Below are 57,475 nucleotides of genomic sequence, written 5' to 3'. Positions count from 1 at the left end.
ACGGGAAGTTCAAGTACGAGTCGGCCATGAAGGCCCGTGAGGCGCGCAAGAACCAGGCGCACACGGTCATCAAGGAAATGAAGCTCCGGCCGAAGATCGACCCGCACGACTATGACACCAAGAAGGGTCACGTCGTTCGGTTCCTCAAGCAGGGCGACAAGGTCAAGATCACGATCATGTTCCGTGGTCGCGAGCAGTCCCGGCCGGAGCTCGGCTACCGACTGCTGCAGCGTCTCGCGTCGGACGTCGAGGACCTCGGGTTCATCGAGTCGAACCCGAAGCAGGACGGCCGGAACATGATCATGGTTCTGGGTCCGCACAAGAAGAAGACCGAGGCGATGGCCGAAGCGCGTCAGGCGCAGGAGGCCCGCAAGGCCGAGGCGAAGGCCAACCCCGGCAAGTCGCAGAACCCCGCGGACGTCGACGGCGTCGAGGGTGAAGAGGGCGACGACGGCATCGAGATCGCCGACGACGCCGAGCTCGCCGAGACCCCTGCCGAGGCTTCCGCCGAGGCGTGAATCCTAGGGACGCGAGTCCCCTGGACATAACCGAAACAGCAGCGACGCTCCACACCGTGCCCGGTTCTCGAACCGGGCACCGGAGCGCACCGACGAGGAGAGAACGGCGCTATGCCGAAGAACAAGACGCACAGCGGTGCCAGCAAGCGCTTCAAGATCACCGGCTCCGGCAAGGTGCTCCGTGAGCGCGCCGGCAAGCGCCACCTGCTCGAGCACAAGTCGTCCCGCGTGACGCGTCGCCTCACCGGCAACGCCGAGATGGCCCCGGGCGACGCCGCGAAGATCAAGAAGCTTCTCGGCAAGTGACGTTCGCGGCGCCTGATCCCTTGATCACCGCGCGCCGTACGTCTGGACCGGGACCCCATCGATTCCGGGTCGTGTGACGACAACCACGACCCCGCTACAAGGAGTAAAAAGTGGCACGCGTCAAGCGGGCAGTCAACGCCCACAAGAAGCGCCGGGCGATCCTCGAGGCGGCCTCCGGCTACCGCGGTCAGCGTTCGCGCCTGTACCGCAAGGCCAAGGAGCAGGTCACCCACTCGCTGGTCTACAACTACAACGACCGCAAGAAGCGCAAGGGCGACTTCCGTCAGCTGTGGATCCAGCGCATCAACGCCGCTGCCCGCGCCAACGGCATCACGTACAACCGCTTCATCCAGGGTCTGAAGGCCGCGAACGTCGAGGTCGACCGCAAGATCCTCGCCGAGCTCGCCGTGAACGACGCCGGTGCGTTCGCCGCGCTGGTCGAGGTCGCGCAGAAGGCCCTGCCGGCGGACGTCAACGCGCCGAAGGCCGCGTGACGCTGCGTCGGCTCTAGCCGACGTGACTGAGGACCCGCAGGTTTCCAGACCTGCGGGTCCTGCTGTGTCTGCACATACTTCTGAGGTGAACCGGATGTCTCCTGCCAGCCCCGAGCCGATCTCCCCCCGTTCCCCCCGTGTCGCCGCCGCCCGGCGGCTCGCTCGGCGGAATTTCCGGGGCAAGGAGCGGCTGTTCCTCGCGGAGGGGCCGCAGGCCGTGCGGGAGGCGGCGGGGTACGGCCGGGACACCCTCGTGGAGCTGTTCGCCACCGTCGAGGCCGCGGAGCGTTACGCGGAGATCATCGAGGAGGCGCGGGACGCCGGCGCCCGGGTCCACCTCGCCGACGAGCAGGTCATCGCGGAGATCTCCACCACCGTCACCCCCCAGGGCCTCGTCGGGATCTGCCGGTTCCTGGACACGCCGTTCGAGGAGATCCTCGCCGCCCGGCCGAAGCTCGTCGCCGTGCTGGCCCATGTGCGCGACCCCGGGAACGCCGGCACCGTCCTGCGGTGCGCCGACGCCGCCGGGGCCGAGGCCGTCGTCCTCACCGACGCCTCCGTCGACCTCTACAACCCCAAGGCCGTCCGCGCCTCCGTCGGGTCGCTGTTCCATCTGCCGGTCGCCGTCGGGGTCCCCGTCGAGCAGGCCGTGGCGGGGCTGCGGGACGCCGGGGTGCGCATCCTCGCCGCCGACGGCGCGGGCGAGGACGACCTCGACGACGAGCTGGACAAGGGCGCCATGGGCGGGCCCACCGCCTGGGTGTTCGGCAACGAGGCCTGGGGGCTCCCCGAGGAGACCCGGGCCCTCGCCGACGCCGTCGTGCGCGTCCCGATCCACGGGAAGGCCGAGAGCCTGAACCTCGCGACCGCCGCCGCCGTATGTCTCTATGCATCGGCCCGTGCACAGCGCGCCTCCGGAGGGTGCCGCTCCGTCACCGAGAGCTAGTAGGGTGACGTGCCCGGAGGCCCTTGTCTGGGAGGTGGGGTACGGGGATGAGCGTCGGCACGAGCAGCGCACCGGGAGCGGCCCGACCCGCCGGTGACCTCGCCGAACTCGGCATCGACCCCGACGACCTGCCCGACGGGCTGGTCGTCGCCGACGAGCACGGGCACGTCGTCTGTTTCAACGCCGCCGCCCAGCGCATCACCGCCGTCCCCGCCGAGGAGGCCCTCGGACGGCGCCTGGAGAAGGCCCTGCCGTTGGAGGACCTCGAAGGCCGCCGGTGGTGGCAGCTGACCGACCCCTACGGCGGGCTCGCGATCCGGGTCGGCCAGCCCGAGCGCAACCTGCTGCTGCCGGGCGGGCGCGAGGTGCTCGTCACCGTCCGGTACGTCCGTGCCGAACCCACCGGGCCCGTCCGGCGCGTCGTCGTCTCGCTGCGCGACACCGAGGCCCGCCGCCGCACCGAGCGCAGCCACGCCGAGCTGATCGCCACCGTCGCCCACGAACTGCGCTCGCCCCTCACCTCCGTGAAGGGCTTCACCGCCACCCTGCTCGCCAAGTGGTCGCGCTTCACCGACGACCAGAAACGGCTGATGCTGGAGACCGTCGACGCCGACGCCGACCGCGTCACCCGGCTCATCGCCGAACTGCTGGACATCTCGCGCATCGACTCGGGACGGCTCGAGGTGCGCCGCCAGCCCGTCGACATAGGCGCGGCCGTGGGACGGCACATCCAGGCCTACGTCGCCGCAGGCCAGCCCGCCGACCGGTTCCTGCTGCGCATCGAGCAGCCGCTGCCCGCCCTGTGGGCCGACCCCGACAAGGTCGACCAGGTGCTGAGCAACCTCATCGAAAATGCGGTGCGCCACGGCGAGGGAACCGTCACGATCGACATCACGCCCGCCGCGTCCCCCCGGGAAGGGGAGGACACCGGCACGTCGGTCACCGTGAGCGACGAGGGCGCAGGCATCCCGGAGGAGTCCATGAACCGCGTCTTCACCCGCTTCTGGCGGGGCAGCAAGCGCGGCGGCACCGGCCTCGGGCTGTACATCGTCAAGGGCATCGTCGAAGCCCACGGCGGCGTCATCACGGTCGGCCGCGCCGTCGGCGGCGGCGCCGAGTTCCGATTTACGTTGCCCGTGAGCGCTCCGGCCTATCTGACCTGAGCGCCCGCGGGCGCATCCGTATACCTCCACCCCGTTAGACTCGGCCTTTGGCACCTTTGTGTCCCATGGACGGCCCTCTGACCTCTGCGTGAGTCGGGGACGGGGACCTTCAGCCAGCCAATCGGAAGCACGGGAAGAGATGTCGGCACCGAATAAGTCGTACGACCCTGTAGAGGTCGAGGCCTTGAAACCGGAAGAGATCGAGCGCATGCGGGACGGGGCGCTCGCCGCCTTCGCCGCCGCGGGCTCCCTCGACGCGCTCCAGGAGGCCAAGGTCGCCCACACCGGCGGCGCCTCCCCGCTGGCCCTGGCCAATCGAGAGATCGGCGCCCTGCCCCCGCACGCCAAGGCCGCCGCCGGCAAGCTCGTCGGCCAGGCCCGAGGCGCCGTGAACAAGGCCCTCGCCGTCCGCCAGGAGGAGCTGGAGGCCGAGCGCGACCAGCGCGTCCTGGTCGAGGAGGCGGTGGACGTCACACTGCCCTACGACCGCGTGCCGGCCGGCGCCCGCCATCCGCTCACCACGCTGTCGGAGCGCATCGAGGACGTCTTCGTGGCCATGGGCTACGAGGTCGCCGAGGGCCCCGAGATCGAGGCCGAGTGGTTCAACTTCGACGCCCTGAACATCGGCCCGGACCACCCGGCCCGCGGCGAGGCGGACACGTTCTTCGTGCAGGGCCCGCAGGGCGGCACCGAGTCCGGCGTCGTGCTGCGCACCCACACCTCGCCGGTCCAGATCCGCTCGCTGCTCGACCGCGAGCTGCCGGTGTACGTGATCTGCCCCGGCCGTGTGTACCGCACGGACGAACTCGACGCCACGCACACGCCCGTCTTCCACCAGGTCGAGCTGCTCGCCGTGGACGAGGGCCTGACCATGGCCGACCTCAAGGGCACTCTGGACCACATGGTCCAGTCGCTGTTCGGCGAGGGCATGAAGACCCGGCTGCGGCCGAACTTCTTCCCCTTCACCGAGCCGTCCGCCGAGATGGACATGGTCTGCTACGTCTGCCGCGGCGAGTCCGTCGGCAACCCCGACCGCCCCTGCCGCACCTGCTCCAGCGAGGGCTGGATCGAGCTCGGCGGCTGCGGCATGGTCAACCCCAAGGTGCTGGCCGCCTGCGGTGTCGACCCGGAGAAGTACAGCGGCTTCGCCTTCGGGTTCGGCATCGAGCGGATGCTGATGTTCCGCCACAACGTCGAAGACATGCGAGACATGGTCGAGGGTGACGTCCGGTTCACTCGGCCGTTCGGGATGGAGATCTGATGCGGGTCCCGCTTTCCTGGCTGCGGGAGTACGTCGACCTGCCGGCCACCGAGACCGGCCGTGACGTACAGGCCAAGCTCGTGTCGGCCGGTCTCGAGGTCGAGACCGTCGAACAGCTCGGCGCCGACCTCAAGGGCCCGCTCGTCGTGGGCCGGGTGCTCACCATCGAGGAGCTCGAGGGCTTCAAGAAGCCCATCCGCTTCTGCACCGTCGACGTCGGCGCCGCCAACGGCACCGGGGAGCCGCAGGAGATCGTCTGCGGCGCCCGCAACTTCGCCGTCGGCGACAAGGTCGTCGTCGTCCTCCCGGGCGCCGTCCTGCCCGGCAACTTCTCGATCGCCGCCCGCAAGACCTACGGCAAGACGTCCCACGGCATGATCTGCTCCGGCGACGAGCTGGGCATGGGCGACGACGGCAGCCACGGCATCATCGTGCTGCCGCCCGAGACCGAGGTCGGCAAGGACGCCGTCGAGCTCCTCGAACTGGTCGACGAGGTCCTCGACATCGCCGTCACCGCCAACCGCGGCGACTGTCTGTCGATCCGCGGCGTCGCCCGCGAGGTCGCCATCGCCTACGGCCTGCCGCTGCGCGACCCCGCCCTGATCGACGTACCGGCGCCGAACGCCTTCGGCTACCCGGTGCAGGTCTCCGAGCCGATGGGCTGCGACCGCTTCACCGCCCGCACCGTCACCGGTCTGAGCCCCGAGGCGCGCTCCCCGCTCTGGCTCCAGCGCCGGCTGCAGAAGGTCGGCATGCGCCCGATCTCCCTCGCCGTCGACGTCACCAACTACGTGATGATGGAGCTCGGCCAGCCGCTGCACGCCTACGACCGCACGCTGGTCCAGGGCACGATCGGCGTCCGCCGGGCCGGAGAGGGCGAGCAGCTCGTCACCCTCGACGGCGCCACCCGCACCCTGCACGCCGAGGACCTGGTCATCACCGACGAGCGCGGCCCCATCGGCCTCGCCGGCGTGATGGGCGGCGCCAACACGGAGATCGCCGACCACGACGTGGAGGGCTCGACGACCGACGTGGTCATCGAGGCCGCCCACTTCGACGCGGTGTCGATCGCCCGCACGGCCCGTCGGCACAAGCTGTCCTCCGAGGCGTCCAAGCGCTTCGAGCGCGGGGTCGACCCGCAGGCCGCGGCGGCCGCCGCCCAGCGCACGGTCGACCTGCTGGTGCTGCTCGCGGGCGGCACGGCCGACGCGGGCGTCACCGAGATCGTCGCCCCGTCCGCCCCGCACACCATCAGCGTCCCGGCCGACCACCCGGACCGGGTCGCGGGCGTCGTGTACGGCCGCGAGACGGTCGTACGGCGGCTGCAGGAGGTCGGCTGTGACGTGTACGGGCAGGACGAGCTGCTCGTCACCGTCCCGTCCTGGCGTCCCGACCTCGCCGAGGTCAACGACCTGGCGGAGGAGGTCATCCGCCTGGAGGGCTACGAGAACCTGCCCTCCACGCTGCCCAGGCCCTCGGCGGGCCGCGGCCTGACCCGCAGGCAGCGCCTGCACCGCCGCGTCGGCCGTGCACTGGCCGGCGCCGGCTACGTCGAGGCGCCGAACTACCCGTTCGTGAGCGAGCAGGTCTTCGACCAGCTCGGCCTGGCCGCCGACGACCCGGCCCGCCGCGTCGTCAAGCTGACCAACCCGCTCAACGACGAGGAGCCCGCACTCCGTACGTCGCTGCTGCCGGGCCTGCTCGGCGCCTTGCGGCGCAACGACGGGCGGGGCAGCCACGATCTGGCGCTGTTCGAGACCGGGCTGGTCTTCCTGCCGGGCGAGGGCACGGGCGAGGGCGAGGGTGTGGCGCAGGGCGTCGCCGGTCACCTCCCCGTCGACCGCCGCCCGACCGACGCCGAGCTGGCGTCGCTGAACGCCGTGCTGCCCGAGCAGCCGCGCCATGCCGCCGTCGTCCTCGCGGGCGCCCGCGAGCAGGCCGGCTGGTGGGGCCGGGGCCGTCCGGCCGACTGGGCCGACGCGGTCGAGGCGGCCCGGGCCGTCGCCCGGGAGGCCGGCGCCGAGCTGGTCGTCCGGGGCGGCCAGTACGGGCCGTGGCACCCGGGCCGCTGCGCCGAGCTCGTGGTCGTCGTCGACGGCGCGGAGCGGGTCGTAGGACATGCGGGTGAGTTGCACCCGCGCGTGCTCAAGGCGCTCGGGCTGCCCGCGCGCACCTCCGCGATGGAGGTGGACCTGGACGTCCTGCAGTCGGTCGGCGACGACACTCCGCAGGCGCCGAGCATCTCGACGTTCCCCGTCGCCACGCAGGACGTCGCGCTGGTCGTCGACGCGTCCGTGCCGCACGCCGCCGTCGAGGCCGCGCTGCGCGCGGGGGCGGGTGAACTGCTGGAGGGCATCCGGCTGTTCGACGTCTACGAGAACGTGGAGCAGTTGGGGGAGGGGCGTAAGTCGCTCGCCTATGCGTTGCGCTTCCGCGCGGTCGACCGGACGTTGACGGTCGACGAGGCGTCGGCTGCCCGGGATGCGGCGGTCGCCCTCGCGGGCGAGCGGACGGGAGCGGTCCTGCGGGGCTGATGCCGTGCGCCGACCGCGGCACGTGTGCGGCTGGTCGCGCCCGGCGGCGGAGCCGCATATCGATGCAGCCCCGCGCCCCTGGGGGCTGGGGGCTGCGTCCCAGCCCCCAGGGGTTCCCTCACTCATCCGAGTGACGATCTCAGGCGAAACGGTCCTCCTCGGCCCTGACGTGGACAGAATCGGACCGGCCTTTCGGGGCCGGTCGGTCTGTGCTGTCAGGGCCTAGGGGGGCCATCGACATGTTCGGCATCAGGCGGCCGCTGCGCCGGGCCCTCGCGCTGGGGTTGCCCACGGCCTGGGGCGCCCTGGCGGTCGCCTACAAACTGACCTGCCCGCTGGCCCAGCAGAACGGGCTCGGCGCCAGGATCGTCACCAGCGCCGTCTTCTTCGCCGTGGGGACGGGGCTGGTACTCCATCTACGACACGCCCTGCTGCGCGAGCTGAAACAGGTCCGCCGGGTCGCCGGGGCCGCCCAGAGCGTGCTGTTGCGCCCGCCGCCCCCACACGTCGACGGACTGAACGTGGCCGCCGCCCAGCTCTCCGCCGACCGTGGGGCCTCCGTCGGCGGCGACCTGTACGAGGTCATCGCCACCGAGCACGGCGTACGGGTCGTGATGGGCGACGTCCGCGGACACGGACTGCCCGCCCTCGGCGCCGTCGCCGCCCTCCTCGGCAGCTTCCGCGAGGCCGCGCACGACGAGCCCGACCTCGGCCGCGTCCTGCGCCGACTCGACCGCACCCTGACCCGGCATCTGCGAGACCGGACCTGCGACGACGAGGAGTTCGTGACGGTCCTGCTCCTGGAGATCGGCCGGGACGGCGAGATCCGCACCCTGAACTGCGGACATCCCTGGCCGTATCTGCTCAGCGGCACGGAGGTGACACCCCTGTCCCGCGCGGATCCCCTTCCGCCGCTCGGCCCCTTTCCCCTGCCGGCCGACCTTTCGGACATGCCGTGCGGGCGTCTGTTCCAGGGCGAGTCCCTCGTCCTGTTCACGGACGGAGCGGAGGACGCGAGGGACCGACGGGGCCGCTTCTTCTCCCTGCCGGCCGCGCTGGAGAAGGCCCTGCACGACGACCCCGTCTCGCCTCAGCAGATCGTGCACACAGTCCGCGGCGCACTGCTCCGTCACACGGCACACACCCCGACGGACGACATCGCCTTACTGGTACTGGAGAACGGGCGGGCGCACGGATGTCCGTCAGGGGCGCGGGGCGGTGTCGACATGCGGCTGCGCCGCGGGGCGCGACCGGCCACGACGAACCCGCGGCCGACAACGCGCCCTTAGCCCCTGAGGTTCCGCCCACCCGCGGAGCGCTACGCCGGGCCGCCGCTTTATGAGGGGGAGCCGGCGGCCCGGCCGGCCTCTTGCGAGGCATTTCAGTCAACCGGCTGCGAACCCTCCGCGACAGTGCGCGCACCCTGCGGATACGCGTACTCCGTTCACACCCCGTGTGAAGACGCACCCACTACTCTGACGGCACCGAGGCACCGGGGGGCACCCATGCAGCCCAACACTCTGCTCGACGCGATCCTGGACGAGGCGGGCATCTCGCACGCGGGCCTCGCCGCCCACGTCAACCAGGCCGGACGGGCCCGCGGACTGGCCCTGCGCTACGAGCACACGGCGGTCGCCCGCTGGCTGAAGGGCCAGCGGCCGCGCGGTCAGGTGCCCGACCTGATCTGCGAGGTGCTCGCGGGCCGGCTGCACCGCCCGGTCACCCTCGACGACATCGGCCTCGGCGTCCCGGGCGCGCCGGCCACCGCGCACGGCTCCTCGCTGTCCGGCTTCGTGGAGCGGGCCACCGCCCTGTGGCGCTCCGACGAGCAGCAGCGCCCGCATCTCCTCGGCGCGCCCGCGGTCACCGGGACTCCCGCCGTGATGCCCGTATGGGAGTGGGAGAACCCGCCCGAGGACGTCGACGTCTCGCGCGGCGGCCGGCACCGGGTCACCTCCGCGGACATCGAGATGCTGCGCGCGGCCCGCGCCCACTACGAGCAGATGTACCGCAAGGCCGGCGGCATCGCGACCCGCAGCCGTATCGTCGGCTTCCTCAACGCCGAGACCGCCCCGCTGCTGCGCGGCAGCTACACCGACGAGACGGGCCGTCAACTGCACCGGGCCACCGGCGGGTTGGTCGCGGTCGCCGGCATCTGCGCGTACGACTCCGACGCGCACGGCCTCGCCCAGCGCTACTTCCACCAGGCGCTCAGACTCGCGAAGGCCAGCGGGGACCAGGGTCTTGGGGCGTATGTCATCGCCCTGCTCGTCAACCAGGCGCTGTTCATGCGGGAGTACCGGCAGGCCGTCGCCTTCGCGGAGGCCGCGCTGCGGACCGCAGGCCGGCACATCACCCCCGCTCTCGCCTCCGACCTGTACGCGATGCAGGCCAAGGCGTACGCCCACCTCGGCGACGGCACGAGCGCCCTGGCGTGCATCCGGCGGGCCGAGACGGCCGCCGAACGCATCCGGCGCGGGCGCGAGCCCGACGAGACCGGCTATGTCCAGCCCGGTCTGGTCAACGTCCAGGTGGCGGAGGCCCTGCTCAGCCTGGGCGACATCGCCGCCGCCGCGGAGCACGCCACGGCCGCGGTCGACAGTCCGGCGCACGATCGGGGGCGGGTGCACCGGCTGGCCATGCTCAGCACGATCGAGCTGCGCCAGGGCCATGCCGACAAGGCGGTGGTCACCGCGGTGCAGATGGCCGAACAGGCCCGAGGGATGGAGTCCCAGCGTCTGCGCGACAGACTCCGGGCGGTGCGCGAGCACCTGGCGCGCAGCAGCTGCGCGGGCACGGCCGAGGCCGCCGAACTGATCGACGGAGCCCTGCGCGTACCGCTCTAGAACGGCCCGGAGGGGGAACCCGAACACCGGCGAGGCACAGTCCCTGCTGCGATATTGCCACTCACCCGACGGAAGGTGGCAGAACCGTGCAGTGGACAAAACAGAACGAACGAACTGTGTATGAAAACCGCTGGTTCAGTGTCAATCTGGCCGATGTGGAGCTGCCGGACGGCCGACACCTCGACCACTTCCTCATACGGCTGCGGCCCGTCGCCGTGGCCACGGTCGTCAACGAGGCCAACGAGGTCCTCCTCCTGTGGCGGCACCGCTTCATCACCGACAGCTGGGGGTGGGAACTCGCGGCGGGCGTCGTCGAGGACGGCGAGGACATCGCCCGCGCGGCCGCCAGGGAACTCGAGGAGGAGACCGGCTGGCGACCGGGGCCCCTGCACCACCTCATGAGCGTGGAGCCGTCCAACGGCCTCACGGACGCCCGGCATCACATCTACTGGTCGGACGAGGGCGAGTACGTGGGACATCCCGTGGACGACTTCGAGTCGGACCGCCGGGAATGGGTTCCTCTCAAGCTCGTCCCCGACATGGTCGCCCGTGGGGAGGTCCCGGCCGCCAACATGGCAGCCGCGTTACTGCTGTTGCACCATCTCAGGCCCAGCTGATCGGCTGGACCGGTCCTAGTGTCCGAGGGCCTGCCAGACCGTCACCGCCAGAGCGCCGACGGCGGTCAGCGCCGCGATGGCCGGCAGCGGCCAGCGGGCGTGTTCCAGCGTGACGATCCGGGTGCTCAGTTCGTCGATCTCCTTGGCGGACTCCTCGGTCCGGTGCGTCAGCAGCGCCAGTCCGCCCTCGACGCGGGCGTACGCCACGTCGAGTCGACGACGTAACTCTGCGAGTTCTCCATGGACGACGGGATGCTCGGGATCGGCGGTCACGTGTCCGCTCCTTTCCGTAGTCGTCTCACATCCCTTGCATGTGCATGAAGAGTGAACTCGCCTGGTGGGCCGATGGGGAGAGTGTGCGAGCGGCATATGCGGGCCCGGCGCGCACACGGTGTGTGAATGCCGCGGGCCCGGCGCTCCGAAGAGCGCCGGGCCCGTACCGAACACGGTGGGTAGTCAGTAGGTGTAGAAGCCCGAGCCGGTCTTACGGCCGAGGCGGCCCGCGTCCACCATGCGCTGGAGCAGCGGGGGAGCGGCGTAAAGCGGCTCCTTGTACTCGTCGTACATCGACTGCGCGACCGAGGCGACCGTGTCCAGGCCGATCAGGTCGGACAGCTTCAGCGGGCCCATCGGGTGGGCGCAGCCCAGCTCCATGCCGTTGTCGATGTCCTCGCGGCTGGCGATGCCGGTCTCGAACATCCGGATCGCGGAGAGCAGGTAGGGGATCAGCAGCGCGTTCACCACGAAGCCGGAGCGGTCCTGGGCGCGGATGGCGTGCTTGCCCAGCGTCTTCTCGGCGAACAGCTGCGCCCGGCTGAGCGTGCCCTCGGAGGTGGTCAGCGCCGGGATCAGCTCGACGAGCTGCTGCACGGGGGCCGGGTTGAAGAAGTGGATGCCGACGACCTGGTCGGGCCGTGAGGTGGCGACCGCCAGCTTCACCAGCGGGATCGAGGAGGTGTTGGAGGCCAGGATCGCGTCCGGGCGGGTCACCACCTGGTCGAGGACCTGGAAGATCTCGGTCTTGACGCCCTCGTTCTCGACGACGGCCTCGATCACCAGGTCGCGGTCGGCGAACTCGCCGAGGTCGGTGGTGAAGCTCAGGCGCGCCAGGGTGGCGTCCCGGTCCTCCGCGGAGATCTTGCCGCGGTCGGCGGCCTTGGCCAGGGAGTTGAACAGCCGGGTGCGGCCGATCTCCAGGGCTTCGCCGGTGGTCTCGGCGACCTTGACGTCCAGCCCGGCACGGGCGCAGACCTCGGCGATGCCGGCCCCCATCTGGCCGCAGCCCACCACTCCGACGCGTTGGATGTCGGTCACATCGTCCCCTTCGCTGCGCTGTCTCTGCCGGCTGTGACAGGTCTGCCGGATCGTGGACCGGGTTTCGGTCGGCGTCCCGGTCGGCCTGCTCCGATCGTGCACGTTACTAGCAAGTATCGATGATCGATCGTCGGGGTGGGGGCATGCTGTGCCCCGAGACGATCCGTGACCGAGCGGATCCACGGTGTAGTGGGGATGTGTGCGATGGGGCGACTGACCCGCCGGGCGTTCGCGCTGGCGGCGCTGTCGGTGGTCACGACGACGGGTGCGGGCGCGACGACGGGCACGGCGACGGGCGCGACGGCCGGTTCCCGACGCCCCCGTGCGGCGGGCGAGAGCGAGATGCGGGGCATGTGGCTGGCCACGGTCACCAACCGCGACTGGCCGTCCAAGGCGGGCCTGACCGCCGCGCAGCAGCGCGCGGAGCTGATCGCCTGGCTCGACCTGGCGGTACGCAACCGCCTCAACACGGTGGTCTTCCAGGTGCGGCCCGCGGCCGACGCGCTGTGGCCCTCGTCGTACGAGCCGTGGTCGCAGGTCCTCACCGGCACCCAGGGCAAGTCGCCCGGCTGGGACCCGCTGGGCACGGCCGTCACCGAGGCCCATGCGCGCGGACTCCACCTGCACGCCTGGTTCAACCCCTACCGGGTCTCCACCCAGGCCGACCCCGCCAGGCTCGTCGCCTCCCACCCCGCGCGCAAGCACCCCGACTGGGTGGTGACGTACGGCGGGAAGCTCTACTACAACCCCGGGCTGCCGGAGGTCCGCGCCTTCGTCCAGGACGCGATCCTCGACGCGGTGTCGAAGTATCCCGTGGACGCCGTGCACTTCGACGACTACTTCTATCCCTACCCGGTGGCCGGCCAGACCTTCGACGACGACGCCGCCTACGACGCCCACGGCGGCGACTTCTCGACCCGGGCCGCCTGGCGGCGCGACAACATCGACAAGCTGGTGCTGGAGACGGCGGCCCGGATCAAGGCCGTACGCCCGAGCACGCAGTTCGGGATCAGCCCCTTCGGGGTGTGGCGCAACGTCGCCAGCGACTCGCGCGGCTCGGACACCCGGGCGCTGCAGTCGTACGACGACATCCACGCCGACACCCGGAAGTGGGTGCGCGAGGGCTGGATCGACTACGTCGTACCGCAGCTGTACTGGAACATCGGCCTCTCCGCCGCCGACTACGCCAAGCTCGTGCCCTGGTGGGCGGCGGTGGCGAAGGGCAGCCGGACCCGGCTGTACCTCGGCGAGGCGCTGTACCGGCAGGGCGATCCGGCGCAGCCCGCGGCCTGGCAGGACCCGGCCGAGCTGTCGCGGCACCTGGATCTGGGCGACGCGTACCCGCAGGTGCGCGGGCACGTCTTCTTCGCCGCCAAGGACGTGCGGACGGACCGGATCGGCGCGATGGCCCGGGTGGTCGCCGACCACTACGGGCAGACGGCGAAGCCCCCGAGCTGATCCACCGTTCTGATCCGCGCGTGATGATCCACGGCGGGGATCCACCGTGGTGATCTACGGCTCTGATCTACGGCTCTGATCTGCCGTTCTGATCTGCCGTTCTGATCTACCGAGTGTCCTGGGACCTGTGGCGGATCTCCGTGTCGGGGCCGGGGGAGCACACGCCCACGTGGCCGTCCGCGAAGCGGACGCGGTACGGGGGGTTGCCCTCCTGGCCCATGACCTCGACGATCTCGCCTACCTTGTCGTGTTCGCCGACCACCCTGCCGTGCTGGACAAGCTGGTCGCCCTTGCTCGCATGCATCTGTGGGGCCTCCTCACCTGGTGGGGGAGCAGCGGACGTCGTACGTACCTCAGCCGCGTGCCCGCTGCGTGACGGCGATGCAGACGAGCACGGCCGCCGCCGTCAGCGGAGCGGCGGGCGTGAGGTGCTCGCCCAACAGCAGCACCGACCACACCAGTGTGAGCAGCGGCTGGGCCAACTGCAACTGGCTGGCCTTGGGGATGCCGATCGCCGCCATGCCCCGGTACCAGACGACCAGCCCGAGGAACTGCGACCCGGCCGCGACCCACAGCAGCCCGGTCACGCTGTGGGCGGTCAGGTGCACGGGCTCCTGCGCCAGCGCGAGGGCGGCGGCGGGCACGCTGAGCGGCAGACAGAGCACCAGCGCCCAGCCGATGACCTGCCAGCCCGGCATGACCCGGGCCAGCCGGCCGCCCTCGGTGTAGCCGGCCGCGCACACCAGCAGCGCCCCGAACAGATACAGGTCGGCGCCGGTGAGGGCGCCGCCGCTCTGCTGCACGGTGAACGCGGCCACGGCGGCGGCGCCGGCCAGCGCCGCCGCCCAGAAGGCGCGCGAGGGGCGGGCTCCGACGCGCAGGGCGGACAGCAGCGCGGTCGTCAGCGGCAGCAGGCCGACCACGACGGCGGCGTGCGCGGTGGTGGACGTCTTCAGCGCGAGCGTGCTCAGGAGCGGGAAGCCGACGACCACTCCGGCGGCCACCACGGCGAGCCCCGCCCAGTGCCGCCGGGCGGGCGGCGGGACGCGGAGGGCGAGCAGACATCCGCCGGCGATCAGCGCGGCCAGGACGCAGCGCACGGCGACCAGGGACCACGGTCCGAAGCCCTCCAGGCCCCAGGCGGTGGCCGGGAAGGTGAGGGAGAAGGCGACGACGCCCAGAGCGGCCTGGAGCGTGCCGAGACCGCTCGCCCGGGGCTCCGCCTGCGGGGGGCTTGTCTGCGGGGTGGTGACTGCTATCGGCGGTGCGGCGATAGCGCTACTCTGTGTCTTCATGTACGAGAGTAGCAGTGCGGGTGGCAGTGTGAGCGAGCTGGCGAATCAGCTGCGTCGGGAGCTGGACCGCTACTCGCCGGGTGGAAAGCTCCCGTCGAGCCGGGCTCTGGTCGAACGGTTCCGGGTGAGCCCCGTGACCGTCTCGCGCGCCCTGGCGCAGCTGTCCGCCGAGGGACTGGTGGTGACCCGGCCCGGCGCCGGAGCCTTCCGGGCCCGACCGGCCCGTACGACCGCCGCCCCGGCCGGCGACACCTCCTGGCAGGAGGTCGCCCTCAGCGCGGACGGGGCCGCCGACCTGATCCCGCGCTCGGTCGACGCCTCCGGCGTCACGGTCTCGCTGGCCGCCCCGCCGCCCGGCGTGATCGAGTTCAACGGCGGCTATCTGCACCCCTCGTTGCAGCCGGAACGCGCGATGGCCGCCGCCCTGGCCCGGGCCGGACGGCGGCCCGGCGCCTGGGGGCGGCCGCCGCTGGAGGGCCTGCTGGAGCTGCGGGAGTGGTTCGCGCGCACCATCGGCGGCGCGGTGACCGCGGCCGAGGTGCTGGTCGGCGCGGGCGGCCAGGCGGCGCTCACCACCGCCCTGCGCGCCCTCGCCCCGCCCGGCGCGCCGGTGCTCGTCGAGTCGCCCACCTACCCCGGCATGCTGGCGATCGCCCGCTCGGCGGGGCTGCGCCCGGTGCCCGTCCCGGTCGACCCGGACGGGGTGCGCCCGGAGCTGCTCGCCGACGCGTTCCGGGCGACCGGCGCCCGGGTCTTCGTCTGCCAGCCGCTGTTCCAGAACCCGACCGGCGCCGTCCTGGCCCCCGCCCGGCGCGGCGAGGTGCTGCGCATCGCACGGGAGGCGGGCGCGTTCGTCGTCGAGGACGACTTCGTACGCCGGCTCGCGCACGCGGACGCCGGAGCGCTGCCCCGGCCGCTGGCCGCCGACGACGCCGACGGCGTCGTCGTCCACGTCAGCTCGCTCACCAAGGCGACCTCGCCCAGCCTCCGGGTCAGCGCGCTGGCCGCCCGCGGGCCCGTCCTGGAGCGGCTGCGGGCCATTCAGGTCGTCGACGCCTTCTTCGTGCCCCGCCCGCTCCAGGAGGCGGCCCTCGAACTCGTCGGCTCACCGGCCTGGACACGTCATCTGCGCTCCCTCGCGGGCGAGTTGAAGGAACGGCGCGACACCATGACCGCCGCCCTGGCCCAGCGCCTGCCCGAACTCGCGCTCCCGCACATCCCGTCCGGCGGCTACCACCTGTGGCTGCGCCTGCCCGACGGCGCCGGGGGCGCCTCCCAGGCCTTCGGCTCCGGGGCGGACACCGCGTTCACGGCCGCCGCCCTGCGCGCGGGCGTCGCCCTCACCCCCGGCCGCCCGTACTTCAGCGCCGAACCCCCGGCCGCCCACGTCCGGCTGAGCTTCGCCGCGGTCGCGGGCGCGGAGGAGATCACGGAAGGCGTACGACGGCTGCGGGCAGCCTGCGACGAGGTGCTCCCCGGAAATCCGTCGACGCGGTGAACACGGTCCTGTGAGGATGCGGCCATGAACCAGGATCCGGCCATGAAGGACACCCCGCCGCTCGCCGAGGGCTACGAGATCTCCACCGACCCCGCCCGCATCGACGCCGAGCGCGTGCACCGCTGGCTCTCCACCGACGCGTACTGGGCGCTCGGCCGCGCACGGGAGAAGCAGGACCGGGCGATCGCCGCGTCGCTGAACTTCGGGGTCTACGACTCGGCGTCGGGGGAGCAGGTCGCCTACGCGCGGGTCGTCACCGACCTCGCGACCTTCGCCTGGCTGTGCGACGTGTACGTCGACCCGACGGTGCGCGGCAAGGGGATCGGAACCTCCCTCGTGGCCGCCGTGCGCGAACACCTGCTGCCGCACGGACTGCGCCGCATCCTGCTCGCCACGGCCGACGCCCACGGGGTGTACGAGAAGGTCGGCTTCCGGGCGCTGGAGGATCCGGACCGGTGGATGGCGCTCATCCTGGAGCGGCCGCGCGCGTTTTCCGGCGACTTGTCCGGCACCTCCTGACCCGTCGGTAAGAATTCCCGCGCCAGCTCACCGACAGCTCTTGACCTGCGCACTTGCGCGGCTCACCATCGCCGCATGCCACTTCGGGTCACTTTCGTCGCAGCCGCGCGCAGCTCACCGCTGCTCGCGGAGCGCTTCGAGGACGACCGGCCGCTGGACACGGCCGGCTGGGACGAGGTGCAGCGAGCGGCCGCGGACCTGGTGCCGCTGGCCGCCGCCGAGCTGCGCTACTGCTCGCCGACCCCGCGCAGCCGCGCCACCGGGGACGTGCTCGGGTACGCCCCGCTGGTGCAGCTCGCCCTGCGGGACTGCGACATGGGCCGCTGGCGCGGTCTCACCCTCGGCGAGGCGATGGCCCGCGAGCCGGAGGCCGTGGACGCCTGGCTCGCCGATCCGCACGCCGTCCCGCACGGGGGCGAGTCGCTGCTGGCGTTCATCGCCCGGGTGGGCGGCTGGCTGGACACCCGGCCGGTGGGGGACGGCGACCGGATCGTCGCGGTGGCCGAGCCGTCGGTGATCCGCGCGGCCCTGGTGTACGCGCTGAAGGCGCCGGCCTCGACGTACTGGAACCTCGATGTGCGCCCGCTGTCGGCGACGACCGTCACCGGCCGGGGCGGGCGCTGGAACCTGCGTCTGGAGGGGGCGCCGGCTCAGCCCTCGCGGGCGTAGTCGGTGACGAGCAGGAGGTCCTTGGCGGGGCCGCCCACCCGCCAGACCGTCCGCCAGCGATCCGCGTCGCGGACGGTGAACTCGCCCCGGTAGAGGTCGGCGGCGCAGGGGTGGTCGGTGATGTGCCGCCCGGTCGTCAGGTCCAGGTCGTGGAAGGGGCGGCCGTCGGCGAACCGTACGTCCGCCGAACCCGGTGCCGTCCCGGGCAGGAACCGCAGTGTCCGCTCGGCGGGCCGGGAGACGCCCCGCCAGGTGAACGTGCCCGACTCGTGATGCAGCAGTCCGTCGCCCTCGCCGTATGGCCGGAAAGCGGTGACGCCGGTGAACCCGCCCTCGTCGCCGCTCGTGAGATCCCGGACGGACCGCTCGACCCGCCAGCTCCCGGCCAGATGGGCGAGCACGTCGGCGACTGGCCAGAACTCGTCCCTCGGCGTCTCTCTCCGCTCCATCCCCGTCCCTTCCGTTGCTGCGCGACCCATTGACGTGCTCCTGTCCCCTCCCTATCTTGCCGTCCGAAGTGCTGATCAATGTCCGATATTTCGAACATCTGTGAACGGTTCGACCGGCTGTGAGAACAGTTCGACCGTCTGTGAACAGAGAGCCGCGGAGCATCCATGTCACGCAGCACCACCCCCACCCGCTGGAGGCTGGGCCTCACCGCCACCGCCCTGCTGGCGGCCACCGCCCTCGTGCCCGTCCCCGCCCACGCCGAGGTCGTCACCGACTACTCCCTCACCGTCGACCCCACCGCCAAGGGCGCGAAGATCGACGACACGATGTACGGCGTCTTCTTCGAGGACATCAACCGGGCCGCCGACGGCGGTCTGTACGCCGAGCTCGTGCAGAACCGGTCCTTCGAGTACTCCACCGTCGACAACAAGGCGTACACCCCGCTGACCTCCTGGACGGTCGACGGCACGGCCCAGGTCCTGAACGACGCGGGCCGGCTCAACGACCGCAACCGCAACTACCTCTCCCTGAGCGCCGGTTCGGCCGTCACCAACGCCGGATACAACACCGGCGTCCGGGTCGAGCAGGGCGAGAAGTACGACTTCTCGGTGTGGGCCCGCGCCGACAGCGGCACCACGCTGACGGTGTCGTTGCAGGACGCCGACGGCGCCCTCGCCACCGCCCGCAAGGTGGCCGTGCGCAGCGGCGGCTGGGCGCGGTACAAGGCGACCTTCACCGCCACCCGCGCCGGCAGCGCCGGCCGCCTGACCGTCGCCTCCTCGGCCGCGACCGCCCTCGACATGGTGTCGCTGTTCCCGCGCGACACCTACAGGCACGAGCCCAACGGGCTGCGCAAGGACCTCGCCGAGAAGGTCGCCGCCCTGCATCCGGGCTTCGTCCGCTTCCCCGGCGGCTGCCTGGTCAACACCGGCTCCATGCAGGACTACAGCGAGGCCTCCGACTGGCAGCGGGCCCGCTCGTACCAGTGGAAGGACACCATCGGCCCGGTCGAGGAGCGCGCCACCAACTCCAACTTCTGGGGCTACAACCAGAGTTACGGCCTCGGCTACTACGAGTACTTCCGACTGGCCGAGGACGTCGGCGCCATGCCGTTGCCTGTGGTCCCGGCCCTGGTGACCGGCTGCGGCCAGAACAAGGCCGTCGCCGACGACGCCCTGCTCAAGCGGCACGTCCAGGACACGCTCGACCTCATCGAGTTCGCCAACGGCCCGGTCACCTCGACCTGGGGCAAGAAGCGCGCGGCGATGGGCCACCCCAAGCCCTTCCACCTCACCCATCTCGAGGTCGGCAACGAGGAGAACCTCCCGACCGAGTTCTTCGCCCGCTTCCAGCAGTTCCGCGCCGCGATCGAGGCGAAGTACCCGGACGTCACCGTCATCTCCAACTCGGGTCCCGACGACGCCGGTTCGACCTTCGACACGGCCTGGCAGCTCAACCGGGACGCCGACGTCGCGATGGTCGACGAGCACTACTACAACAGCCCGCAGTGGTTCCTGCAGAACAACGACCGCTACGACTCCTACGACAGGAACGGCCCGAAGGTCTTCCTCGGCGAGTACGCCTCCTGGGGCAACGCCTTCAAGAACGGCCTCGCCGAAGCGGCGTACATGACCGGCCTGGAACGCAACGCGGACGTCGTCAAACTCGCTTCCTACGCACCCCTGTTCGCCAACGAGGACTACGTCCAGTGGAGCCCGGACATGGTGTGGTTCAACAACCACGCCTCCTGGAACTCCGCCAACTACGAGGTCCAGAAGCTGTTCATGACCAACGTCGGCGACCGGGTGGTGCCCTCGACGGCCACCGGGACACCGGCCCTGCAAGGGCCCATCACCGGCGCCGTGGGCCTGTCGACGTGGGCGACCAGCGCGGCGTACGACGACGTGAAGGTGACCGGCGCGGACGGCGACCCGCTGCTGAGCGACGACTTCTCCGGTGACGCCTCGCGGTGGGCGCACACCGGCGGCGGCAGCTGGTCGCTCCAGGACGGGCAGTACGTGCAGACGGACACCGCCGCCGAGAACACCATGGTCTCGGCCGGCGACCCGGGCTGGCACGACTACGACCTGCATGTGAAGGCCACCAAGAAGTCCGGCAAGGAGGGCTTCCTCGTCGCCTTCGGCGTCAAGGACACCGGCAACTACTACTGGTGGAACCTGGGCGGCTGGAACAACACCCAGTCCGCCGTCGAGCAGGCCGTGGACGGGGGCAAGTCGACGCTGATCTCCAAGGCCGGCTCCGTCGAGACGGGCCGCGCCTACGACGTCGACGTCAAGGTGCGGGGCCGGCAGGTCACTCTCTACCTCGACGGCCAGGAGTGGGGCAGCTTCACCGACGACAAGCCGGCCGAGCCGTTCCGCCAGGTCGTGACCAAGGACAAGAAGACCGGCGACCTGATCGTCAAGGTCGTCAACGCCCAGTCCTCCGAGGCCCGCACGGCGATCGACCTCGGGGGCGCCGAGGTCGCGTCCAAGGCCCGCGTGACGACCCTGACCGCCGACCCGAACGCGGTCAACACCGAGACCGCGACCCCGGTCGCGCCGGTGAGGTCCACCTTCACCGGGGTCGCGGACAGGTTCACGTACACCTTCCCGGCGAACTCGATCACCTTCCTGCGGATCAAGCAGAAGTAGGAGAGGCGGGAGGGGCGGCGCCGGGCGGGCCCGGCGTTGCCCCTCCTGGGAGGTTAGGGCACCCTAAGTCGCGGGCAGGGTCGCTCCGGAGTCGCCGACGCCCCCGACGTCCCCGGCTCCCGGCATGGATTGCATAAACGTGCATCGAAACGTATAGTCATGCCGTCTAGGAGGAGGAGACCATGGCGGTACGAGCGGCAGTGGCCGGAGCGAGCGGGTATGCGGGCGGCGAGCTGCTGCGCCTGCTCCTGGCGCACCCCGAGGTCGAGATCGGCGCCCTGACCGGCAACTCCAACGCAGGACAGAAGCTGGGCGCGCTCCAGCCGCACCTGCTGCCGCTGGCCGGCCGGGTCCTGCAGGAGACCACCCCCGAGGCCCTCGCCGGGCACGAGGTCGTCTTCCTCGCCCTTCCGCACGGACAGTCCGCCGCCGTGGCCGAGCAGCTCGGCCCGGACGTCCTCGTCGTCGACATGGGCGCCGACTTCCGGCTGAAGAACGCCGCCGACTGGGAGCGGTTCTACGGCTCCCCGCACGCCGGCACCTGGCCCTACGGCCTTCCCGAACTGCCGGGCGGCCGCACCGCGCTGGAGGGGTCCAAGCGCATCGCGGTCCCCGGTTGCTACCCCACCGCCGTCTCGCTCGCGCTGTTCCCGGCGTACGCGGCGGGCCTGGCCGGGCAGGAGGCCGTGATCGTCGCCGCCTCCGGCACCTCCGGCGCGGGCAAGGCGCCCAAGCCGAACCTGCTGGGCTCCGAGGTCATGGGCTCCATGTCCCCGTACGGCGTAGGCGGCGGCCACCGGCACACGCCCGAGATGATCCAGAACCTCAGCGCGGCGGCCGGGGAGCCGGTCACCGTCTCCTTCACGCCGACGCTCGCGCCGATGCCCCGGGGCATCCTGGCGACGTGCAGCGTCTCCGCGAAGGACGGCGTCACCGCCGAGTCCGTCCGCGCCGCCTACGAGAAGGCCTTCGCCGACGAGCCCTTCGTCCACCTGCTGCCCGAGGGCCAGTGGCCGGCCACGGCGTCCGTCTACGGTTCCAACGCCGTTCAGGTACAGGTCGCGTACGACGAGGCCGTGGGCCGCATCATCGCCATCAGCGCCATCGACAACCTGACCAAGGGCACCGCGGGCGGTGCCGTCCAGAGCATGAACATCGCCCTCGGACTCCCCGAGGAGCTCGGTCTTTCCACGATCGGAGTCGCACCGTGAGCGTCACGGCAGCCAAGGGATTCACGGCGGCGGGCATCGCCGCCGGGATCAAGGAGAACGGCAACCCGGACCTGGCCCTGGTGGTCAACACCGGTCCGCGCCGCACCGCCGCGGGCGTCTTCACCTCCAACCGCGTCAAGGCCGCGCCGGTCCTGTGGTCCGAGCAGGTCCTGAAGGGCGGTCAGGTGTCCGCCGTCGTCCTCAACTCCGGCGGCGCCAACGCCTGCACGGGCCCGAAGGGCTTCCAGGACACGCACGCCACCGCCGAGAAGGTCGCCGACGTGCTCGGGCACAGCGCGGCCGAGGTCGCCGTCGCCTCCACCGGGCTGATCGGCCTGCTGCTCCCGATGGACAAGCTGCTCCCGGGAGTCGAGGCCGCGGCCGCCCAACTCTCCGAGCACGGCGGCGAGAAGGCCGCCATCGCCATCAAGACCACCGACACCGTCCACAAGACGTCCGTCGTGACGAAGGACGGCTGGACCGTCGGCGGCATGGCCAAGGGCGCGGGCATGCTCGCCCCCGGCCTGGCCACCATGCTCGTCGTCCTCACCACCGACGCCGACCTCGACGGCGAGACCCTGGACCGCGCGCTGCGCGCCGCCACCAAGGTCACCTTCGACCGCGTCGACTCCGACGGCTGCATGTCCACCAACGACACCGTGCTGCTGCTCGCCTCCGGCGCCTCCGAAGTCACCCCTCAGTACGCGGAGTTCGCCGCGGTTGTACGGACCGTCTGCGACGACCTCGGCCAGCAGCTCATCCGGGACGCGGAGGGCGCCAGCAAGGACATCAAGGTCGAGGTGATCAACGCGGCGAGCGAGGACGACGCCGTCGAGGTGGGCCGCTCCATCGCCCGCAACAACCTCCTCAAGTGCGCCATCCACGGCGAGGACCCCAACTGGGGCCGCGTCCTGTCGGCGATCGGCACCACGAAGGCCGCCTTCGAGCCCGACCGGTTGAACGTCGCCATCAACGGCGTCTGGGTCTGCAAGAACGGCGGCGTGGGCGAGGACCGCGAGAAGGTCGACATGCGCTACCGCGAGGTGCACATCGTCGCCGACCTGGCCGCCGGCGCGGAGACCGCCACCATCTGGACCAACGACCTCACCGCGGACTACGTCCACGAGAACAGCGCGTACTCGTCATGAGCACTACCCGCAAACACACCGCCCTGCCCAAGGCCCAGATCCTCATCGAGGCGCTGCCCTGGCTGACCCGGCACAACGGCAAGACCGTCGTCATCAAGTTCGGCGGCAACGCCATGATCGACGAGGACCTGAAGGCCGCCTTCGCGCAGGACGTCGTCTTCCTGCACCACGCCGGCCTCAAGCCCGTCGTCGTGCACGGCGGCGGCCCGCAGATCAGCGCCGCCCTCGACCAGCACGGCATCGTCAGCGAGTTCAAGGCCGGCCTGCGCGTCACCACCGAGGACGCCATGGACGTCGTACGGATGGTGCTGGCCGGGCAGGTCCAGCGCGAGCTGGTCGGACTGCTCAACCAACACGGGCCGCTGGCCGTGGGGTTGACCGGCGAGGACGCGCACACCATCACCGCCACCAAGCACCGGCCCGAGATCGACGGCGAGTTGGTCGACATCGGACGGGTCGGCGAGATCACCGCGATCGACACGGGCGCCATCGAGGCCCTGCTCGCCGACGGCCGCATCCCGGTCGTCTCGTCGATCGCCCGCTCCCAGGACGACGGACATGTCTACAACGTCAATGCTGATACGGCGGCTGCGGCACTCGCTGCGGCACTGGGCGCCGAAACCCTCATGGTCCTCACCGACGTCGAGGGCCTCTACGAGGACTGGCCGAACAGCGACGAGGTGATCAGCCGCCTCACCGCCTCCCAACTGGAGAAGCTGCTGCCGGAGTTGAGCTCCGGGATGGTCCCGAAGATGGAGGGCTGTCTGCACGCCGTACGCGGCGGCGTCACCACCGCCCGGGTCATCGACGGGCGCGTCCAGCACTCGATCCTGCTGGAGATCTTCACGGACGAGGGCATCGGCACGATGGTCGTCGCCGACGACCAGGAGAACAAGGACGAAGACGCGCAAGCGGACGAGCAAGAGGGGGAGTCGTCATGAGCAACCAGGAACTGACCGAGCGGTGGCAGGACTCGCTCATGAACAACTACGGCACCCCGAGGCTCCCGCTCGTCCGCGGCGAGGGCGCCCGGCTGTGGGACGCCGACGGCAAGGAGTACGTCGACTTCGTCGGCGGCATCGCCGTCAACGCGCTCGGCCACGCCCACCCGGCGGTCGTGGAGGCCGTGAGCAGCCAGATCGCCTCCCTCGGCCATGTCTCCAACCTGTTCATCGCCGAACCGCCCGTCGCCCTCGCCGAGCGGCTCCTGCGCTGCTTCGGCCGGGACGGCAAGGTGTTCTTCTGCAACTCCGGCGCCGAGGCCAACGAGGGCGCGTTCAAGATCGGCCGGCTCACCGGGCGGTCCCATATGGTCGCCACGCAGGGCGGCTTCCACGGCCGCACCATGGGCGCCCTCGCCCTCACCGGACAGCCCGGCAAGCAGGAGCCGTTCCTGCCGCTGCCCGGCGACGTCACCCACGTCCCGTACGGCGACGCGCAGGCGCTGGCCGCCGCGGTGACCGAGGAGACGGCCATCGTCGTCATCGAGCCCATCCAGGGCGAGAACGGCGTGGTCGTCCCGCCGGCGGGATATCTGAAGGCGGCCCGGGCGATCACCGCCGCGACCGGCTCGCTGCTGGTCCTCGACGAGGTGCAGACCGGCGTCGGGCGGTGCGGTCAGTGGTTCGAGTACCAGGCCCACGAGGGCGTCCTGCCGGACGTCGTGACCCTCGCCAAGGGCCTCGGCGGCGGGCTGCCGCTCGGCGCGACCGTCGCCTTCGGGCGGGCCGCGGACCTGCTCCAGCCCGGCCACCACGGCACGACGTTCGGCGGCAACCCCGTCGCCTGCGCCGCCGGGCTCGCCGTACTCGACACCATCGAGAACGAGGGGCTGCTGGAGAACGTCAAGCGGCAGAGCGAGCGGTTGCGGGACGGAATCGAGGGCCTCGGCCACCCGTTGATCGATTATGTCCGGGGCGCGGGCCTCCTCCTGGGTATCGTGCTCACGGGGCCGCTTGCGCCGCAGGTGCAGCAGGCGGCTCAGGAGGCCGGTTTCCTGGTGAACGCGCCCGCCCCCGACGTCGTACGGCTGATGCCGCCGCTGAACCTCGGCGACGACGCGGTGGAGGCGTTCCTCGGGGCGCTGCCCGGCATCCTCGACGCAGCCGCGCCGAGCGGGGACTGATGATCCGGAGAATGAGACGACGATGAGCCAGGCCCAGGACCATGAGCAGCCGGGCGAGCCGGGGGTCAACGGGCCTGCCGTGCCGCAGACCCGCACCGCGCGTCACCGCCGGATCGTGGACATTCTCAACCGGCAACCGGTGCGGTCGCAGAGCCAGTTGGCGAAGCTGCTGTCCGACGACGGGCTCAGCGTGACCCAGGCGACCCTCTCGCGGGACCTCGACGAGCTGAACGCGGTCAAGATCCGCAACAACGACGGTGACCTGATCTACGCGGTGCCCAGCGAGGGGGGTTTCCGGACCCCCCGGGCGCCGCTCGGGGAGTCGGCGAAGGAGGAGCGGATGCGGCGGCTCTCCCAGGAGCTGCTGATCTCCGCGGAGGCGTCGGCGAACCTCGTGGTCCTGCGGACCCCTCCGGGGGCTGCGCAGTTCCTGGCCTCGGCCATCGATCAGGCTGAGCTGCACGACATTCTGGGGACCATCGCGGGTGACGACACGTTGTTGTTGATCAGCCGGGAGGCCAGTGGGGGGCAGGCGTTGGCGGATCACTTGCTGCGGTTGGCTTCGCAGAACGGGCACTGAGGGAGGCGCGGGGGTGCGCTGCCGGCAGCGCCCACGCGGCGGAGCCGCACATCGGCACCGCCCCGCGCCCCTGGGCCGGGACAGTCCCGTCAGCCGCCTGGTCAGCCCAGTCGGCGGGCCAGCCCCCCGGTGCAGCGGACCTCGTCGCCCGCCGTGATCAGGAGGGCCTCCACGTCCGGCAGGGCCTCCAGCCAGCCCAGGGCCTCTCGGGAGCCCATGGCGAAGGCAGCCGTGGCCCAGCAGTCCGCCCAGGTCAGGCGGGGCGCCACGACCGTCACGGCGACCAGGTCCGTCACCGCGGAGCGGCCCGTGCGCGGGTCGACGATATGAGCGCCGCGCTCGGCCGTGCCGGACGTCGCGACCGCCAGCTCGTCGGCGCCCGCCGCGGAGACCACGGCCGCGAGACCGCCCGGCCGCAGCGGATCGGACACCCCGACGCGCCAGGGCCGGTCCGGCCCGGGGACGCCCAGCAGCTGTACGTCCCCGCCGCCGTTGACGCTGACCCCGCTCACGTCCGCCCGTTCGGTGATCAGCCGCGCCGCCCGTTCGGCGGCCCAGCCCTTGACGATCCCGGTCGGGTCGAGCCGGCCCTCGTAGCGCATGCTGAACCAGCCGTCGCTCGACCGCTCCGCCTCGGCGCCCAGCTCCAGCACCTCGGCCACCTCGGGATCGCACTCCCCGACGGTCAGCTCACCGCGTACCAGCCGGGAGACCTGGCTGTCCTCGCGGTAGGTGCTGAACACCTCGTTCACCCGGTGCAGGGACGCGATCGCCTCGTCCAGCGCCGCCCGCACCGCCCCGGGCTCCCCGCCGCGGACGTCGAAGGAGAACACGGTCCCCATGACCTCCTCCGCGTGCCGCACCGCGGCCGGAGCCGCCTCCGACTCGGTCACCGTGTCAGCCACCGGCCTGGTCCAGCGCGGACTGCAGGGACTTCTTGTAGCCCTCGCTGGTGTAGGTCGCGCCGGACACCGAGTCGATGTCCGCGCTGCCGGCGGCCACCGCGGCCGCGTTGAGCTTGGGGACGGACAGCGCGGTCTTCTGGTCGCTGGTGCCCCCCTTGGGCGCCTGCACGGCCTCCGCCTTGGTGATCTTCCCGTTAGCGACGGTGATCCTGACCTGCACGGGTCCGTACTGCGTCTGCGAGACGGTGCCGGTGACGGTACGGGCCTGCGCGGCCCCCGACGACCCGGAAGACCCGGAGGGGGACGATCCCGAGGGTGACGCGGAGGGGGACGTCGACGCCGAACCGGAGCCCGAAGACGACGAAGTCGCGCTCGCGTTCGCCTTGTCGATCGCCGACTGGAGCGACTTCTTGTAGCCCTCGCTGGTGTACGTCGCCCCGGACACCGTGTCGACGTCCGCGCTCTGCTTGGTCACCACGGCCGCGTTGAGCTTGGGGACGGAGAGTTCGGTCTTCTGGTCGCTGGTGCCGCCCTTGGGCGCCTGGACGGCCTCCGACTTGGTGATCTTGTTGTTGACGACGGTGATCCGGACCTGCACGGCCCCGTACTGGGTCTGCGTCACGTCACCGGTGAAGGTGCCGGAGACCGGCTGGGCGGTGCCGGAGCCCTGGGAGGACCCCGCGCTCGCCTTCATCTTGTCGATCGCGGACTGGAGGGACTTCTTGTAGCCCTCGCTGGTGTAGGTCGCGCCGGACACCGTGTCGATGTCCGCGCTCTGCTGGGTGACCGCGGCCGCGTTGAGCTTGGGGACGGAGAGTTCGGTCTTCTGGTCGCTGGTGCCGCCCTTGGGCGCCTGGACGGCCTCCGACTTGGTGATCTTGCCGTTGGCGACGGTGATCCGGACCTGCACGGTCCCGTACTGCGTCTGCTCCGCGTCACCGGTGATCGTCCCCGACACGGTCGCCCCGGCTCCGCCCTGGGCGGCTTCCTGGGCTGTCGCGCCGGCGCCCGCGGCCTGGGTCGCCCCCGGGTCGGACGACGGCTTCAGCGACAGCAGCAGCACGACCCCGGACACGGTGGCGACGGTGGCGAGCACGACGCGCCGAAGAGGGTGGCTCTTCCTCATCTCTTCCTGAGCTCCTGATTCCCGTAGGTGGCGAGGTTCCCGTGAGTACGGGTCGCTCACATCTCGAACGACTCGTGGTGGATACGGCGGGCGGGGACCCCGGCGCCGCGCAGGGCCTCGAACACCCCCTGGGCGAAGCCGTTCGGCCCGCACATGAAGACGTCGTGGTCGTCGATGTCGGGGATCTTCCGCTGGAGGGACTCCGCCGAGATGTCGGGGCGCTCCCCGTCGGGGCTGTTGACCGCGTACATCAGCCGCGCCCCGCGCTCGTCGGCGATCTTCGCCAGCTCGTCCCACAGGGCGAGGTCCTGGGTGCTGTTGGCCCGGTAGAGGAGGGTGATGTCGCCGGGCGCGCCCGGCAGCGTCTCGAACAGCGTCCGCATCGGCGTGATGCCCACGCCGCCGGCGACCAGCAGCACCTTGCCACGGCTGCGCCGGGACGCGGTCATCGCGCCGTACGGACCCTCGGCCCACACCTTCGTGCCGGGCCGCAGCTCCCGCAGCGCCGCGGTGTGGTCGCCGATCGCCTTGACCGTGATCCGCAGCAGCTCGGGGCGGGGGTTCGCCGACAGCGAGTACGGGTGGGAGCTGAAGCGCATGCCCGGGGCGAGGAACCGCCACCGGAAGAACTGCCCGGCCTCCGCGCCGATCCGGTGCAGCTTGCGCCCGCCGATCAGCACGGACACGATGCCCGGCGTCTCCTCGATGACCGCCTCGACGTACATGCGGTGCCGCAGGTTCAGCCGGATCGGGGTGATGATGCGGTACCAGACGACCAGCGCCGTGACCGACCCGTACAGCCCGTACCAGACGGTCTTCGCGGCGGGCTCGATGGCGAACTCGTTGCCGGTGGTGATCTGGTGCCAGAACGTCAGGTACACGGCCGCGTACGTCATCAGATGGATGTGGTACCAGGTGTCGTACGGCATCAGGCGGCGCACCGGGCCGATCGACACCACGCCGATGAGCAGCAGCAGACCGGTGCCGATGGCGGCCTTGCCCATGTCCGGCAGCTGGTTCACCGAGTCGATCGTCTGCTGGACGATGTCGCCGAGCGACTTGCCGGCCTGCAGCGCGTACCCCCACATGATGAGGAAGACGTGTGCGAAGACCAGGCAGAGCGTGTAGCGGCCGCTCATCGCGTGCCAGCGCGCCACCCGGTCCGAGCCCACCCGACGCTCCAGGGCCGGCACCCGCGCCATCTGCAGCACGACGAGCGCCATCAGGTACCCGGCGAGCATGCCGGTGATCCGTCCCGCGTTGAGGATCTTGCTGTTGTCGTCCGCGATGGACGGCGTGTTGCTCCACCACAGCCACAGCACGCCCGCCGCGCCCGCCCAGACGGCGAGCAGCAGCGGGACGGCCGGGGAGCGGCGCGGACGGATGCGGCGCATCGTCTGGCGGCGGGCGGCACGGCCGCCGGCGATCGTCGTGGTCACGGTTCCTCCGTGGGTACGGACCCTTGGCCCTCAGGTACGTGCCTCGACCGCTTTGTGTTCAGCGCGGACGCGGTGGACTGGAGTGACCGCCGGTAACCGGTAGACCATAAGCCATCGGGCACAGGTCAGAAGTCATTGGTCAGGGGGCGGGGTCGCACGCCGCGACCGGAACCACCGACGTCACGGTGCGCACCGCCAGCACGGTCCGTACGGTCTTCTCGTCGTCCCGCGTTCGCAGCACCACGCCGTCCGGTCCCGCGCCGAGGAACTCCCCGCACCGCTCGCCGCTCGTCGTCGTGACCCGCACCAGGTGATCCGGCGGCGAGCCGGTGGTCGTCCAGGCGACGACGACCGCGCCGCTCACCAGCACGATCCCGGCCACACAGCACACGCCGGCGCGCCGCAGATCCCGGGTGACCCGAACCGTCTCGTCCTCGGTCCACCGGCGCAGGGCCTGCCCGGCCAGCAGCGTCCGGCTTCCCGGACGGCCGTGGGCGGCCCGCACGGCGAGCATCGAGCCGACGACCAGCAGCACGAAGGCGACGCCGAGCGACGCGGTGGCGATGTGCCGTGCGGTGGGCGGGAGTTGGGAGAGGTCGTCGCGGCCTTTCAGCGTGACGAGGACCGCGAGAAGCGCGGTGAGACCGGTCAGCCCGGTACGCCAGCCCTCCGCCTGCTTCCTGAGCTCCGAGAGCTGGGAGAACTCCAACTCGCGGGCCAGCTGGGACCAGCGGCGGTCGGACTGGGGGGTCATGGGGTGCCGTTCGGGGCGGGAGGGGGTGGCGGGGTCGGCGTACCGATGCGCCAGCTCGCTCCGCAGCCGGTGAAGGGGGCGTCCGGCGGGACGTTCGCGTGCGGATGCCCGCACTCGCAGAAGTGGACCTCCTGTGTCAGCAGGTCGGCCTCCGCGGCTGCGTCGGGTGCGGGGTGGCGGCCGGTGAGCCAGGAGCGCAGGCCCTTGGTGCCGGTGCCGGGGGCGCCGTAGCGGTACTCCGTTGTCGTTCTGCCGTGGCAGCGGGGGCAGGCTCCCTCGACCACGACGGCCTGTCCGTCGGCGGAGGGGGTTCGGGTGAAGGGGGCGGCTGCCTGGCCCATGTCCTGTTCGGCGTAGGGGATGGCGAAGTCGTGGGTCGGGGGTTGAGTCATGTGCGTGGGTCTCGTTCTTCGCTCAGAGGGACCACCAGGTCGAACATCTCGGCGTAGAGCTGCAGTCGGCCCCTGATCCATTCCTCGCCCTCGCCGGTCGCCTCTGCGGCGAGTTCGATGTGGCGTGGCGTCACCGTGCCCTCGACCGCCGGGAGCCGGCCGTCGAAGTACTGGGTGAGCAGGGTGAGGTCCTGCCAGCAGGGCACGGTCTCCGTGTCGGGGGCGGTGGGCAGGGGGCGGGGTGTGGGACAGAAGGGTAGGTAAGGGGTGATGCGGCGGATGGTGTGGGAGACGGGTTCGCCCAGGCGGGCGGCGAGGGAGACCAGGTCGAGGGGGGTGTAGGGGGAGTCGGCAGGGGTGAGGCGGTGTTCGGTGTCCAGGGCCAGGACGTCCCAGTCGTCCGGCACCTCTCCGCCGAGTGCCCCCAGTTCCTCCACGCTGAGCTTGGGGAGGATCGCGCCGAGGGCGCGGAACCTGGCCAGCTGCTCGTACGCGTCGGCGGGGGCGAGGGCGAGCTTCCGGGCGTAGCGGGCCAGGGCCACGGGTGTCAGGCGCGTCCAGTGCGGTGTTCCGGCATCGCTGTAGCGCGAGTCGTAGGTGCAGAGTGCGTCGCACAGCTCCGAGGAGGGGCGGCTGCGCGCGAGGGAGGCCGGGAGCGGCGGAACTGCGAGTCCGAAGGAGGGGGCGTGCTCGGCGGCGAGGTTCCACACCTCGTCCAGCGGCTCCTGCAAGTGCATGGCGGCGTTCACGAGAACGGCCGACGTCAGGTCCCCGGCGGGGAAGTCGTGCTCGTCCAGTGCCGCGTCCTTGCCCGAGAACAGGTAGCGGACGCGCAGACCCAGGGTGTGCCACGAGAAGCTGATCCGGTGATCATCGGGTACGGAGACGCCCACGGCCCGCAGGTCATCGACCCGTTCGTCCGCGACCATACCGTCCATGTGGGCGAAGTAGAGGTCTTCCAGATCGATCCCGCTCTCCAGCGCGAGCTCGAATTCCCGAACGAGTCTCTCGACGCTCCGCGCGGTATCGAAGGAGGGAATCACCGTGCCGTCCAACCGGTCTTCGGCGTAACGCCGTTCGTGGGTCAGGCCCAACGCCGCGGAGATTTCGGACAGTCGTTGCTCCGCCTCGGCGAGGGAGACGCGCAGCATCCCCGCGCTGTAGACGGTGGCAGCCCAGTCCAGCCGTAGACGCCCGTCGGCCGTGCGGGAAGTGAAGTGGTCCACGATCTTTCCGGTCTCGTCGTCCAGTTCCCGCCAGGGGGCGATCTCCACAGGCGAAGGAACCGTCCAGCCGAGCCAGCTGAACTCCGACAGCCTCGCCAGCACCTCCGACATGGGTGTTCCGTCACGACGACACACCTCACGGATGTCAGCGGGGCCGGCCACCCGACGCATCTGATGGCTGTAGGGCGCCCCCACGAACAGACAGTCGATCTCGGCTTCGGTGCAGACGTGGTTCACATGGCGCGCCGGCGGAGAGGGAACCGACAGGGAGTGAAGCGGAGCGAAGCGAGCCAGCGAATCGACCAGCCTGCCCAGGGGCACGCTCAGTCTTTCCGATGCCAGAACCAGGCCTCCCAGGTCGTCGGCGCGGTTCCCGTTCACGGCGATGCGGGTGGGCGCCTGCCGTACCGACTCGGACGCGCCGCTCAGTGTTCGGGCCACGATGACATCCGGCATACCGGGAATCCATGCCAGTCCGTTCTCTCCGCTGGTGGGAGGCGGTGAGAACTGCGGGTGAGCGATGCGCAGTCTGCGCAGACGCCGCAGCAACTCGACAAGGGGCATCCGGTGCTCAGCGGCGAAACTCACGATGTCGCGCCAGGAACCGAGTGCCTTCAACGAGAGGTCGGCGTCTCCGGGCGACGGCACCGGATGGCCGGCGAGGCTGTGAGGCGGCACCGACTTACGGGTTTTCGGGGACCGCCCGAGGACGGCGTCGCGCCATGGCAGCGTCCGACCGCTGTTGCCGCTGTCGCGCGCGACGTGATCGAGGTGGAACCAACCCACCGTGTCCAGCGACAGAGAGCCACCGTTCCCCCAGGCCAGGGTGACGTCCTTGCCCCGCCACTCCTCGTCGAGCACCTGAGCCACGTGCAGGCTTCGCTGCTCGAGCTCTGCCGTCCATCTCGCCGTCAACCGCGACCACCCGGCCAACGGCCCAGCGCCCAGCCGCCACTGCTCCCGCGCCCACTCCTGGTCGAAGTCCTGGAGTTCCGTACGGTTCACGCTGAGCTTCCCCGCATAGGGCCCCGTCAGGTTCAACACATACCCGAACGGCGTCTCGTCGGTCACGATCCCGTCGCACAGGACGTTCCCCGCGCCGGTGACCCACCACAACGCCCCGGGCACCGCCTCCAGCGACTCTCCCGTATCGCTCTCCTCCGGACCCTGAAGCACCCCAGGCTCCCACCGATGCCCGAACCCCTCCTCGTCCGAGGTCTCCACCCCGAACTCACTGACCCGCACCAGCTCCCGCAGTACCCGAGTGCAGGAAAGCCCCTCCGAAGCCGCCCCTTCGCGCAGATACAGCCGCACCCGGGTGCCCCCCTCGGGCAGCGCGTCCTCCGGCCCGCTGTGCCGTCGGATGCGGAACAGGCTGCCGCTGCTGGGGATGTCGACCCGAAGGGCATGCTCGGCGGGGATGCCGTCGGGGCTGACATGACGGGTCACGATCGTCATCTCGTCGGCGAGCATGAAGTAGCTGAACACGCCGATGCCGAAACGGCTGTTGGGGTAGAGCCGCAGGGAACGGTCGTGCCGCAGCCAGCGCGACTGCTCCCGGCGGAAGGACTTGGACCGCTCGAAGCGGCTGCCGGCACGGGTGAAGGTGTGGGTGAGCAGTTCCGCGCTCATGCCCACGCCGTTGTCCCGGCACTCGACGTACCGGCCGCGTTCGTCCACGCCCTGGGTGAAGCTGATCCGCCCGCTCCAGTCGGCGGGACGGGCGTCGCTGCTCGTGAGGTACTTCCACCGCATCGCGCGGTACCGGCAGGCGTCCATGGCGTTCTGGTACAGCTCGCGCAGCGCGAGGCTCGGCTCGCCGCCGTACAACTGCTCGCCCATCAGCAGCTCCCGCACCTCGGCCTGGGCGAGATGGAAGCGCAGCAGCGGCACCTCGTACGGCTCCTGTCCGCCGCCGGTCCGCGCGGGGCGCAGGTCGCGGTCGGTGACGCGGGTGGGCACGGCGGTGAGCAGGTCGGCCTCGGGGCCCCGCAGCTCGGCGGCCCGGTCGTGGATCTGCGCGACGAGCTGGTCCGCCTCGTCCGCGACCTCGGTGAGCGCGGCGTGCACGGCCTGGTGCGGACAGGGCGCGTCCAGATGCAGCGTCGCGTGCTCCCGCTCCCAGCTCAGCCCGTGCGCGATGGCGACGACGTGCTGGGGCAGGACCGGATCCGTCACGGCCAGGTGCTCGGCCACGATCTCGGGGAACGTCCGCACGTCCACCGCCAGGACGGCCGCGAGCCGCAGCAGCGCGGTCAGGGGGCGGATCCGCAGGAGCTGGGGTCCGTCGGGCAGGACCACCTTGCCCGGAACCCGGCCGGACAGACCGTCGGGCAGTTCGTCCAGGCCCATGCCCGAGGCCGCCGCGCAGAGCAGCTCCGCCACCTCGTGCACCCGGTCGGACGTGACGCCCAGGGACGAGATCAGGGACTCGGCCGGGCCCGTCGGCACCGGCTCGTCGTCGGTCTCGAAGCGGTCGGCGATCCAGCGGTGCACCAGCCACATGGTGACCGCGGTCTCGTCCTCCACCCGGTCGCGGGCCCGGCACTGGTCCGCCTTGCGCACCAGACGCGGGTGCTGGTCACAGACCTGCTCATAGTGTCTGCGGTGGGCGCCGGAGCCCGGACGCCGGTCCGGGAGGTACGGGTCGATCTCGACGGCCTGGCTCAACCGGTCGGCCCAGGCGGCCTCCCGCAGGAACGGCGCGGCGACGAGGAACGCCGCCTCGACCGCGGACAGCACACCCTCCGCGGGCGCCACCTGGGGCAACCGCGAGCCGACCAGACGGGCCGGAAACGTCTCGTCGGACCAGGGGTCGGGGCGCGGCAGCCGGGCCTGGGCCAGATGCAGCATCCGGGCGCACGACTCCACGAAGGCGGCCACGCGCTCCTGGAATCCAGGCACCAGGGCCTGGTCCTCCGGTCGTACCCGCCCCCACAGCTGCGTCTCGCGCGCCGCCCGCAGCCAGGTCTCCAGCAGCGGCCGGCCCTCGCAGATCTCCGTCCCGCGCGTCGTCGTCTCGGCGTTGGTGCCGTAGCGGATCCGTGCCGTCTGGGTCAGCCCGTGCCGACGCGCGGCCGCGGCGGTCCGGGCGCGGGCCATGGCGAAGACCTCTTCGACGGTCCGCGCGGAGGTCAACGGGGCCAGCGCCTCGGCCAGTCCACGGGTGAAGAAGCTCCCCTCGGAGCTGAAACCGCTGCGCTCGCCGGCGGAGCACGCCGTCAGCACGGCGAAGCCGCCGTTCGGCGGGCCGTTGTCGATGCCGTTGCCGAACGCCACCTCGTCGGCGCCGAGATCCGTACGGCAGGCGTCGATCAGCCAGAGCACCGTGCCGGCCGTGCACTCCTCCAGCAGCGGGCTGATGTTCGCCGGCAGCAGGGAGTTCACGTACGGCTTGCGCCAGACCCCGTCGCGCGGCGGGTTGGCATCGGCGGGGACGAGGTAGTCGGTGCCGCCGACCCGGATGCCGTGGCCGGTGAAGTACAGCAGCAGTGTGCCGTCGGCCGGCATGTCACTGGCGACCTCGTAGAGCCTCCCGCTGATCCGGCTGAGCCCCGCGTCGCGCAGGACCTCCACCTCGTAGCCGGCCCCGCCCAACACCGAGTCCATCAGCCGCAGATCGGCCTCGACGGCCTCGTCCAGCGGATCCGGTGCATCCCGTGCATCCAGCGAATCCCGTGCATCCAGCGAATCCCGTGCATCCAGGGGGTTCAACAACCCGCCTGTGGTTGGCGCTTGACCGACTCCGATCAGCAGCGCCCTTCGTGCTTGTCCCATGTGCCCTCCCCGCGAGGACCATGATGACACCCGGCGCCGACACGGCACCGGTCCACGCCGGCCCTACGGCTCGGACCGCAGCGGCCGCCCCGGCCGGCGCTTCCTCGGGGCGGCCGCTGCGCCTGTCACGTCAGCTGTTCAACGTGCAGGCGGCCAGAGCGTCCAGGCCCTGCGGCTTGTCCGCGGTACGGCCGATGGAGATGGCGATGCGCTCGATCGTGGAGGAGCGCTTGTCCTTCAGGGGGCCGAGGATCGCGTTCTGCACGAAGTTGGGCCCACCCTGGCCGACCGTGTTCACGAGGCGGGTGTTGGCCTCGGCGAGCTGCGTGTTCAGCAGGGCGAGGTTGCGGTCGACCTCGGCCTGGGCGGTGGCGGGGATCGCGGGGAGCTGCGAGGCGACGTCCGGGCAGGTGATCGTACCGGCGGCGTTGGCGTCGCCCGCGTCACCCGTGTCGGCGGCGTCACCGGCGTCGCCCGTGTTCCCGGCGTCGGCCGCTTCCCCGGCGTCGCCGGCCGCGTCGGTCGCCTCCGCGCCCGGGGTCGCCGTGTCACCGGTGTCCGCACCGTCGCCGGTGTCGGCCACGCCGCCCGCGTCGAGGGCGCAGGGGGCCAGCGCCTCCAGGCCCTGCGGCTTGTCCGCCGTCCGGCCGATCGCCGTGGCGATGCGGTTGACGACCGCGATGCGCTTGTCCTCCAGCGGGCCGAGGATCGCATTCTGCACGAAGTTCGCGCCGCCCTGGCCCACGGTGTCGATCAGCCGCTGGTTGGCCTCGTCGATCTGCGTCTGCAGCAGGGCGATGTTGCGGTCGACCTCGGCCTGGGCGGTGGCGGGGATCGCGGGGAGCTGCGAGGCGACGTCCGGGCAGGTGATGGTGCCGGGGCTGGCGAGCGTCTTGGCGGTGGTGGAGCCGCTGCTCTTGGAACTCTCCCCGGCGAGGGCGGAGTTGACGACGACGGCGCCGGACAGGGCCAGAGCGGCCGCGCCGCCGATGATCGCCACGCGACGCTTGTTGTACTTCGGAAGTGCCCTGGACATGCGAATGCCTCACTTGGGTCAGGAGTGGTTTACAAACGCGGCGCCAGCGTTCAGTCGTGAGTACGAGCAAGCGGTTGCCGTTGTTCAAAGCCCCTTCAAAAAGTTCCTGGGCCGAGTCAAAAGCTCCCGGGCCGAGCCGAAACCTCCGGGGCCGAGCCGAAACCTCCGGGCCGACCGGACGCACCGGTCCCGGATTGACGAATCATGCAGAGCACTGCATACTCATGCATACCAGGAACGCAATGCAGAGATCGCAGACCGCGGATCGCAGATCGCAGTGCCATGAGGAGAAACCCGTGACCGAGCGCGTCGTACTCGCCTATTCGGGCGGTCTGGACACCTCCGTCGCCATCGGCTGGATCGCCGAGGAGACGGGCGCCGAGGTCATCGCGGTCGCGGTGGACGTCGGCCAGGGCGGCGAGGACCTGGACGTCATCCGCAAGCGCGCCCTCGCGTGCGGCGCGGTCGAAGCCGAAGTGGCCGACGCCAAGGACGAGTTCGCCGACGAGTACTGCCTGCCGGCGATCAAGGCCAACGCGCTCTACATGGACCGCTACCCTCTGGTCTCCGCACTCTCCCGGCCGACGATCGTCAAGCACCTCGTCGCCGCCGCCCAGAAGCACGGCGCCACCACGGTCGCCCACGGCTGCACCGGCAAGGGCAACGACCAGGTCCGCTTCGAGGCAGGCATCGTCGCCCTCGCCCCCGACCTCACGTGCATCGCCCCGGTCCGCGACTACGCGATGACCCGCGACAAGGCCATCGCGTTCTGCGAGGAGAAGAACCTCCCGATCGCGACCACCAAGAAGTCCCCGTACTCCATCGACCAGAACGTCTTCGGACGAGCGGTGGAGACCGGTTTCCTCGAGGACATCTGGAACGCGCCGATCGAGGACGTCTACGAGTACACCGCGAACCCGGCCACCCCGCGCGAGGCCGACGAGGTCGTCGTCACCTTCCGGCAGGGCGTCCCAGCGGCGATCGACGGCACGCCCGTCACCGTGCTCCAGGCGATCCAGCAGCTCAACGAGCGCGCCGGCGCCCAGGGCATCGGCCGGATCGACATGGTCGAGGACCGCCTCGTCGGCATCAAGTCCCGCGAGGTGTACGAGGCTCCGGGCGCGATCGCGCTCATCACGGCCCACCAGGAGCTGGAGAACGTCACCGTCGAACGCGAACTGGCCCGCTACAAGCGGCAGGTCGAGCAGCGCTGGGGCGAACTGGTCTATGACGGCCAGTGGTTCTCCCCGCTCAAGCGCGCCCTGGACGGCTTCATCGAGGAGGCCAACCAGCATGTGAACGGCGACATCCGGATGACCCTGCACGCCGGCCGCGCGGTCGTCACCGGCCGCCGTTCGCAGACCTCGCTCTACGACTTCGACCTCGCCACCTACGACACGGGCGACACCTTCGACCAGGCCGCGGCCAAGGGCTTCATCGACATCTACAGCCTGTCGTCGAAGATCGCGGCACGGCGGGATCTGCGGGCGTAGCCCGACGTGGACCCGGCATGAGCAAGCGGGACCTCGCACAAGCAGTAGCGTGACAACCGCCTCCTCGCCCACCGGTGGGGAGGCGGCGGCACATCCGTATCTCTCTAGGAGCACAGCAGTGAGCAGCAACAGCGGTGACGTACGGCTCTGGGGCGGCCGTTTCGCCGACGGTCCCGCCGAGGCCCTGGCGAAGCTGTCCGCGTCCGTCCACTTCGACTGGCGGCTCGCGCCCTACGACATCGCCGGTTCGCGTGCCCACGCGCGCGTGCTGCACAAGGCGGGACTGCTCACCGAGGACGAGCTGACCCGGATGGTCGCCGGGCTCGACCGGCTCGAGGCGGACGTCGCCGACGGGTCCTTCGTGGGCACCATCGCCGACGAGGACGTCCACACCGCCCTGGAGCGCGGCCTCCTGGAGCGCCTGGGCGCCGACCTCGGCGGCAAGCTGCGTGCCGGCCGCTCCCGCAACGACCAGGTCGCGACCCTGTTCCGGATGTACCTGCGCGACCACGCCCGGATCGTCGGCGGCCTGATCGCCGACCTCCAGGACGCCCTGATCGGCCTGGCGGAGGCCCACCCGGACGTGGCGATGCCCGGCCGCACCCACCTCCAGCACGCCCAGCCGGTGCTCTTCGCCCACCACGTCCTGGCCCACGTCCAGTCCCTGTCCCGGGACGCGGAGCGGCTGCGCCAGTGGGACGAGCGCACGGCCGTGTCGCCGTACGGCTCGGGCGCGCTCGCGGGCAGCAGCCTCGGTCTGGACCCGGAGTCGGTGGCGAAGGACCTCGGCTTCGAGCACGGCAGCGTCGGCAACTCCATCGACGGGACGGCGTCCCGTGACTTCGTCGCCGAGTTCGCCTTCATCACCGCGATGATCGGGGTGAACCTCTCCCGGATCTCCGAGGAGATCATCATCTGGAACACGAAGGAGTTCTCCTTCGTGACCCTGCACGACGCGTTCTCCACGGGCTCGTCGATCATGCCGCAGAAGAAGAACCCGGACATCGCGGAGCTGGCGCGCGGCAAGAGCGGCCGTCTGATCGGCAACCTGACCGGCCTGATGGCCACGCTCAAGGCCCTCCCGCTCGCGTACAACCGCGACCTCCAGGAGGACAAGGAGCCGGTCTTCGACTCCTGCGACCAGCTGGAGGTCCTGCTCCCCGCCTTCACCGGCATGATCGCCACCCTCACCGTCCACCGCGAGCGCATGGAGGAGCTGGCCCCGGCCGGCTTCTCGCTCGCCACCGACATCGCCGAGTGGCTGGTCAAGCAGGGCGTGCCGTTCCGTGTCGCGCACGAGGTGGCCGGCGAGTGCGTCAAGGTCGCCGAGGCCGACGGCAAGGAGCTCGACGAGCTGACCGACGAGCAGTTCGCCAAGATCTCCGCCCACCTCACCCCCGAGGTCCGCTCGGTCCTCAACGTCCCCGGCGCCCTCGCCTCCCGCGACGGCCGCGGCGGCACGGCGCCGAGCGCGGTCGCGATCCAGCTGACCGAGGTCAAGGCGGACGTGGCGGCCCAGCACGCGTGGGCGACGGCCAAGAAGAAGTAGGGCCGGGCATCCGCCCCCAAGGACCGCAGGCCCTCTGGGGGCGCGGGGCTGTGCCGATGTGCGGCTCCGCCGCGTGGGCGCGACCGGCTGCAACGCACCCGCACTCGCCGAAACGCCGTACGACCCGAGCTCTGAGGCGAAGGTCATCGAGGGTTACGTTGGTCAGGAGCCGTACCGGAGCCGACCGAAACGGAGCCCGCGATGCCCTTCGCCCGCCTCGCCACAGCCACCACCCCCACCGCCCACATCGGGCTGGGCCTGGCGGCAGTCGGCCGCCCCGGCTACATCAACCTGGGCCGAGACGGCGACCTCGGAGAGAACCGAAGCGTCGAGACGCTGCGCACCCGCACCCACGAACTCCTCGACGCCGCGTACGCCCAAGGCGTCCGCTACGTCGACACCGCCCGCTCCTACGGCCGCGCCGAGGAGTTCCTCGCCGACTGGCTGACGGCCCGGCCCGAGGTCGACGACATCGTCGTAGGCAGCAAATGGGGCTACACCTACACCGCCGACTGGTCCACCGACGCCGAGAAGCACGAGGTCAAGGACCACACCCTCCAGACGTACGAGCGTCAGCGCGCCGAGACGGCCGAGCTGCTCGGCGACCGGCTCGACCTCTACCAGATCCACTCGGTGACCCCGGACAGCCCGGCCCTCACCGACAAGGACCTCCACGCCCGGCTCGCGGAGGCCGCCGCCCAGGGGCTCACCGTCGGCTTCTCCACCAGCGGCCCCGCCCAGGCCGACGCCATCCGCGCCGCCCTCGCCGTGACGGTCGACGGCGCCCCCCTCTTCCGTACCGTCCAGTCGACGTACAACGCGCTGGAGACCTCGGCCGGACCCGCTCTCGCCGAGGCCCATGACGCCGGGCTCACCGTGATCGTGAAGGAGGGCATGGCCAACGGCCGCCTCGCCGCCCCCCATGCGCCGGACGCCCTGAAGGCGGTGGCCGCCGAGACGTCCCTGGGCTGCGACGCGGTCGCCCTCGCCCTGATCCTGCGCCGGCCCTGGGCCGGGGTCGTCCTCTCCGGCGCCGCGACCGCCGCCCAGCTCGCCTCCAACCTGCACGCGGCTGTCGTGGATCTCGACGACGACCAGCTGGACCGGCTGTCCGCGCTGGCCGAGGACCCGCGGACGTACTGGGAGCGGCGCGGCAGCCTGCCCTGGCACTGAGAGACCCCGAGAAACCCCCAGAAGCACCGAGAAATCCTGGGTGACCGGCGACGGTGACTCACGCATGCCCTGAGTGAGACATCAACGTCTCATATGGTCTATCCTCGTCTCATGGCTGTCGATCGTGATCACGTCCTGCGCAGTGCCGCGGCCCTGCTGACCCGCAAGTCGACCGCGACCATGGACGAGGTCGCCAAGGCCGCCGGCATCAGCCGCGCCACCCTGCACCGGCACTTCGCGGGGCGCGACGCCCTCGTCCGCGCCCTGGAGGCGCTCGGCATCGCGGAGTGCGAGACCGCCCTGGACGCGGCGCGCCTGGAGGAGGGCCCGGCCGTCGACGCCGTACGACGGCTGGTGGCCGAGATCGAGTCCGCCGCCGGCCTGCTCGCCTTCCTCTATACCGAGAACCAGCTGTTCGAGGGCGAGGAGCAGAACCAGGGCTGGACCCGGATCGACGACCGCGTCTCCGCGCTGTTCCGGCGCGGACAGCTCAGCGGAGAGTTCCGCATCGACCTCACACCGGCCTGGCTCACCGAGGCGCTGTACGGCCTGCTGGCCTCCGCCGCCTGGATGGTGCAGTGCGGAAAAAGCGCCCCCCGGGACTTCCAGCACATGATCGCCGAGCTGCTGCTCGGCGGAGCGCTCCGCACCCCGGAGCCACGACACTCCGCACCAAGCCACTCCGCACCACGACACTCCGCACCACGAACAGAGGAATCATGACCAGCACCCTGCAGCCGGCGACCACGACCGAGGCGGTGAAGCGCCCGGACCGTTGGCTCGCGCTCTCCGTCCTCGTGCTCGCCGTGCTGCTGGTGGCCGTCGACGCGACCGTCCTCGGCCTGGCGACCCCCTTCATCAGCGAGGACCTGCGCCCCTCCGGCACCCAGCTCCTGTGGATCGGCGACGTCTACTCCTTCGTCATCGCCGGCCTGCTCGTGTCCATGGGCAGCCTCGGCGACCGCATCGGCCGCAAGCGCATCCTGCTGCTCGGCGCGACCGCCTTCGGCGCGATATCCGTGCTCAACGCCTACGCGACGACCCCGGAGACGATGATCGCGGCCCGGGCCCTGCTCGGCGTGGCCGGCGCGACCCTGATGCCCGCCACCCTCGCCCTGATCCGCAACCTCTTCCACGACCCGCGCGAACGCAGCCTCGCCGTCGGCATCTGGGGCGCCACCGCCTCCGCCGGCACGGCCGTGGGCCCGATCGTCGGCGGCTTCCTGCTCGAGCACTTCTGGTGGGGCTCGGTCTTCCTCATCAACCTGCCCGTGATGATCGTCCTGGTCGTCGTCGGCATCAGGACGCTCCCCGAGTCCCGCACCGCTGACCCCGGCCCCTGGGACCTGCCCAGCGTCCTGCTGTCCCTGGTCGGCATGATCGGCATCGTGTACGCGGTCAAGGAGGCCGCCACCCACGGTCTCACCTGGACCACCCTCGGCGCCGGTCTGCTGGGCGCGGCCGCGCTCTACGGCTTCGTACGCCGTCAGCTGACCCTTCCGACCCCGCTGCTGGACATGCGGCTGTTCCGCAACCGCGGCTTCAGCGGTGCCGTCCTGGCCGACCTGCTGACCATCCTGGGCCTGTCCGGCCTGGTCTTCTTCCTCTCCCAGTACCTGCAACTCGTGCAGGGCAGGCGGCCGTTCGAGGCGGGCCTGGCCGAACTGCCCGCCGCGGTCGGCGCGGTGGCGGCCGGTCTGGTCGCGGGCCGCGCGGCCCGCCGCTACTCGGTGCGGAGCGTGGTCGCCGGCGGCCTCGCGGCGATCGGCCTGGCCCTGGCCGTGCTGACGCTCATCGACCAGAACACCGGCTATCCGCTGCTCGGCGGAGCCCTGCTGCTCGTCGGCGTGGGGGCCGGCTTCTCCTTCACCGTGACCGCCGACGTGATCCTCAGCTCCGTTCCCAAGGAACAGGCGGGCGCGGCCTCCGCGGTCTCCGAGACGGCGTACGAACTGGGCGCGGCCCTCGGCATCGCCGTACTCGGCTCGATCGTGACAGGCGTCTACCGCGACTTCACCGGCCCGACGGGCACCCCACAGGGCGCGCACGAGTCACTGGGCGGAGCGGTGGAGGCGGCGAGCCGCCTTCCGGCGGAGACGGGAGAGACGCTGCTGTCCTCGGCCCGTGCGGCCTTCGTCGACGGCCTGACGATCGCGACGGGCGCGGGAGCAGCGGTCCTGCTGGCAACGGCCGTGGCCGCGTGGTTCATGCTCAGGGAACAGCGCCTGGAAAACGCCGAGTAAGCCGAGTAACGCCGAGCAAGGGGCGCGAGCTCAGGGGCGCGGGGCTGCGCCGATGTGCGGCTCCGCCGCGTGGGCGGGACCGGCCACAACGCACCCGCACCCGAAAACGGGCCGACCGCCGGAGGCTTACGCAGCCTTCGCCTTCGTGGCGTACATGTCCACGTACTCCTGCCCGGACAGTCGCATGACCTCGGTCATCACCGAGTCCGTCACCGCCCGCAGCACATACCGGTCCCGGTCCATCCCCTCGTACCGAGAGAACTCCATCGCCTCACCGAACCGGACGGTGACCCGCCCGGGACGGGGCATACCCGCACCCCCCGGCTGCAGCTTGTCCGTGCCGATCATCGCGAAGGGAACGACCGGCGCCCCGGTCATCAGCGTCAGCCGGGCGATGCCGGTCCGCCCCCGGTACAGGCGGCCGTCGGGGGAGCGGGTGCCCTCGGGGTAGATGCCGAAGATCTTGCCCTCCTCCAGCACCCGTCGCCCGGTCATCAGCGCGGCCACGCCCCCGCGTCCGCCGTCCCGGTCCACGGGAATCATGCCGACGCCGATGAAGAACCAGGCCATGAGCCGGCCCTTCAGGCTCTGGCCGGTGACGTACTCGTCCTTGCCGATGAAGAAGACCTGACGGTCGCACACGAGCGGCAGGATCATCGAGTCGATGAACGTGAGGTGGTTGCCGGCCAGGATCACCGGGCCCTCGCCCGGGATGTGCTCCACGCCCTCGATCCGGAGGCGGAACATCAGGCGCATGACCGGTCCGAGCACTGCCTTGATCAGCGCGAAGCGGGACAACGAGCCCTCCGATGTCAAGGGAAAACGGTATGAGTCCGTGCAGGTGAGGACGATACTCGCGGGCCACGGGGTGGCGCACATCGGGTGCGTCCGGTTCACCGAGGTCTTACGCACTGTTGACGTACGTTTACCTGGACGGTCGCACCGTCGCGAGCCCGACACACGGGCGGAACGGTGTGAGCGAAATCGCCCTCGGCATCGCTCTCGGCCGACACTCACCGGGTGCCCCGGTCGGCCGCAGCCAATCCGACGACCCCTCACCCGCCGTACGGCACACCTCATCCGCCGTCACCCGCGTGTTCGGATCGAGGTCTCCCGATGGTCATGTCCACGCCCCTACGATCGGCCGCACGGACGAGCCGACCGCAGGAGGCCCTCATGGGAACGCAGGACCCGCGCAGCGCACAGGAGTCGAACGGACAGCCGGGCGGACAGGGGAGCGTCACCGGACGGCGGGCGCTCCTCGGGGCGGCCGTCCTCGGCGCCACCGGTACGGTCCTCGGCCTGTCGGGCACCGCGAGAGCCGCCGAGGCGGGACAGGGCGGACAGGGCGGCCGGGGCGGTCTGAAGAGCCTGCCCGTGCCGACGATCATCGGTCACCGCGGGGCCAGCGGCTACCGGCCGGAGCACACCTTCGGCTCCTATCAGCTCGCCCTCGACCTGGGCGCCGACATCGTCGAGGCCGGCGACCTCGTCCCCACCAAGGACGGCCACCTCGTCTGCCGCCATGAGCCGGAGATCGGCGGGACGACGGACGTCGCCGACCACCCCGAGTTCGCCTCCCGCAAGACGACGAAGGTGCTGGACGGCGTCTCCCTCACCGGCTGGTTCACCGAGGACTTCACGCTCGCCGAGCTGAAGACCCTGCGCGCGGTCGAGCGCATCCCGGACTACCGCCCGCACAACACGCTCTACAACGGCCGCTGGGAGATCCCCACCTTCGAGGAAGTCCTGAAGTGGCAGGACGAGCAGACCCGCAAGCGCGGCAAGCAGGTCTGGATCTACCCCGAGACCAAGCACCCCACCTACTTCCGCAAGCTCGGCCTGGGCCTGGAGGAGCGGGTCGCCAAACTGCTCCACAAGCACGGCAAGGACAAGAAGAACTCGCCGGTCATCCTGCAGTCCTTCGAGCCCACCAGCATCCAGCGCCTGAACAAGCTGGTCGACAACCCCCTGGTCGTCCTGCTGTCGACGGCGGCCAGCCGGCCGTGGGACTTCGTCGATTCGGGCGACCCGCGCACGGTCGCCGACCTGATCACCCGGGCGGGCCTCAGGGAGATCGCCGGCTACGCGCAGGGCATCGGCCCGACCCTCGACCTGGTCATCCCGAAGGACGCCGCCGGCAACCTCACCACCCCGACCACCCTGGTGAAGGACGCCCACGCGGTCGGCCTGGTCCTGCACCCGTACACCATGCGCAACGAGAACCCCTTCCTGCCCGCGAACTTCCGCAAGGGCACCGACGCGGACGGGTACGGCGACCCCTTCGGCGCTTTCAAGACGTACTTCGCCACGGGCATCGACGGCGTCTTCACCGACAACGCGGACACGGGCGTGCTCGCCCGCGAGGATTTCGTCAACGGCTGATTCCCCGTTGGAGTGACAGTCGGCCGCCCGGGCAACCCGCCGCCCGGGCGGCCGCGTCGTGCGGCACATGACGCACGACTTGCTCACCGCCCTGCGACCGCTGCTCACCGCGGAGGCCTCCGCCGAGGCGCACGCCACCGGAACCGAACCGGCCGACCTCGAACAGGCCGTCTGGCTCCGCCTCCTGGAGCGCCTCGCCGCCGACGGCCCGCCGCGCGACCCGCAGAGCTGGCTGCGCAGGGCCGTCCGCGCCGAGGTCCGCCGCACCCGCCGTACGACCCGCTGTGAACGCCCGTACGACAGCGACCCCGCCGACGACGTCGACCGGGGCCCCGAGCACCTCGCCCTCACCGCGGCCCGGCACCGCGCGCTGCGCGAGGCCGTGCACCGCCTTCCCGGGCGCTGCTCCCGGCTCCTGCTGGCCCTGCTGTCCCCCGAGGACCTCACCTACCGCGAGATCGCGGGGGAGTTGGGTATCTCACAGGGCAGTCTCGGACCGGAACGTTCCAGATGTCTGGGATGTCTGCGACGTTTGCTCACGCCGGAGGTTGCGGCTCGCGAAGTGCGGGGATAGGAGTGAAGGACCACAGGCGATCAGGTGAGCGGGAGGCGTGCGCACATGGGCATGAGCGTGACCATCTCGGTGGCGACCGAGCAGGATGCCGAGCAGATCTTCAGACTGCAGTACCTGTGCTTCCAGAGCGAAGCCGCGCTGTACGGCAACTACCGCATCGCCCCGCTCGTCGAGAGCCTCGACTCGGTCCGGCAGGAGCTGGTCGCCGACTGCGTCTTCGTGGCCCGGCTGGGCGACGAGGTGGTGGGCTCCGTGCGCGGCAGCATCAGCGAGGACGGCGCGGCCTCCATCGGCAAGCTCTGCGTGCACCCCCGACTCCAGGGCCACGGCATCGGCGCCCGCCTCCTGCGAGCGGCCGAGTCCGCCCTCGTAGAGGAGCGCGGCGCCAAGAAGTTCCGCCTCTTCACCGGCCACCGCAGCGAGGGCAACCTCCGCCTCTACCGCCGGGTCGGCTACGAGACGGTGGGCACCTCCCAGGGCACGGACGGCGTCCCGATGATCGTCCTGGAGAAGCAGGCGGGGGAGTACGCGGCTACGGCGTGACCGTGCGGGACCTGCGCAGCCAGTACAGAGCCGTCACCGGCAGCAGCACGGGAATGAACACGTACCCCATCCCGTAGTCGGACCAGACCGTGGCGTCGGGGAAGGCGGACGGCTCGACGAGGGTCCACGTACCGACGACCAGCACTCCCGCGAGCTCGGCCGCGCAGCACACCTGTGCGGCCCTGCGCGCCGTCTCCCCGCCCCGCACCAGCGAGTACGTGATGAACCCGTACACCAGGCCCGCCACGGCAGACAGCGCATACGCCAGCGGCGCCCGGTCGAACTCCGTCGCGATCTGGTACACGGAGCGCGACACCGCGCCGACGACCATCACGCCGTAGAACCACACGAGCACGATGCCGGGCCCGCTGATCAGGCGGGCCGGTTTGTTCTGAACGGCCGTCATGTCAGCCTCCCCAGATGTCATAGAGCCGCACCTCCAGCACGGCGAGCACCACCGCGCCGGCGGCGGCCGTCACCGAACCCCAGCGGGTCCGCTCGGTCAGCGACATGAAGCCCGCCGCCGGGACGCACGCGAACGCGCCCAGCAGATACGCCACGAAGATCGTCGTGCCCTGCTCCGGCTTCTCGCCCCGCGCCAGCTGCACGATCCCGATCACCAGCTGGACCACGGCCAGCAGCGAGACCACGGCCATCCCGATGAGGTGCCAGTCCTTCGTGGGCTGGTCGCGGTAGGCCGCCCAGCCGCACCAGGCGGCGAGCAGCAACGCGGCGACGCCGGTCGCCAGCGTCAGGGCATCAAGCATGCAGTGACCTTATTACGGCGTATGCGGCCCGCAGCCGTCGCCCCTGCCCGCCGACGTAGGGTCTAGACCATGACGACGATCCACGCGCAGGCCCTCCTCTTCGACAACGACGGCACCCTCGTCTCCACCCTCGCCTCCGTCCAGCGCTGCTGGACCGCCTGGGCGCGCGAGTACGGGGTCACCGCCGAGGACTTCGCACGGGTCGAGCTGCACGGACGTCCGGCCGTGGAGATAGTCGCCGACCTGCTGCCCGCGCGCCTGATCGCCGAGGCCGTCGCCCGCGTCGAGCAGCTGGAGGTGGACGACGTGCCCCACGGGGGAGTCGAGCTGCTCCCCGGCACCCGGGACTTCCTCGACACGCTGCCCGCCGACCGCTGGGCCGTCGTCACCTCCGCCACCCGCCGGCTGGGCGAGGCCCGCCTCGAAGCCGTCGGCATCCGCCCCAAGACCCTGGTCACCGCCGACGACGTCACGCGCGGCAAGCCCGACCCCGAGCCCTACCTCCTCGCCGCCCGTGAGCTCGGCGTCGACCCGGCCCGCTGCGTCGTCTTCGAGGACGCCCCGGCCGGTCTCCAGGCGGGCCGCGCCGCCGGAATGACCACCGTGGCGTTGGCCACAACCCATCAGGCCCGCGAGCTCGACGCCGACCTCGTGGTGAACGACCTGTCCGCCCTGTCCGCGCTGGTCACCGCGGGCGGAGTCGAGATCTCCGTACGCGGCTGAAGCGCCGGCGAAGCCCCGCCGGAGACTGTCCACCGCTGTCCGCCATTCGGACAGCTGGGCTCGGTCAGGACCGTACGTCTGGTTTACTGATGCTCATGACCACGACGAGCAGCCGCACCCTTGCGACCGAGGCGACCCTGACGCCCGGTGCTCGTTGTATGTGTCGAATGCGCGCCTTCTAGAGGGCCCCCGCACCACCCCGAGCTCGCGCCCCGAAGCGAGACGCCGTGGCATGTCCGTACGCCGTATGAACGCCGTACGGGACAGTCCACCGGCCTGCGCACATGTTCTCCCCCCGGTTCCATCGCCACATCGCCACCGCGAGAACCGTGTCGCGCCCCCGACCGCTTGCACTCGTGCCCGGGCACACCCACGCCCGCGCACTCGACAGTGACGGAAACCCACGTGATCACCACCACGGGCCTCACCAAGGTCTACCGCTCACGCGGCCGTGAGGTCACCGCCCTCGACGGCGTCGACCTGCACGTCCGCGAAGGCGAGGTGTACGGCGTCATCGGCCAGTCCGGCGCCGGCAAGTCCTCGCTGATCCGCTGCGTCAACCTCCTGGAGCGCCCCACCGCCGGCACGGTCACCGTCGCCGGGCAGGACCTCACCGCGCTCGCCGGACGCGGACCCCGCGCCGGCAAGGAGCTGCGGCAGGCGCGCAGCCGCATCGGCATGGTCTTCCAGCACTTCAACCTGCTGTCCACGCGGACCGTGCAGGACAACGTCGAGCTGCCCCTGGAGATCCTCGGCGTCTCCGGCAAGGAGCGCTCCCGCAAGGCGCTGGAACTGCTCGACCTCGTCGGACTCGCCGACAAGGCCAGGTCGTACCCGGCGCAGCTCTCCGGCGGGCAGAAGCAGCGCGTCGGCATCGCCCGCGCGCTGGCCGGCGACCCCAAGGTGCTGCTCTCCGACGAGGCCACCAGCGCCCTCGACCCCGAGACCACCCGCTCCATCCTCCAGCTGCTGCGCGACCTGAACCGGCAGCTGGGCCTGACCGTCCTGCTCATCACCCACGAGATGGACGTCGTGAAGTCGATCTGCGACTCCGCCGCCCTCATGGAACAGGGACGGATCGTGGAGTCCGGCACGGTCGGCGAGCTGCTCGCCACCCCCGGCTCCCAACTGGCCGCCGCGCTCTTCCCGGTCGACGGAGAGGCCACCGGCGAGGACCGCACCGTCGTCGACGTCACCTTCCACGGCGAGAGCGCCACCCAGCCCGTCATCTCCCAGCTGTCGCGCACCTACAACATCGACATCTCCATCCTCGGCGCCGCCATCGACACCGTCGGCGGCCTCCAGGTCGGCCGGATGCGCATCGAACTGCCCGGCCGCTACGACGACAACGTCGTGCCCATCGGCTTCCTGCGCGAACAGGGCCTCCAGATCGACGTACTGGGCCAGGAGCCCCTGCTGGTGAAGGACGGTGCCCAGTGACCTGGTCCGAGGCGCAGCCCCTGCTGTCCCAGGCCTGTTGGGACACCCTCTACATGGTCGGCTGGTCCACGCTCATCGCCGTCGCAGGCGGCCTTCCGCTCGGCGTCCTGCTGGTCCTCACCGACCGGGGCGGTCTGCTGCAGAACCTCCTCGCCAACAAGGTGATCGGGCAGATCGTGAACGTCGCCCGCTCGATGCCGTTCATCATCCTGATGGTCGCGCTGATGGGCTTCACCCGCACGATCACCGGGACGACCATCGGCCGCGAGGCCGCCATCGTGCCGCTCGCCATCGGCGCCATCCCGTTCTTCGCGCGGCTCGTCGAGACGGCTGTCCGGGAAGTGGACGGCGGGCTCGTCGAGGCCGTGCAGTCGATGGGCGGCAACACCTGGACGGTCGTGCGCAAGGTCCTCGTACCGGAGTCGCTGCCCTCGCTCATCTCCAGCACCACCACCACGATCGTCGCCCTCATCGGCTACTCCGCGATGGCCGGCACGGTCGGCGCGGGCGGCCTCGGCGACATCGCGATCCGCTACGGCTACCAGCGCTTCGAGACCGAGCTGATGTGGATCACCGTCGCGATCCTCGCCGTCGTCATCTCCCTCATCCAGTTCGCCGGCGACTACGCGGCCCGCTCCCTGCACCGCCGCGGCGGCCAGTCCGGCGCCGCGCCCAGGCTGCGGCTGCTGAAGGCCTCCACCGCCACCAGCAAGACGGTCTGAGCGGCCCCACCGAGTCCCGCCAGGCCCCACCCGGTCGGCCACGTCCCGCCGAGCCCCACCCCACCCCACGAAGACTCCCCGCACACCCACAGCGGGGTCGCACCACCTCAGGAAAGGCACTTTTCGTGCGTAACACCGCCAAGATCACCACCGCCGTCCTCGCCGCCGGAGCCCTCACCCTCGGACTCAGCGCCTGCGGCTCGGACAAGGACTCCGGCAGCGCCGACGCGAACGCCACGCTGACGGTCGCCGCCACGCCCACCCCGCAGGGCGAGATCCTCAGCTACATCAAGGACAACCTGGCGAAGAAGGCCGGCCTCAAGCTCGAGGTCAAGGAGTTCACCGACTACGTGACGCCGAACACGGCCGTCCAGCAGGGCGAGGTGGACGCCAACTACTTCCAGCACCAGCCGTACCTGGACGACTTCAACAAGAAGAACGGCACCGACATCGTCGCCGTGCCGAACGCCACGGTGCACCTGGAGCCGCTCGGCCTGTACTCCCAGAGCGTCAAGAAGCTCGACGACCTCAAAAAGGGCGCCACGGTCGCCCTGCCGAACGACACCACCAACGAGGCCCGGGCGCTGAAGCTCCTCGAGGCCAACGGCGTCATCAAGCTGAAGGCGGGCGTCGGCTACGACGCGACCCCCAAGGACGTGGCGTCCAACCCCAAGAACCTGAAGTTCAAGGAGCTGGAGGCGGCCCAGCTGCCGCGCTCCCTCAGCGACGTCGACGCGGCCGTGATCAACGGCAACTACGCGCTGGAGGCCAAGCTCAGCCCCGCCGAGGACGCCCTCGTCGCGGAGTCCGCCAAGGACAACCCGTACGCCAACTTCCTCGCCGTGAAGAAGGGCGACGAGGACGACCCGCGCGTGGTGAAGCTCGCGAAGCTGCTCACCTCGCCCGAGGTGAAGAAGTTCATCGAGGACAAGTACGACGGCGCCGTCGTCGCGGCGTTCTGAGCGACGCCCGCCTCACCCCGCACCACCCGCACGCACGGGGTCCGCTCCCTGACTCGGTGGGGGTACCCCCACGCCCTTCAGGCAGTGGGGGGGATCCCGTGGTGCGGTTCGGGGCGCACATGCTGCATGCTGGGCAGTTCAGGGGGCCCTGACGGTCCGGCAGGCCAAGGTCGGTCAGACCCCGACGGTTTCGAAGGCTACGGAGCGGCGCATGACGAGCACCTTCCCCAACATCTCCATCAGCACGGAGCGGTTGGTGCTGCGTCCCTTCGACGAGGACGACGTGCCGGCCCTGGTCGAGATGATGAACGACGAGCAGGTCGGGGCCTGGACCGCCGTGCCCCAGCCCTACGGCGAGAAGGGCGCCCGCCGCTGGATCGAGGAGTACGCGCCCACCGAACGCGTCGCGGGCCGCGGCCTCGACCTCGCCGTCACCGAGTTCCTCACCCAGCGCCTGGTCGGCGTCATCCAGCTCGCCAAGACCAACTGGCACGTCCGCTCCACCGAGCTGTCGTACATCATCGCCCCCTGGGCCCGCGGCGAGGGCTACGCCTCCGAGGCCGCCCTGGCCACCGCCCAATGGCTGTTCACGGACCAGAAGTTCGAGCGCATAGAGCTGCGCACCGCCGCCGACAACACCGCCTCCCAGCAGGTCGCGCAGAAGATCGGCTGCATCAGCGAGGGCGTGCTGCGCGGCGCCTGCATAGCGCGCGCCCGCGCCGAGGACGGCACCTGGACCGACGTACGCACCGACTACATCGTGTGGAGCCTCCTCCCGGAGGACCTGGAGGGCGCCGACGAGCAGCTCACGGAGAGCGACGGCTTCACGTCGTACGCCGACTGGAACTGACCCAGGGGGCCAGGAGAGCCGAAGGAGGCAGGGACGCAGCCGTCGCCCGGGCCCGCCGACCAGGTACCCTCACGGAGCCCGCTACCTGCGTAGACCCTCCTCCGGAGACCTCGGGAGACTGACGACGATGGCCGACCGCGTCACGGTGATCGGCTGGGACGGCTCGCCGCTGACCGCCGCGGCCCGCTCCGCTCTGGGCGCCGCCACGCTGGTGGCCGGCGCCCCGCACCACCTGGCGCTGCCCGAGGTGCCGCCCGCCGCGGAGCGCATCCGGCTCGGCAGCGTCGGCCTCGCCGCCCGCCGCATCGCCGGCCACCGCGGCACAGCGGTCGTCCTCGCCGACGGCGACCCCGGTTTCTTCGGTGTCGTACGGACCCTGCGCGCACCCGACTTCGGCCTCGAGGTCGAGGTCGTCCCGGCCGTCTCCGCCGTCGCCGCCGCCTTCGCCCGGGCCGGCATGCCCTGGGACGACGCCCAGGTCGTCGTCGCCCACCGGCGCACCCTGCGCCGCGCGGTGAACGTCTGCCGCGCCCACACCAAGGTCGCCGTCCTCACCTCCCCCGGCGCGGGACCCGCCGAACTGGGCCTGCTGATGGAGGGCGTGCACCGCACGTTCGTCGTCTGCGAGGAGCTCGGCACCGCACGCGAACAGGTCCGCATCACCACCTCCGACAAGGCCGCCGACCACATCTGGCGCGACCCCAACGTCGTCATCGTCATCGGCGGCCCCAGCGGCCCGGCCGTCTCCGGCGACGCCGGCTGGATCGCCGGCCGCGATCCGGGCGCCGGCCCGCGCGGCTGGGCCCTGCCCGCCGAGGCGTACGGCGGCGGACTCGGCGAAGGGGAGGGGGAACTGCTGCGCGCGGCCCAACTCGCCCGTCTCGGACCGCGGGTGGGCGACCTCGTCTGGGACATCGGCTGCGGCGGCGGCGCCTTCGCCGTCGAGGCCGCGCGGGCCGGCGCGGCCGTCATCGCCGTCGACCGCGACGTCCAGGCGTGCGCCCGCACCGACGGCTCCGCGCGCCGCTACGGCGTCCAGCTCCAGATCGTCCGCGGCACCGCCCCGCACGTGCTGGAGGACCTGCCCGAACCGGACGTCGTCCGGGTCGGCGGCGGGGGAGCGGCCGTGGTCTCCGCGGTCGCCGACCGCCGCCCGCAGCGCATCGTCGCCCACGCGGCGACCCGCGACGCCGCCGAACTCGTCGGCCGCGACCTGACCGAGCACGGGTACCGCGTGGAGTGCGCCCTCGTCCAGTCCGTCGAACTCGACACCCGGGCCTGGACGGAGACGGAACGGAGCGTCGCGTTCCTGCTCAGCGGGGTCCTTCCCGACCGCCGACCATGACCGGTCCGCCCGTCCGCCGATCCGCCCCGTGATCCTGTTGTCGTACCGCGCGCGGTAGGCTGGCCGATCGTCGCACCGCTTCCGTTCACCCGGCACTTCGTCGGTCAATGTCCGGAAAACGCATCCCTTTTGGGGTGGGTGTGGTACGGCAGTACCGGAGGGCGCGCAACGTGGCGCAGTCCACAGCGGAGCGTCGCGGATCAAGCTGTCGCGACGCGACGACGGCCGGGACAATGCCACTGAATGGCTTTGTCGCTATTTCGGGCGGGTCGTTCGTGCCGCTGGGCGCGGACGCTCGTTCTTCACTGTGGGGCGGTCGGTGCGCCGTTCCGGGTGAGCTGGTCGTAGGAGCACGAACCGATGGGCGAGGGGTACGCATGACCGACACCGGCCAGATCCCGGGCGAGGGGCTGCCGGAGAACGCAGGCATGGTGGAACAGCCGGGCGCCCCCGCGCACGGCGCGTACACCTACCTCTCCGAGACCACCGCCGAGGACGAAGACCTGTTGCTGCTGCCGGGCGCCCAGAGCGCCTGGGGCAACGAGGTGGCGCCGCCCACGCCGGAGCCGGTGGTCGAGGCGGTGCACGAGCCGGGCCCGCACGAGACCGGCGGCCGCGACAGCGGCTCGGTCGACCTCAGCGCCGTCCGCGTGCCCGGTCCCACCCCGCCCCAGGCGGCCCCGCGCCGCCCCCTGCACCTGGGCCCGCCCATCCCCGACGCCTCCGCCAGCCCGGTGCGCTCCCTCGCCGACCGCGGCCCCGCCGGCGCACCGGTACGCCAGCCCGCCCCACCCGCCTCCGGCCCCGAGTACCTCGACGTCCCCGCCCTGCGCGAGATGCCCCCCCAGGGCGCGGTTCCCTGGGGCGCCGCCCAGGTCGCTCCGGGGGTGACGACTGCGGAAACGGTTGTTCCGGTCCTGCACCGGCCCGAGCCGACGGGGGTGTACGGCGCGGAGGGCTCGTACGGTACGGAGGTCCCGCAGGTCCCCGGTGCGCCGGTGGCCGACGGGGTCGAACCGGTCGTCGTCGAACCGGTCGTCGGCGTGCCGTTCGTCGAGGCCGAGCAGGACGCGAGGGCCGTTCCCGTCTCCGGGAGCGACCAGGCGCCCGAGCCCGCTGTCGCCGTCGTACAGGCAGAGGCAGAGGCAGAGGCAGAGGCAGAGGCAGAGGCAGCGACAGCGGCAGAGGAGGCCGCGCAGGCGCCCGAGGCCGCGTACGCGGAGCAGGCGGAGGGCCACGGGACCGGCTTCGCCGACGTGGCACAGGCCGCCGAGGCGGACCCGTCCGACGCGGTTCACCTTGCTCAGACGGGCCCGGCCGACGAGGTGCAGGCCCCTCCTGCGGACGTCGCCGACACGGCGCCGGCGGCGGAGGCGTACCCCGCCGAGGCGGCCCAAGTCCCCGACGCGGTGCAGGGGTTCCACGCGGACTCCGTCGACGAGGCGCAGGTCGTCGAGGCGCCCGCCCCCGTGCCCGCTCCTGAGGCCGCGACGGAGCTGCCCGCCCCCGAGGCCGTGACCGAGGCGCCCGCCCCCGAGGCGTCCTTCCTTGAGGTGTCCGCTCTCGACGCGGTCCAGGTCGTCGACGTACCCGCGCCCGAGGCGGCCCCCGAGGCCCCGGCCCCGAGCGAGGCCCAGCTCCCCGAGCCCGTCCCTGCGGAAGCCGTCACCACCGAGGCGCCCGAGCCCGCCGCACCCGTGACCGTCCAGGCCGCTGAGCCCGCCGCACCCGTGACCCTCCAGGCCCCCGCGCCCGCCCCGGTGCCCGAGACGCCCGCCCCTGCGCCGGCCCTGGCCCCGATCCCGGCCCCGGAGGCCCCCCAGGCGTCCGACGCGGTCACCGAGGCCCTCGCGCCCACGGTCGCCCCGGACGCCGCCGAGGCGACTGACGTCACCGAGGTTGCGGAGGTCGCCGACGTCACCGTGGCCCCCGTCGAGCCCACGCCTGCACCCGTCGCTCCCGCAGAGCCGACGGCCCTCCAGCCCGAGCCCGAGCCCGACCTCGAGCCCGAGCAGATTCCGACCCCGCAGGAGCTGCCCGCCCAGGAGTTGCCCGCCCAGGAGCTGTCGGCTCCGGCGGAGCCGCCCGCGCCCCACCAGGCCCTACAGCCCACCCCTGACGAGGGCCGGCCCACCCCCGACGACCACCCGGCAGCCCCCGTCGCGTCTCCCGCGCCGCACTTCCCGGACGCCCCGGCACCGGTCCCGGCGCAGGCGGAGACTCTCCTCGCCGCGCCGCAACAGCCCGCGCCCGCCCCCGTCGACGTAGCTGCCGAGGCTTCCGCCGCCCCCCAGCCCGCCGTGGCCCCGGAGCAGCAGTCGGGACCGCAGACGGAACCTCAGCCGGCCCACCCCCTGGGCCAGTTCGTGCCGGTCGAAGGCATGGTGCCCACCACCCCGCACCTCGCCCCGACCCCGCCGCACCCGCTCGTCCTCCCCCCGGAGGGCCCGCAGGGAGCCCCCGAAGAGCTTCAGGAGGCCGACGCGGCCACCTCAGTCGCCACGGTCACGGTCCCCGCCCCCCGCGCGGCGGACCCCGCTCCCGCTCCGGCCGCCCCGGACACGGAGCCCCAGGCGGACATCGAGATCGACGCCGACCCCGACGTCGCACAGAGCCCGGAGGACCTGGAGACCAGGGCCGCCGACCAGGAAGAGAGCCCGGCCGCCGTGGAAGAGGTCCGAGAGTCCACCGGCCCCGCCGCGCCCGCGTACGACGACGCCGAGCGCGAGGCCGTACTGAAGGTCATGCGCGAGCGCCGTGACATCCGCAACGGCTTCCGCAGCGACCCGATCCCGCACGAGGTGCTGCTGCGCGTCCTGGAGGCCGCCCACACCGCGCCCTCCGTGGGCCACTCGCAGCCCTGGGACTTCGTCGTCATCCGCTCCGCCGACACCCGGCGCGCGATGCACGACCTGGCGATGCGCCAGCGCGACGCGTACGCCAAGTCGCTGCCCAAGGGCCGGGCGAAGCAGTTCAAGGAACTGAAGATCGAGGCCATCCTCGACACCCCGGTGAACATCGTCGTCACCGCCGACCCGACCCGCGGCGGCCGCCACACCCTGGGCCGGCACACCCAGCCGCAGATGGCGCCGTACTCCTCCGCGCTCGCCGTCGAGAACCTGTGGCTCGCCGCCCGCGCCGAAGGCCTCGGCGTCGGCTGGGTCAGCTTCTTCGACGAGCGGGAGATGGTCCGCGGGCTCGGCCTGCCCGAGCACCTCGAAGTGGTCGCCTACCTCTGCGTCGGCTACGTCGACGAGTTCCCGGACGAGCCCGAGCTGATGCAGGCCGGCTGGGCCAAGCGCCGCCCGCTGTCCTGGGTCGTCCACGAGGAGACGTACGGCCGTCGCGCACTGCCCGGCGAGGACCCGCACGATCTGCTCGCCGAGACGGTCGCCAGCGTCCGTCCGCTGGACGCCAAGGCGCTCGGCGAGGCCTGGGAGCGGCAGAAGCGGATGACGAAGCCGGCCGGCGCGCTCGGCATGCTGGAGATCATCTCCGCGCAGCTGTCCGGGCTGTCCCGGCAGTGCCCGCCGCCGATCCCGGAGCCCGCGGCCGTCGCGATCTTCGCCGGCGACCACGGCGTGCACGCCCAGGGGGTCACCCCCTGGCCGCAGGAGGTGACGGCCCAGATGGTCGCCAACTTCCTCGGCGGCGGCGCGGTCTGCAACGCCTTCGCGGCGCAGGTGGGCGCCGAGGTCTGCGTCGTCGACGTCGGCGTCGCGTCCGACCTGCCCGCGACCCCCGGGCTGCTGCCCCGCAAGATCCGCGCGGGCACGTCCGACATGACCACCGGCCCCGCGATGACCCGCGAGGAGGCCAAGCAGGCCATCGAGGTCGGCATCGAGACCGCCCGCGACCTGGTCGCGGCCGGCAACAAGGCGCTGCTCACCGGTGAGATGGGCATCGCGAACACCACGGCGTCCGCGGCCCTCATCTCGGTGTTCACCGGCGCCGACCCGGCCGAGGTCACCGGCCGCGGCACCGGCATCAACGACGAGACCCTCGCCCGCAAGACCGAGGTCGTCCGCCGTGCCATCGACTTCCACCAGCCGGACCCCGCCGACCCCATCGGCGTCCTCGCGGCGGTCGGCGGCTTCGAGCACGCGGCGATGGTCGGCCTGCTGCTGGGCGGCGCGTCCCTGCGCACGCCCGTGATCCTGGACGGCGTCAGCGCCGGCGCGGCCGCCCTGGTCGCCCGGGCGATCGCCCCCGAGGTCCTCGCGGCCTGCATCGCGGGCCACCGCAGCGCGGAGCCGGGCCATGTGGCCGCCCTGAACAAGCTGGGCCTGCGCCCCCTGGTCGACCTCGATCTCCGCCTCGGCGAGGGCACGGGCGCGCTCCTTGCCCTTCCGCTGGTCCAGAGCACGGCGCGGGCGATGCACGAGGTGGCGACGTTCGACTCGGCCGGAGTGACCGAGAAGTAACCCCGCCTCGAAACAGCCCCG

50 protein-coding genes (1 of these 50 only partly in view) are annotated in these 57,475 nt (G+C 71.6%); 35 read left to right on the top strand and 15 right to left on the bottom strand.

The genetic code is table 11. The features are described 5' to 3' along the window. The 10 genes from infC to OG562_RS07020 all read left to right on the top strand — a co-directional run. A protein-coding gene (gene infC, locus OG562_RS07065) for a translation initiation factor IF-3 (protein ID WP_266394883.1) crosses the window boundary here: on the top strand, positions 1-518 show its 3' portion. It extends 208 nt beyond the left edge of the window; only the last 518 of its 726 coding nucleotides appear in the window; its start codon lies off the left edge, out of view; the stop codon is at positions 516-518. A 111-nt stretch (positions 519-629) separates the two neighbouring features. Then, positions 630-824 (top strand): 50S ribosomal protein L35, encoded by a 195-nt coding sequence (gene rpmI / locus OG562_RS07060; protein ID WP_006607578.1) that lies wholly within the window; start codon positions 630-632, stop codon positions 822-824. A 110-nt stretch (positions 825-934) separates the two neighbouring features. After that, the gene (rplT, locus tag OG562_RS07055; protein ID WP_018549117.1) at positions 935-1,318 is read left to right on the top strand and encodes a 50S ribosomal protein L20; all 384 of its coding nucleotides are present in this window, start codon (positions 935-937) and stop codon (positions 1,316-1,318) included. Positions 1,319-1,412: 94 nt separating this feature from the next. Continuing rightward, positions 1,413-2,264: an RNA methyltransferase gene (locus OG562_RS07050; RefSeq protein WP_266394879.1), complete on the top strand. Its 852-nt coding sequence runs from the start codon at positions 1,413-1,415 to the stop codon at positions 2,262-2,264. Positions 2,265-2,311: 47 nt separating this feature from the next. Continuing rightward, the gene (locus tag OG562_RS07045) at positions 2,312-3,427 is read left to right on the top strand and encodes an ATP-binding protein (protein WP_266394877.1); all 1,116 of its coding nucleotides are present in this window, start codon (positions 2,312-2,314) and stop codon (positions 3,425-3,427) included. A gap of 139 nt (positions 3,428-3,566) precedes the next feature. Beyond that, a complete protein-coding gene (gene pheS / locus OG562_RS07040) occupies positions 3,567-4,688 on the top strand; it encodes a phenylalanine--tRNA ligase subunit alpha (RefSeq protein ID WP_266394875.1) in 1,122 nt (373 codons plus the stop codon). Then, a complete protein-coding gene (gene pheT, locus OG562_RS07035) occupies positions 4,688-7,222 on the top strand; it encodes a phenylalanine--tRNA ligase subunit beta (RefSeq protein ID WP_266394872.1) in 2,535 nt (844 codons plus the stop codon). The genes pheS and pheT overlap by 1 nt, the downstream gene beginning before the upstream one ends. Before the next feature lie 239 nt (positions 7,223-7,461). Continuing rightward, positions 7,462-8,511, top strand: coding sequence for a PP2C family protein-serine/threonine phosphatase (locus OG562_RS07030; protein WP_266394871.1), 1,050 nt, complete (start codon positions 7,462-7,464; stop codon positions 8,509-8,511). A gap of 216 nt (positions 8,512-8,727) precedes the next feature. Then, positions 8,728-10,068, top strand: a complete 1,341-nt coding sequence (locus tag OG562_RS07025; protein ID WP_266394870.1) for a transcriptional regulator — start codon at positions 8,728-8,730, stop codon at positions 10,066-10,068. Between the two features lie 86 nt (positions 10,069-10,154). After that, positions 10,155-10,685: an NUDIX hydrolase gene (locus OG562_RS07020; RefSeq protein ID WP_266394869.1), complete on the top strand. Its 531-nt coding sequence runs from the start codon at positions 10,155-10,157 to the stop codon at positions 10,683-10,685. A 15-nt stretch (positions 10,686-10,700) separates the two neighbouring features. On the opposite strand, the gene OG562_RS07015 is transcribed toward OG562_RS07020, so the two are convergent. Together OG562_RS07015 and OG562_RS07010 are read right to left on the bottom strand one after the other, a co-directional pair. Continuing rightward, positions 10,701-10,958, bottom strand: coding sequence for a hypothetical protein (locus OG562_RS07015; protein WP_266394867.1), 258 nt, complete (start codon positions 10,956-10,958; stop codon positions 10,701-10,703). Between the two features lie 183 nt (positions 10,959-11,141). Continuing rightward, positions 11,142-11,999: a 3-hydroxybutyryl-CoA dehydrogenase gene (locus OG562_RS07010; RefSeq protein ID WP_266394866.1), complete on the bottom strand. Its 858-nt coding sequence runs from the start codon at positions 11,997-11,999 to the stop codon at positions 11,142-11,144. 204 nt (positions 12,000-12,203) lie between these two features. Here OG562_RS07010 and OG562_RS07005 point away from each other — a divergent pair, with 204 nt between their 5' ends. Continuing rightward, positions 12,204-13,457, top strand: a complete 1,254-nt coding sequence (locus OG562_RS07005) for a glycoside hydrolase family 10 protein (RefSeq protein ID WP_266394865.1) — start codon at positions 12,204-12,206, stop codon at positions 13,455-13,457. Between the two features lie 106 nt (positions 13,458-13,563). On the opposite strand, the gene OG562_RS07000 is transcribed toward OG562_RS07005, so the two are convergent. Together OG562_RS07000 and OG562_RS06995 are read right to left on the bottom strand one after the other, a co-directional pair. Next, positions 13,564-13,761 (bottom strand): DUF1918 domain-containing protein, encoded by a 198-nt coding sequence (locus tag OG562_RS07000; RefSeq protein WP_266394864.1) that lies wholly within the window; start codon positions 13,759-13,761, stop codon positions 13,564-13,566. Positions 13,762-13,810: 49 nt separating this feature from the next. After that, a complete protein-coding gene (locus OG562_RS06995; RefSeq protein WP_266394861.1) occupies positions 13,811-14,752 on the bottom strand; it encodes a DMT family transporter in 942 nt (313 codons plus the stop codon). Here OG562_RS06995 and OG562_RS06990 point away from each other — a divergent pair. The 3 genes from OG562_RS06990 to OG562_RS06980 all read left to right on the top strand — a co-directional run bounded on the left by OG562_RS06990 (position 14,751) and on the right by OG562_RS06980 (position 17,438). After that, on the top strand, positions 14,751-16,250 hold the full coding sequence (locus OG562_RS06990; RefSeq protein WP_266394858.1) for a PLP-dependent aminotransferase family protein: 1,500 nt from the start codon (positions 14,751-14,753) through the stop codon (positions 16,248-16,250). The two genes, OG562_RS06995 and OG562_RS06990, sit on opposite strands and share 2 nt — an antisense overlap. Positions 16,251-16,292: 42 nt before the next feature. Further along, complete coding sequence (locus OG562_RS06985; RefSeq protein WP_266409081.1) at positions 16,293-16,769, top strand: GNAT family N-acetyltransferase; 477 nt, start codon at positions 16,293-16,295, stop codon at positions 16,767-16,769. A 75-nt stretch (positions 16,770-16,844) separates the two neighbouring features. Next, the gene (locus OG562_RS06980) at positions 16,845-17,438 is read left to right on the top strand and encodes a histidine phosphatase family protein (RefSeq protein ID WP_266394855.1); all 594 of its coding nucleotides are present in this window, start codon (positions 16,845-16,847) and stop codon (positions 17,436-17,438) included. On the opposite strand, the gene OG562_RS06975 is transcribed toward OG562_RS06980, so the two are convergent. Further along, positions 17,420-17,887: a DUF6314 family protein gene (locus OG562_RS06975; RefSeq protein ID WP_266394853.1), complete on the bottom strand. Its 468-nt coding sequence runs from the start codon at positions 17,885-17,887 to the stop codon at positions 17,420-17,422. The two genes, OG562_RS06980 and OG562_RS06975, sit on opposite strands and share 19 nt — an antisense overlap. A 165-nt stretch (positions 17,888-18,052) precedes the next feature. Between OG562_RS06975 and OG562_RS06970 the strand changes: the two genes are divergently transcribed. From OG562_RS06970 to OG562_RS06945, 6 genes are all read left to right on the top strand, one after another. Continuing rightward, the gene (locus OG562_RS06970; protein ID WP_266394850.1) at positions 18,053-20,542 is read left to right on the top strand and encodes an alpha-L-arabinofuranosidase C-terminal domain-containing protein; all 2,490 of its coding nucleotides are present in this window, start codon (positions 18,053-18,055) and stop codon (positions 20,540-20,542) included. Between the two features lie 182 nt (positions 20,543-20,724). Then, positions 20,725-21,753: an N-acetyl-gamma-glutamyl-phosphate reductase gene (argC, locus tag OG562_RS06965; protein ID WP_266394847.1), complete on the top strand. Its 1,029-nt coding sequence runs from the start codon at positions 20,725-20,727 to the stop codon at positions 21,751-21,753. Further along, positions 21,750-22,901, top strand: coding sequence for a bifunctional glutamate N-acetyltransferase/amino-acid acetyltransferase ArgJ (gene argJ / locus OG562_RS06960; RefSeq protein WP_266394844.1), 1,152 nt, complete (start codon positions 21,750-21,752; stop codon positions 22,899-22,901). Before argC ends, argJ begins: the two co-directional genes overlap by 4 nt. Beyond that, complete coding sequence (gene argB, locus OG562_RS06955) at positions 22,898-23,842, top strand: acetylglutamate kinase (RefSeq protein ID WP_266394842.1); 945 nt, start codon at positions 22,898-22,900, stop codon at positions 23,840-23,842. Before argJ ends, argB begins: the two co-directional genes overlap by 4 nt. Further along, positions 23,839-25,026, top strand: a complete 1,188-nt coding sequence (locus OG562_RS06950; RefSeq protein ID WP_266394840.1) for an acetylornithine transaminase — start codon at positions 23,839-23,841, stop codon at positions 25,024-25,026. The genes argB and OG562_RS06950 overlap by 4 nt, the downstream gene beginning before the upstream one ends. A 22-nt stretch (positions 25,027-25,048) precedes the next feature. Beyond that, on the top strand, positions 25,049-25,606 hold the full coding sequence (locus OG562_RS06945; protein WP_266394837.1) for an arginine repressor: 558 nt from the start codon (positions 25,049-25,051) through the stop codon (positions 25,604-25,606). A 101-nt stretch (positions 25,607-25,707) separates the two neighbouring features. Here the strand turns inward: OG562_RS06945 and OG562_RS06940 are convergent, their stop codons facing one another. From OG562_RS06940 to OG562_RS06910, 7 genes are all read right to left on the bottom strand, one after another. Continuing rightward, on the bottom strand, positions 25,708-26,448 hold the full coding sequence (locus OG562_RS06940; RefSeq protein ID WP_266409078.1) for an FAD:protein FMN transferase: 741 nt from the start codon (positions 26,446-26,448) through the stop codon (positions 25,708-25,710). Between the two features lie 55 nt (positions 26,449-26,503). Then, entirely contained in the window at positions 26,504-27,637 is a 1,134-nt protein-coding gene (locus OG562_RS06935) for an FMN-binding protein (protein ID WP_266394835.1), read from the bottom strand. 56 nt (positions 27,638-27,693) lie between these two features. Continuing rightward, positions 27,694-29,076: a ferredoxin reductase family protein gene (locus OG562_RS06930; RefSeq protein ID WP_266394833.1), complete on the bottom strand. Its 1,383-nt coding sequence runs from the start codon at positions 29,074-29,076 to the stop codon at positions 27,694-27,696. 139 nt (positions 29,077-29,215) lie between these two features. Beyond that, a complete protein-coding gene (locus tag OG562_RS06925; protein WP_266394831.1) occupies positions 29,216-29,830 on the bottom strand; it encodes a hypothetical protein in 615 nt (204 codons plus the stop codon). Further along, positions 29,827-30,222, bottom strand: a complete 396-nt coding sequence (locus tag OG562_RS06920) for a hypothetical protein (protein ID WP_266394829.1) — start codon at positions 30,220-30,222, stop codon at positions 29,827-29,829. Before OG562_RS06920 ends, OG562_RS06925 begins: the two co-directional genes overlap by 4 nt. Next, positions 30,219-35,162, bottom strand: a complete 4,944-nt coding sequence (locus tag OG562_RS06915; protein ID WP_266394825.1) for a caspase family protein — start codon at positions 35,160-35,162, stop codon at positions 30,219-30,221. The genes OG562_RS06920 and OG562_RS06915 overlap by 4 nt, the downstream gene beginning before the upstream one ends. Positions 35,163-35,355: 193 nt before the next feature. Further along, entirely contained in the window at positions 35,356-36,261 is a 906-nt protein-coding gene (locus OG562_RS06910) for a hypothetical protein (RefSeq protein ID WP_266394823.1), read from the bottom strand. Between the two features lie 296 nt (positions 36,262-36,557). Here OG562_RS06910 and OG562_RS06905 point away from each other — a divergent pair, with 296 nt between their 5' ends. The 5 genes from OG562_RS06905 (at position 36,558) to OG562_RS06885 (ending at position 42,719) form a co-directional block, all read left to right on the top strand. Next, positions 36,558-37,754: an argininosuccinate synthase gene (locus OG562_RS06905; protein ID WP_266394820.1), complete on the top strand. Its 1,197-nt coding sequence runs from the start codon at positions 36,558-36,560 to the stop codon at positions 37,752-37,754. A gap of 118 nt (positions 37,755-37,872) precedes the next feature. Further along, complete coding sequence (gene argH / locus OG562_RS06900; RefSeq protein WP_266394817.1) at positions 37,873-39,303, top strand: argininosuccinate lyase; 1,431 nt, start codon at positions 37,873-37,875, stop codon at positions 39,301-39,303. A 201-nt stretch (positions 39,304-39,504) separates the two neighbouring features. Beyond that, a complete protein-coding gene (locus OG562_RS06895; RefSeq protein ID WP_266394815.1) occupies positions 39,505-40,476 on the top strand; it encodes an aldo/keto reductase in 972 nt (323 codons plus the stop codon). Between the two features lie 111 nt (positions 40,477-40,587). After that, complete coding sequence (locus tag OG562_RS06890) at positions 40,588-41,199, top strand: TetR/AcrR family transcriptional regulator (RefSeq protein WP_266394813.1); 612 nt, start codon at positions 40,588-40,590, stop codon at positions 41,197-41,199. Next, complete coding sequence (locus tag OG562_RS06885; protein WP_266394811.1) at positions 41,196-42,719, top strand: MFS transporter; 1,524 nt, start codon at positions 41,196-41,198, stop codon at positions 42,717-42,719. The genes OG562_RS06890 and OG562_RS06885 overlap by 4 nt, the downstream gene beginning before the upstream one ends. Positions 42,720-42,845: 126 nt before the next feature. Here the strand turns inward: OG562_RS06885 and OG562_RS06880 are convergent, their stop codons facing one another. Next, entirely contained in the window at positions 42,846-43,598 is a 753-nt protein-coding gene (locus tag OG562_RS06880; RefSeq protein WP_266409077.1) for a 1-acyl-sn-glycerol-3-phosphate acyltransferase, read from the bottom strand. Between the two features lie 297 nt (positions 43,599-43,895). Between OG562_RS06880 and OG562_RS06875 the strand changes: the two genes are divergently transcribed. From OG562_RS06875 to OG562_RS06865, 3 genes are all read left to right on the top strand, one after another. Further along, positions 43,896-45,104 carry a glycerophosphodiester phosphodiesterase gene (locus tag OG562_RS06875; protein ID WP_266394809.1) on the top strand — a complete coding sequence of 403 codons (1,209 nt, stop codon included), beginning with the start codon at positions 43,896-43,898 and terminating at the stop codon, positions 45,102-45,104. Between the two features lie 67 nt (positions 45,105-45,171). Beyond that, positions 45,172-45,678: a sigma-70 family RNA polymerase sigma factor gene (locus OG562_RS06870; protein ID WP_266394807.1), complete on the top strand. Its 507-nt coding sequence runs from the start codon at positions 45,172-45,174 to the stop codon at positions 45,676-45,678. A gap of 45 nt (positions 45,679-45,723) precedes the next feature. Beyond that, positions 45,724-46,221 (top strand): GNAT family N-acetyltransferase, encoded by a 498-nt coding sequence (locus tag OG562_RS06865; RefSeq protein WP_266409075.1) that lies wholly within the window; start codon positions 45,724-45,726, stop codon positions 46,219-46,221. Here OG562_RS06865 and OG562_RS06860 read toward each other — a convergent pair. Together OG562_RS06860 and OG562_RS06855 are read right to left on the bottom strand one after the other, a co-directional pair. Next, positions 46,211-46,627: a hypothetical protein gene (locus OG562_RS06860; protein WP_266394806.1), complete on the bottom strand. Its 417-nt coding sequence runs from the start codon at positions 46,625-46,627 to the stop codon at positions 46,211-46,213. The genes OG562_RS06865 and OG562_RS06860 overlap by 11 nt on opposite strands. A 1-nt stretch (position 46,628) precedes the next feature. Continuing rightward, positions 46,629-46,988 (bottom strand): hypothetical protein, encoded by a 360-nt coding sequence (locus OG562_RS06855; RefSeq protein WP_266394804.1) that lies wholly within the window; start codon positions 46,986-46,988, stop codon positions 46,629-46,631. A gap of 69 nt (positions 46,989-47,057) precedes the next feature. Between OG562_RS06855 and OG562_RS06850 the strand changes: the two genes are divergently transcribed. The 7 genes from OG562_RS06850 (at position 47,058) to cobT (ending at position 57,454) form a co-directional block, all read left to right on the top strand. Next, positions 47,058-47,711 carry an HAD family hydrolase gene (locus tag OG562_RS06850; RefSeq protein ID WP_266394802.1) on the top strand — a complete coding sequence of 218 codons (654 nt, stop codon included), beginning with the start codon at positions 47,058-47,060 and terminating at the stop codon, positions 47,709-47,711. A 405-nt stretch (positions 47,712-48,116) separates the two neighbouring features. Next, entirely contained in the window at positions 48,117-49,151 is a 1,035-nt protein-coding gene (locus tag OG562_RS06845; protein WP_266394799.1) for a methionine ABC transporter ATP-binding protein, read from the top strand. Continuing rightward, positions 49,148-49,873 (top strand): methionine ABC transporter permease, encoded by a 726-nt coding sequence (locus tag OG562_RS06840; protein ID WP_266394796.1) that lies wholly within the window; start codon positions 49,148-49,150, stop codon positions 49,871-49,873. Before OG562_RS06845 ends, OG562_RS06840 begins: the two co-directional genes overlap by 4 nt. 125 nt (positions 49,874-49,998) lie before the next feature. After that, entirely contained in the window at positions 49,999-50,835 is an 837-nt protein-coding gene (locus tag OG562_RS06835; protein WP_266394794.1) for a MetQ/NlpA family ABC transporter substrate-binding protein, read from the top strand. Positions 50,836-51,046: 211 nt separating this feature from the next. Further along, positions 51,047-51,685 (top strand): GNAT family N-acetyltransferase, encoded by a 639-nt coding sequence (locus OG562_RS06830; RefSeq protein ID WP_266394792.1) that lies wholly within the window; start codon positions 51,047-51,049, stop codon positions 51,683-51,685. A 127-nt stretch (positions 51,686-51,812) separates the two neighbouring features. Then, a complete protein-coding gene (cbiE, locus tag OG562_RS06825; RefSeq protein ID WP_266394789.1) occupies positions 51,813-53,030 on the top strand; it encodes a precorrin-6y C5,15-methyltransferase (decarboxylating) subunit CbiE in 1,218 nt (405 codons plus the stop codon). A gap of 377 nt (positions 53,031-53,407) precedes the next feature. Continuing rightward, complete coding sequence (gene cobT, locus OG562_RS06820; RefSeq protein ID WP_266394787.1) at positions 53,408-57,454, top strand: nicotinate-nucleotide--dimethylbenzimidazole phosphoribosyltransferase; 4,047 nt, start codon at positions 53,408-53,410, stop codon at positions 57,452-57,454. Positions 57,455-57,475: the final 21 nt, after the last annotated feature.

The sequence above is a fragment of the Streptomyces sp. NBC_01275 genome, assembly GCF_026340655.1.
Lineage (GTDB): Bacteria > Actinomycetota > Actinomycetes > Streptomycetales > Streptomycetaceae > Streptomyces.
Note: the sequence above shows the minus strand (reverse complement) of the source record. Positions and strands in the feature narration are given on the sequence as shown.

What these genes read in the sequence shown, in the direction of transcription:
- OG562_RS06970 (WP_266394850.1), top strand. Translation starts at nt 18,053, where the DNA reads ATGTCACGCAGCACCACCCCCACCCGCTGGAGGCTGGGCCTCACCGCC.
- OG562_RS06950 (WP_266394840.1), top strand. Translation starts at nt 23,839, where the DNA reads ATGAGCAACCAGGAACTGACCGAGCGGTGGCAGGACTCGCTCATGAAC.
- OG562_RS06855 (WP_266394804.1), bottom strand. Translation starts at nt 46,988, where the DNA reads ATGCTTGATGCCCTGACGCTGGCGACCGGCGTCGCCGCGTTGCTGCTC.
- OG562_RS06865 (WP_266409075.1), top strand. Translation starts at nt 45,724, where the DNA reads ATGGGCATGAGCGTGACCATCTCGGTGGCGACCGAGCAGGATGCCGAG.
- OG562_RS07000 (WP_266394864.1), bottom strand. Translation starts at nt 13,761, where the DNA reads ATGCATGCGAGCAAGGGCGACCAGCTTGTCCAGCACGGCAGGGTGGTC.
- OG562_RS06850 (WP_266394802.1), top strand. Translation starts at nt 47,058, where the DNA reads ATGACGACGATCCACGCGCAGGCCCTCCTCTTCGACAACGACGGCACC.
- OG562_RS06975 (WP_266394853.1), bottom strand. Translation starts at nt 17,887, where the DNA reads ATGGAGCGGAGAGAGACGCCGAGGGACGAGTTCTGGCCAGTCGCCGAC.
- OG562_RS06890 (WP_266394813.1), top strand. Translation starts at nt 40,588, where the DNA reads ATGGCTGTCGATCGTGATCACGTCCTGCGCAGTGCCGCGGCCCTGCTG.
- OG562_RS06860 (WP_266394806.1), bottom strand. Translation starts at nt 46,627, where the DNA reads ATGACGGCCGTTCAGAACAAACCGGCCCGCCTGATCAGCGGGCCCGGC.
- OG562_RS06985 (WP_266409081.1), top strand. Translation starts at nt 16,293, where the DNA reads ATGAAGGACACCCCGCCGCTCGCCGAGGGCTACGAGATCTCCACCGAC.
- OG562_RS06880 (WP_266409077.1), bottom strand. Translation starts at nt 43,598, where the DNA reads ATGTGCGCCACCCCGTGGCCCGCGAGTATCGTCCTCACCTGCACGGAC.
- OG562_RS06990 (WP_266394858.1), top strand. Translation starts at nt 14,751, where the DNA reads ATGTACGAGAGTAGCAGTGCGGGTGGCAGTGTGAGCGAGCTGGCGAAT.
- OG562_RS06870 (WP_266394807.1), top strand. Translation starts at nt 45,172, where the DNA reads ATGACGCACGACTTGCTCACCGCCCTGCGACCGCTGCTCACCGCGGAG.
- OG562_RS06925 (WP_266394831.1), bottom strand. Translation starts at nt 29,830, where the DNA reads ATGACCCCCCAGTCCGACCGCCGCTGGTCCCAGCTGGCCCGCGAGTTG.
- OG562_RS07030 (WP_266394871.1), top strand. Translation starts at nt 7,462, where the DNA reads ATGTTCGGCATCAGGCGGCCGCTGCGCCGGGCCCTCGCGCTGGGGTTG.
- OG562_RS06885 (WP_266394811.1), top strand. Translation starts at nt 41,196, where the DNA reads ATGACCAGCACCCTGCAGCCGGCGACCACGACCGAGGCGGTGAAGCGC.
- pheS (WP_266394875.1), top strand. Translation starts at nt 3,567, where the DNA reads ATGTCGGCACCGAATAAGTCGTACGACCCTGTAGAGGTCGAGGCCTTG.
- rpmI (WP_006607578.1), top strand. Translation starts at nt 630, where the DNA reads ATGCCGAAGAACAAGACGCACAGCGGTGCCAGCAAGCGCTTCAAGATC.
- OG562_RS06935 (WP_266394835.1), bottom strand. Translation starts at nt 27,637, where the DNA reads ATGAGGAAGAGCCACCCTCTTCGGCGCGTCGTGCTCGCCACCGTCGCC.
- OG562_RS06940 (WP_266409078.1), bottom strand. Translation starts at nt 26,448, where the DNA reads ATGGGGACCGTGTTCTCCTTCGACGTCCGCGGCGGGGAGCCCGGGGCG.
- OG562_RS06995 (WP_266394861.1), bottom strand. Translation starts at nt 14,752, where the DNA reads ATGAAGACACAGAGTAGCGCTATCGCCGCACCGCCGATAGCAGTCACC.
- pheT (WP_266394872.1), top strand. Translation starts at nt 4,688, where the DNA reads ATGCGGGTCCCGCTTTCCTGGCTGCGGGAGTACGTCGACCTGCCGGCC.
- OG562_RS07050 (WP_266394879.1), top strand. Translation starts at nt 1,413, where the DNA reads ATGTCTCCTGCCAGCCCCGAGCCGATCTCCCCCCGTTCCCCCCGTGTC.
- OG562_RS07025 (WP_266394870.1), top strand. Translation starts at nt 8,728, where the DNA reads ATGCAGCCCAACACTCTGCTCGACGCGATCCTGGACGAGGCGGGCATC.
- cobT (WP_266394787.1), top strand. Translation starts at nt 53,408, where the DNA reads ATGACCGACACCGGCCAGATCCCGGGCGAGGGGCTGCCGGAGAACGCA.
- OG562_RS06920 (WP_266394829.1), bottom strand. Translation starts at nt 30,222, where the DNA reads ATGACTCAACCCCCGACCCACGACTTCGCCATCCCCTACGCCGAACAG.
- OG562_RS06895 (WP_266394815.1), top strand. Translation starts at nt 39,505, where the DNA reads ATGCCCTTCGCCCGCCTCGCCACAGCCACCACCCCCACCGCCCACATC.
- cbiE (WP_266394789.1), top strand. Translation starts at nt 51,813, where the DNA reads ATGGCCGACCGCGTCACGGTGATCGGCTGGGACGGCTCGCCGCTGACC.
- OG562_RS06945 (WP_266394837.1), top strand. Translation starts at nt 25,049, where the DNA reads ATGAGCCAGGCCCAGGACCATGAGCAGCCGGGCGAGCCGGGGGTCAAC.
- OG562_RS06830 (WP_266394792.1), top strand. Translation starts at nt 51,047, where the DNA reads ATGACGAGCACCTTCCCCAACATCTCCATCAGCACGGAGCGGTTGGTG.
- argC (WP_266394847.1), top strand. Translation starts at nt 20,725, where the DNA reads ATGGCGGTACGAGCGGCAGTGGCCGGAGCGAGCGGGTATGCGGGCGGC.
- OG562_RS07005 (WP_266394865.1), top strand. Translation starts at nt 12,204, where the DNA reads ATGGGGCGACTGACCCGCCGGGCGTTCGCGCTGGCGGCGCTGTCGGTG.
- OG562_RS07045 (WP_266394877.1), top strand. Translation starts at nt 2,312, where the DNA reads ATGAGCGTCGGCACGAGCAGCGCACCGGGAGCGGCCCGACCCGCCGGT.
- OG562_RS06910 (WP_266394823.1), bottom strand. Translation starts at nt 36,261, where the DNA reads ATGTCCAGGGCACTTCCGAAGTACAACAAGCGTCGCGTGGCGATCATC.
- argB (WP_266394842.1), top strand. Translation starts at nt 22,898, where the DNA reads ATGAGCACTACCCGCAAACACACCGCCCTGCCCAAGGCCCAGATCCTC.
- OG562_RS06875 (WP_266394809.1), top strand. Translation starts at nt 43,896, where the DNA reads ATGGGAACGCAGGACCCGCGCAGCGCACAGGAGTCGAACGGACAGCCG.
- OG562_RS06980 (WP_266394855.1), top strand. Translation starts at nt 16,845, where the DNA reads ATGCCACTTCGGGTCACTTTCGTCGCAGCCGCGCGCAGCTCACCGCTG.